Here is a 52,820-nt window from a genome sequence, read left to right as displayed (position 1 = left end):
TGGCTGCTCATCGGGGTGGCGCTGACCGTGCTGGGCAGCGGGGCCGCCGCGCTGGGCGCCGGCCGCGGCGACACCCCGGTGATCCTCACCGGGCTGATCCTGGGTGAGCTGGGCCTGGTCTTCTGCACGCCCACGCTGATCGGGCTGCTGGCCCGGCTCGGCCGGCTGCTGCCGCCCGCGCCCCGGATCGCGCTGCGCGACGCCAGCCGCAACCGCTCGTCGGCCGCCCCGGCCATCTCCGCGGTGATGGCCGCCGTCGCCGGTAGCGTCGCCCTGGGCGTCTACGTGGCCAGCGACGACGCCCGTAACCAGGCCGAGTGGCAGCCGGGGATGCCGCCGGGGCGGGTGCTGCTGTTGCGCGGCGACCGGGACTCCACCGGCCCGCTGCCCCCGCTTCCGCTGATCACCGAGCGGGTCCGGGCCGAGTTGGGTACCGACGCCGTGCTGCCGGTGGCGGTGCCCGGCTGCACGCAGGTGCGGCACCCGAGCGCCTACTGCACGGTCGCGCCGGTGCTGCCCGCCGGCCGGGCCTGCCCGTACGACGCGGAGTCGTACCGGACGTCCGAGGTCCGCCGCGCGGCGCTGGCCGACCCGCGCTGTGTCCCGCCGGTCCGCATCGTCAGCGGTTTCTACCTGCCCGCGATGGTCGACGACGGCGCCGCCCTGGGGGTGCTCAGCGGTGCGCCGGCGGCCGAGGTGGCGGCGGCGACCGCCGTGCTGCGGGCCGGTGGCGTGGTGGTGACCGACCCCCGCTACCTGGTCGACGGCCGGGTGACGCTCCGGGTCGACCGGTCGGTCGACGAATCCCGCCCGACGGTGGCCACCACCGTCACCCTCCCCGGTCACCTGCTGCGCGACGGGCTGCCGGTGGACCGGCTGGTGCTCTCCCCGGCCGCCGCCGCCCGGGTCGGCCTGCGGACGGAGCCGGTCGGTTTCGCCGTCGACACCCGGTCCGCGCCGACCACCGCGCAACTCGACCGGGTGGTCACCGCGCTGCGGCCGTTGCTGCCGGTGACGGCGCAGATCGAGCGGGGTCCGCCGCGCTCGGAGCAGCGGCCGGTGCTGCTCCTGCTGGCCGCCGGCGCCGGGGTGATCACCCTGGGTGCGGCCGGGGTGGCCACCGGGCTCGCCGCGGCGGAGGGCCGTCGGGATCTCTCCACGCTCGCGGCGGTGGGGGCCAGTCCCCGGGTTCGCCGGGTGCTCTCGCTCTGCCAGGCGGGGGTGATCGCCGTGGTGGGTTCGGTGCTCGGCATCGCGGCCGGGCTCGGCTCCGCCCTGATCATCCTGACCTCGATGAACCGCCAGTACGCCCAGAACTGGCCGGTCCAGACGCCGTACCCGGTGGTGGTGCCCTGGCAGACCCTCGGCGTGCTGGTGGTGGTGCCGCTGGTGGCGATGCTCGGTGCCGGCCTGTTCACCCGGTCCCGCCTCGCGGTCGAACGCCGGCTGGACTGAGCGGCCCGCCGGGAGCCGGTGGGTGCGGACACCGCGTCGACCAGGCAGACTGGCCGGGTGCCCGTACTCGGAACCCTCACCCGCCGGCTCGGTCACCACGAGTGGTTCGGCGCCACCATGCGCCTGCTGGTCCCCGTCGACCGGATGGTCGGGCGGCTCACCCGGGGCCGGGTGGTCGCGCTGGGGCTGGTCCCCTCGCTGATCATCACGACCACCGGGCACCGTTCCGGCCTGCCGCGCAGCAACCCCCTGCTGTACGTGCCGGACGGCGACGGGTTCGTGGTGATCGGCTCCAACTGGGGTCAGCGGCACCAGCCCGGCTGGGTGCTGAACCTGCTCGCCCGGCCGCAGGCGGAGGTCGCCGTCAAGGGTCGCCGGCTCGCCGTCCGCGCCGACCTGGCGACCGGGGCCGAGCGGGAACGGCTCTGGCAGCTGCTGGTCACCGAGTGGCCGGCGTACCGGACGTACGTGCGGCGGGCCGGCGGCCGGGAGATCCACATCTTCCGGCTGGCCCCGACCGGTGCCGACCTGCCGTGACCGTGCCGGAGCCGGCGGCCGGGGTGGACCTGGACGATCCGCGCTGGCAGGTCGCCGGGCGGACGGCCGACGCGGCGCGGCGACGCTTCCCGGCGGACATCCTGGCGGTGGCCGTGCACGGCCCGCTGGCGCACGGCGACGACGACGGTGGCGGGGACGCCGAGGTCGGCCTGCTGCTGGTCACCTACCGGGCGGGCGGCGGCCCGGCCCCGTCGACCCGGCGGGTGGACGGGGTGCTGGTCGGGCTGACCGTGGCCGACGCCGACGGCTACCTGCGGCAGGCCCGGACGCTGACCCCGGCCTGGCCGCTGACCGCCGACCGGTACGTCACCACCGTCGCGCTGTACGACCCGACCGGCTGGCTGCGTACCCTGCGTGACGAGCATCTGGGCCGGCTGGCCCGGACCCGGCCGGCGGAGTTCAGCGCCGCCGCCCGGGACGCCTGGTACCGGGGCTGGGCGGCGTACGCCCGCGCGACCCGGCTCGCCGAGTGGTACGAGACCGACCAGGCGCTGGTGATGCTGGGTGAGGCGAGGCTGGCGGCGGCCACGGTCAGCGGCCTGCTCAGCCGCACCTACTTCCGTGATCCGGGCGACGCGGTACGGCGTGCCGGGTTGGCCGGCGCGGACATGACCGAGGTGGGCAGGGTGCTGACCGGCCAGGCCGAGGAGTTGGCCGCCCGGGGCCGTCCGGTCGACGGCACGGTGGACGACCTGCTGACCGGCTGAGCCCGGGGTCAGCCGAGGCCGCCCTGCACCCCGATGAGCATCCCGATGAGGTAGGTCGCGCCGGCCGCCGCCGCGCCGAGCAGCAGCTGCCGCAGTCCGCCGGCCCACCACGGGCGGTGGGTGAACCGGGCCACGACCGCCCCGGCGACGAAGAGCCCCACCCCGCCGACGGCGAGCGCCAGCGCCAGACTGGTGGAGCCGAGCAGGTAGCTCAGCAGCGGGATCAGCGCGCCGACGGAGAAGCAGAGGAACGACGAGATCGCCGCCGCCCAGGGGCTGGGCTGTTCGTCGGGGTCGACACCCAGCTCCTCCCGGACGTGCACCCGCAGCGCCTCCTCCGGGTTGCGGCGTACCGCCTCGGCGACCTGGTCGGCCAGGTCGCGGGGCAGGCCCCGGGCCACCCAGGCGTCGGACAACTCCCGGGCCTCGGCCTCGGGGTGGCGTTCCAGCTCGCGGCGTTCCTTGGCCACCTCGGCGGCGACCTGCTCGTTGGCCGACCGGACGCTGGTGTACTCGCCCAGCCCCATCGAGATGGCGCCGGCGACCAGGCCGGCGGTGCCGGTGAGCACGATGCTGTGCGCCGACACCCCACCGCCGCCGACCCCGGCGATCAGGGCGATGTTGGTGACCAGGCCGTCCATCGCGCCGAAGACGGCGGGCCGCAGCCAGCCGCCGGACACGTCCGCGTGGTGCGCCTCCCGCAGCGCCGCCGGGGTGTCGGTCACGGCAGGGTGAGGATCTCGAAGCCGTCGTCGGTGACGACGATGGTGTGCTCGAACTGGGCCGTCCACTTCCGGTCCTTGGTGACGACCGTCCAGCCGTCGTCCCACATGTCGTACTGGTAGGTGCCGAGGGTGATCATCGGCTCGACGGTGAAGGTCATGCCGGGTTCCATGATGTCGGTGGGCCGGGGGCTGTCGTAGTGCGGCACGTACAGGCCGCTGTGGAACGCCTCGCCGATGCCGTGGCCGGTGAAGTCGCGGACCACCCCGTACCCGAACCGCTTGGCGTACGACTCGATGACCCGGCCGATCACGTTGATCTGCCGGCCGGGGCGGACGGCCCGGATGCCGCGCATCATCGCCTCGTGGGTGCGCTCGACGAGCAGCCGGGCCTCCTCGCTGACCTCGCCCACGCAGAAGGTGGCGTCGGTGTCGCCGTGCACCCCGTCGAGGTAGGCGGTGACGTCGACGTTGACGATGTCACCGTCGGCGAGCACGGTCGAGTCGGGGATGCCGTGGCAGATGACCTCGTTGATGCTGGTGCAGCAGGACTTGGGGAAGCCCCGGTAGCCCAGCGTCGACGGGTAGGCGCCGTGGTCGACGAGGAACTCGTGCACCACCCGGTCGATCTCGTCGGTGGTGACCCCGGGCTTGCAGTGCGCGCCCGCGAGCTGGGTGGCCTGCGCCGCCAACCGGCCGGCGACCCGCATCTTCTCGATGGTCTGCGGGGTCTGCACGTGCGAGCCGCGCCACTGCTGGGGTTGCTTCCTGCCCACGTACTCGGGGCGGGCGATGTGGTCGGGGACCGCTCGCCACGGGGAGAGCGTGCCGGGGGTGAGCGGGGCACGGACGGTCATGACGACAGCCTATCTCCGGGGGGCGGGGCGGCTCCGGCACGGCCCGGCGGTTGTTGCCGTCACCACCGGGCTGTGCAATGGTGGCTGGGTGGATCTAGGGGGCGTACCGCCCGTGTTCTCCGCGCGCGCGGAGGTCACCGGGGACCACGTCCGCGTCACGGTGACCGGCGAGGTCGACATGGCCACCGCCGACACCATGGTCCAGACCACCCTCCGTGAGCAGGCCCGGCAGGTCACCCTGGATCTGCGCGCGGTCACCTTCTTCGACTCCGCCGCCATCCACGCGGTGGTCCAGCTCGCCCGGCGGTTCCCGGGCACGCTGACCGTGTTCCCGTCCCGGCAGGTCAGCCGGGTGCTGGAGATCTCCGGCCTCGGCGACCAGGAGTGGCTGCGCCCGGTCTGACCCGGGGCCGCGCCGGGCCGGCTCAGTCGGCCAGCCGGCGGCGCAGCGACACCTCGGTCCCCTCGTCGGTACGGCGTACCGTCAGCTCGCCGAGGGCCTCGATCAGCGCGAGCCCCCGGCCCCGGAACCCCGCCCCGGTCGACTCCCGCCACCGGCCGCTGTCGCGCACCGTCGCCACCACCGTGCCCTCGACGATCGACACCTCGACCCCGATCGTCGGCTCCACCGGCGCGACCGGGTGCTCGATGGCGTTGGCGGCGGCCTCGGACACGGCGACGATCAGGTCGAACAGGTCGTTCTCCCCCACGCCGTGCGCGACCAGGAAGTCCTCCAGCCGCTTGCGCAGCACGCTGAGCCGGTTCGGGTCGGCGGGCAGCCGCAACGCGAACCGGTTCAGCTCGGCGGCCTCCAGCGCCAGCACCGCGACGTCGTCGTGCCGGCTACGCCCGTCGACCCGCTCCACCACGGCGTCCACCAGGTCGGCGACGTGCGCGCCACCGGCCCCCGCGCCGGCGTCCACCCGGAGCTGGGCGAGCGCCGCGTCGATGCCGGCCTGCCGGTCCTCGATCAGCCCGTCGGTGTAGAGCAGCAGCCGACCGCCGGGGGCGAGTCCACCCTCGACGGTGCGGTAGTCGGTGCCGGTGATCGCGCCGATGGGCGGCCCGAGGGCCCGCTCGTGCAGGAACGCCACGTCGTCTCCTCGGATCAGCAGGGGGGACGGATGACCGGCGCTGGCATACCGCAGCCGGCCGGTGCGCGGAGTGAAGGAGAGGCAGAACACGGTGGCGAACGACTGCCGCTCGGTCGAGCCGACCAGCCGGTTGAGCCGGGTCAACGCCTGCCCCGGGTCGTAGCCCTCCAGCAGGTAGGCCCGCAGCCCGTTGCGGAGCTGGCCCATCGCGGCGGCGGCCTGGACGCCCTTGCCGACCACGTCGCCGATGACGAGCACCACCTCGTCGTCGCCGGTGCCGATCACGTCGTACCAGTCGCCGCCGACCTCGACGTCGGCGCTGCCGGGCAGGTAGCGGCTGGCCACCACCGCGCCGGGGAGCTGGGGCAGCGAACGCGGCAGCAGGCTGTGCTGGAGGGTGGTGGCGATCCGGTGTTCGGCCTCGTAGAGCTGGGCGTTCTCCAGCCGTACGCCGATCAGGCGGGCCAGTTGGGTGAGGGCGGCGTGCTCGGTGCCGTCGCCCTCCCGACGCCAGACGCGCAGCTCACCGAGCTGCCCACCGGTGCTGCCGGTCAGCGGCAGCACCTGGGACGGCTGGTCGGGGCCGGGGCCGGGGCCGCCGCCGTCGACCTCGTGCCGGGCGCCGGTGACCGTGGTGACCGACACCCGGGCCGCCTCGGCGAGGTGCAGGGCGTGCCGGGCGGCGACCCGGACCACGTCGGCGGTCGACTTCGCGGTGTTGACCGCCACGGCGGCGTCGGCGAGCGCCCGCAGCCGCCGGATGATCTGCCCGCGCAACTGGCCCAGCTCGACGTTGGCCCGGACCCGGGCGATCAGCTCCGTGCCGGAGAACGGCTTGGTGAGGTAGTCGTCGGCGCCCACGGAGAGGCCGGCGACCGCCTCGGCGGAACCGGCCCGCGCGGAGAGCAGCACGATCGGCACGTGCCGGGTGGCCGGGTTGGCACGCAGCGCGGTGACCAGGCCGTAGCCGTCCAACCGGGGCATCATCACGTCGGTGAGCACCAGGTCGAACGGGCTTGCGGTGGCCTCCTGGAGGGCCACCGCGCCGTCCGGCACGGCCACCACCTCGTACTCGGGGCTGAGCAGCCGGGTGACGTGTTCGCGCAGGTCGGCGTTGTCGTCGGCGAGCAGGATCCGGCCGGCCCGGCCGGGGGCACCGGGTGCCGGGACGGCCCCGGCCGGGTCGGGCCGGTCGGTCCACAGGGCGGTCTCCGCGACGTAGAGCGACGCCTGCGACGACTCGGTGGTGGGCAGCGGCCCGGGGCCGGCGACCCGGTCGGGCGGCAGGTGCGCGGAGCCGAACGGGACGGTCACGGTGACCGTGGTGCCGTGGTCGACCCGGCTGGTGGCGGCGACCGCGCCGCCGTGCATCTCCACCAGCTCGCGGACGAGGGCCAGGCCGATCCCGGTGCCCTCGTGGGTGCGCGAGCGGACCCCCGGGACCCGGTGGAACCGCTCGAAGACGTGCGGGACCTCCTCTACGGCGATGCCCACCCCGGTGTCGGCCACCTCCAGCCGTGCCGTGCCGTCGACCGCGACCACCCGGACCCGGATCTCGCCGTCGAAGGTGAACTTGAGCGCGTTGGAGAGCAGGTTGAAGACGATCTTTTCCCACATGTCGCGGTCCAGGAAGACCGGCGCGGGCAGCGGCGGGCAGTCGACCACGAGCCGCAGCCCGGCCCGCTCGGTCGCCGAGCGGAACGTGCTGGCCAGCCGGGAGGTGTATTCGGCGAGGTCGGTGGGCTGGTAGTGGGCGGCCAGCCGACCGGATTCCAGCCGGGAGAAGTCGAGCACCGTGTTGACCAGCTTGAGCAGGCGCAGCGCGTTGCGGTGCATCACGGTCAGCCGGTCGAGGTGCGCGGCGGGCAGCGTCGGGTCGGCCAGCATGTCCTCCAGCGGACCGAGGACGAGGGTCAGCGGAGTGCGGAACTCGTGGCTGACGTTGGCGAAGAAGTTGGTCTTGGCGCGGTCCAGCGCGGCCAGCTCGGCGGCCCGGGACCGCTCCTGCTCGTACACCCGCTGCTGGCCGACCACCCGGGACACCTGCGCGGCGATCAGGCCCAGGAAGTCGCGGTACTCGTCGGTGAACGGCAGCCGGGCGGAGCGGCCGACCACCAGCGCCCCGGCGGGCTCGCTGGTGGCGGTGAGCGGCAGCACCAGGGCCCGGGGGGCGACGTCGCCCGGCACCGCGCCGAGCAGCTCGGCGACCTCGATCTCGGTGGCGACCCCGCCGGCGGCGACCCGGGCCAGCGTGGCCGGCAGCTCGGCCGGTACCCGGGCGGGATCGACGCCGCTGACCCCGGCCGGCACCGGCCGGCCGGGCTCGTCGGTCAGGTAGACCAGGGCGAACGGGACGTCGGCCCGGTGCCCGTCGAGCACCGCCGCCGTGGCCTGCCCCAGCTCGGCCATGCTGCCGGCCGCGCCGAGCCGGGAGCCGAGTTCGGCCAGGGCCCGCAGCCGGCGTTCCCCGACGACCCGGCCGGTGGTCTCGTTGACGAAGCAGAAGACGCCGTTGACGCTGCCGTCGTCGTCACGGATCGGATCGTAGGAGATGTCGAAGTAGACCCGCTCGACGAAGCCGTGCCGGTCGAGCAGGAACGGGTGGTTCTCACCCCGGTAGGACTCGCCGCCGCGACGTACCCCGTCGAGCAGGGGGCCGAGCACGTCCCAGGTCTCGGCCCAGTGTTCCCGGGCCGGCCGGCCGAGCGCGACGGGATGCTTGTCGCCGATGGTGGGCCGGTAGGCGTCGTTGTAGAAGGCCAACTGGTCGGGGCCCCAGAACATCACGATCTGGGCCCGCGAGGAGAGCATCATGCCGATGGCGTGGCTCAGCGCCGCCGGCCAGGTGTCGGGGCTGCCGAGCGGGCCGGCCGCCCAGTCGTGTTCGCTCAGCCGGCGACCCATCTCGCCACCGGCCGCGAACGCCCCGGCCAGCCACGGCGGCAGTACGCGGTCGGCGGACGACAGCGCGGACAGCCCTCGTCCGTCCTCGCCCCCACGGGCCGAGCTCATCCGCGCCCCCTGCTTCGGCCGGTCGTGCCCCCCAGAACGCCTCGGCTCACGCCGGTCGCGTCCGTCTTCTACCCCGACGGATCAGGAACGTAACGCATGGGTTCGGACGGACGCTGGTAACCCGTGCCTCATCCTGCCGTCATCTGCCCGACAGCGCACGGTGAGGGGCCGGCGTTCAGAAGATCGGCAGGCCGTCGATGCTGGCCGCGTTCTTGGTCGCCCGGTAGGTGACCAGATCCTCGGCGGTCCGCCGGGAGTGTGACGTGAGCAACAGGTCCCGGTCGCCGCGGTAGTCCATCAGGGGCACCGCGAAGCCGCAGGAGTCACTGACCCGTTCCACGGTCACCCCGATCACCGCCCGCACGGCGTGCACGTCGGGCGGCTCGGGGAAGCCGGCCAGCAGCGCCGCGAAGCCCGGGTCGGTGACCGGGGTGGCGACGCCCCGCCCGTGCAGCCGGACGATCTTCGGCGGGCCGTCGAAGGCGCAGAACATCAGCGTGATCCGGCCGTTGTCCCGCAGGTGGGCGATCGTCTCCGCGCCGCTGCCGTGGTAATCCAGCCAGGCCACCCGGTGCGGGCCGAGCACGACGAAGGTGCCCCGCATGCCCTTGGGTGAGACGTTGACGTGCCCGTCGCCGCCGCTGGGCGCGGTGGCCACGAAGAACATCGGCTGCGCCTCGACAAACTCCCGCAGTCGACCGTCCAGCGCCGGATACACGGTCCCCATGCGGTCATCCTGCCGCCACCGACCGCATCTCGGGACAGTTTTCCCACCTGGCAGGAAGCATCAGCACTCCCGGGCCGCCCGGACCAGGGCGGTCACCGGGCGCGGGTCGTCGTCGTTCTCCGGATGCCACTGCACCCCGAGCAGGAACCGCCGCGCCGGGTCCTCCACCGCCTCCACCACCGAGTCGTCGGCCCAGCCGGTGACCGTGAGCCGCCCCGGATCGGCCACCGCCTGATGGTGGTACGAGTTGACCCGGTCCACCCCGGCCAGCACCGTCGCCGTCCGGGTCCCCGGCGCGAACCGGACCGGATGCTCCCCGTACACCCCCGGGGCGGGACGGTGCCGGTCGTGGCCCACCACGTCCGGCAGGTGCTGGTGCAGCGTCCCGCCGTGCGCGACGGCCAGCAACTGCATGCCCCGGCACACCCCGAGCACCGGCAGGTCGACGGCGAGCGCGGCGGCCAACAGCGCCGACTCCCCGGCGTCCCGGTCGGGCCGGGGCTCGGTACGCGGGTCCACCGGCTGGCCGTAGCGCTCCGGGCCGACGTCCGCGCCGCCGGCCAGCAGCAGCCCGTCGAGCACGTCGACCACGTCGGCGTCCAGGTCGTCGGGGGGCAGCACCACGGCCCGGCCCCCGGCGGCGGTCACCGAACGGACGTACGCCTGCGGCACCAGCGACGCCGGCACGTCCCGCCAGACCGCCCAGCTCGCCGGCTCGACGTACCCGGTGATGCCGATCAGCGGACGCGCCGGACGCCCGGCGGACCGGCTCACAGCGGGGTGACGTACGCGCCGGTGATGCCGCCGTCGACGACGAACTGCGCGGCGGTCATGAACGACGCGTCGTCGCTGGCCAGGAACGCCACCGCGGCGGCGATCTCCTCCGGTGCGCCGAACCGGCCCATCGGCACGTGCACCAGCCGGCGGGCGGCCCGCTCCGGGTCGGCGGCGAACAGCTCCAGCAGCAGCGGGGTGGCGACCGGGCCGGGGCAGAGCGCGTTGACCCGGATGCCCTCCCGGGCGAACTGCACGCCCAGCTCCCGGGTCATCGCCAGCACCCCGCCCTTGCTCGCGGTGTACGCGATCTGCGAGGTGGCCGCCCCCATCAGCGCCACGAACGAGGCGGTGTTGATGATCGAACCCTTGCCCTGCCGACGCATGTGCGGAATGACGTACTTGCAGCACAGATAGACGCTCGTGGTGTTGACCCGCAGCACCCGCTCCCAGGCGTCCAGCCCGGTGTCGAGGATCGAGTCGTCGTCGGGCGGGGAGATGCCGGCGTTGTTGAACGCCACGTCGACCCGGCCGTGCCGCTGCGCCACCCCGTCGAAGAGGTCCCGCACGGCCGCCTCGTCGGCGACGTCGGTGTGCACGTACTCCCCGCCGACCTCCTCGGCGGCCCGCCCGCCGGCCTCGTCGTCGATGTCGACGCAGACCACCCGGGCCCCCTCGGCGGCGAACCGCCGCACGGTGGCCAACCCGATCCCGCTGCCCGCCCCGGTCACCACGGCGATCCGGTCCTGTAGCCGACCCTGCACTGGCGTCACTCCTCTGTGCTGATGAAGACGTTCTTGACGTCGGTGAAGGCGTGCAGCGCGTCCGGGCCCAGCTCACGGCCGAGCCCGGAACGCTTCATCCCACCGAACGGGGTCCAGTAGCGCACCGAGGAGTGCGAGTTGACGCTGAGGTTGCCGGCCTCCACGGCGCGGGCCAGCCGCAGCGCCCGGCCGACGTCCCGGGTCCAGATCGAGCCGGACAGGCCGTACTCGGTGTCGTTGGCGAGCCGGACCGCGTCGGCCTCGTCGTCGAAGGGAAGCACTGAGACGACCGGCCCGAAGATCTCCTCCCGCCAGTGCCGGTCGGCCGGGGAGTCGGCGAGCAGCACCGTCGGGGCGTGCCAGAAGCCGGGGCCGTCGGGGCGGGAACCGGTGAAGGCGACCGTCGCGCCGTCGAGGTAGCCGGCGACCCGGTCCCGGTGCGCGGCGGAGATCAGCGGGCCCATCTCGGCGGTCTCGGCGGCCGGGTCCTCCACCCGCAGCGCCCGGACCGCCGGTTCGAGCAGTTCCAGGAACCTGTCGTACGCGGGGCGCTGGACCAGGATGCGGGAGCGGGCGCAGCAGTCCTGGCCGGCGTTGTCGAACACCGCGTACGGCGCGGTGGCCGCCGCCTTCTCCAGGTCGGCGTCGGCGAAGACCAGGTTGGCGCTCTTGCCGCCCAACTCCAGGGTGACCCGTTTCACCTGGGCGGCGCAGCCGGCCATGATCCGGGTGCCCACCTCGGTCGAGCCGGTGAAGCAGACCTTCCGCACGGCGGGGTGGGTGACGAACCGTTCGCCGACCACGTCGCCCCGGCCGGGCAGCACGGTGAACACGCCCTCCGGCAGTCCGGCGGCCAACCCCAGCTCGGCCAGGCGCAGCGCGGTCAGCGGGGTCAGCTCGGCGGGTTTGAGCACGACCGTGTTGCCGGCCGCCAGCGCCGGGGCGAAACCCCAGGCGGCGATCGGCATCGGGAAGTTCCACGGGACGATCACCCCGACCACGCCGAGCGGTTCGTGGAAGGTGACGTCCCACCCGCCGGGCACCGGGATCTGCTGCCCGGTCAGCCGCTCCGGCGCCCCCGCGTAGTAGTCGAGCACGTCGCGGACGTTGCCCGCCTCCCACCGCGCGTTGCCGATGGTGTGCCCGGAGTTACGCACCTCCAGCCGCGCCAACTCCTCCAGGTGGCTGTCGACCAGCCCGGCGAACCGCCGCAGAATCCGCCCCCGCTCCCCCGGCGCGACCCCCCGCCACGACGCAAAGGCGGCATCCGCCCGCCCGATAGCCGCATCCACCTCCCCCAGCTCGGTGGCCGCCACCTCCCCCACCACATCCCCGCTGGCCGGATCGACCACCCGCGTCACACCCCACCCCTTTCCCTGTCGATCATGGAGTTGTGGTGCCCCGCGAAATCCACAACCAGCCACATATCGTCCACCACAACTCCAGGATCGACAGCGGGGTGGGGGTCAGAGGCGTTCGAAGCCACGGGTGAGTTCCCAGTCGGTGACGGCGGCGTCGAAGGCGGCCAGTTCGACCTTCGCGAGGTTGGCGTAGTGGGCGTGCACCTCTTCGCCGAAGGCGGCGCGGGCGATCTCGGAGTTCTGCCAGAGGGTCAGGGCGTCGCGCAGGGTCGCGGGGACGCGCTCGGCGGCCGGGTCGTCGTAGGCGTTGCCGGTGCACTCGTCGGCCAGCTCCAGCTCCTGTTCGATGCCGTGTACCGCCCCGGCGACCAGGGCGGCGATCGCCAGGTACGGGTTGACGTCCGCGCCGGGCACCCGGTTCTCCACCCGCATCCCCTGCCCGTGGCCGACCAGCCGCAGCGCGCAGGTGCGGTTGTCGGTGCCCCAGCGCAGCGCGGTCGGCGCGAACGAGCCGGGTTGGTAACGCTTGTAGGAGTTGATGTTCGGGGCGAACAGCACGCTCATCTCCCGCATGGTGGCGAGCAGCCCGGCCAGCACCCGCTGCCCGGTGACGCTGAGCTGCGCCGGCCCGTCACCGAGCATCGCCGAGCGGCCGTCGACGTCGCGCAGCGAGAAGTGGATGTGGCAGGAGTTGCCCTCCCGGGCGTTGGGCTTGGCCATGAACGTGATCGACACGCCCTCCTGGGCGGCGATCTCCTTCGCCCCGTTCTTGTAGATCACGTGGTGGTCGGCACAGGCCACCGCCTCGTCGTAGCGGAAGGCGATCTCGTGCTGGCCGAGGTTGCACTCACCCTTGGCGCTCTCCGGGGTCAACCCGGCACCGGCCATCTCGGTGCGGATGCGGCGCAGCAGCGGCTCCACCCGGGCGGTGCCCAGCAGCGAGTAGTCCACGTTGTATTGATTCGCCGGGGTGAGGTCGCGGTAGCCGCGCCGCCACGCCTCCTCGTACGAGTCGCGGTAGAGGACGAACTCCAGCTCGGTGCCGGCGTACGCGGTCAGCCCGTGGTCGGCCAGCCGGTCGAGCTGCCGGCGCAGGATCTGCCGGGGCGAGGCGACCACCGGGCCGGAGCCGTCCAGCCACTCCAGGTCGGCCAGGAGCAGCACGCTGCCCGGCTGCCACGGCATCCGGCGCAGGGTGGACAGGTCGGGACGCATGGCGAAGTCGCCGTAGCCGCGTTCCCAGCTCGACATGGCGTACCCGTCGACGGTGTTCATGTCGACGTCCACGGCGAGCAGGTAGTTGCAGCCCTCGCTGCCGTTGGCGACCACCTGGTCGAGGAAGAACGGGGCGTGGAACCGTTTGCCCTGGAGGCGGCCCTGCATGTCGGTCAGGGCGAGCACCACCGTGTCGATCTCGCCCTCGGCGACGGCGACCCGGAGCTGTTCCAGCGTGAGCGGGGCTTTCCTCATCCGTGCGCCTCCATCACCAAGGTCTACCGGCCGAGCGGATCACCGTCAATGCCCCGTCCGGGCGGGCCGGCAAACCCCCCGGCCCCGGGCGGTCCGGCCGGGGCCGGCCCGCACCCGGCGGCCCGGCCCGCCATGGTCCGCCGGCGCCCCGCCGTCGGCCCGGGACCGGACGCGGCTCCGACATGCCAAATGAACGGGAATTGTCGTACGCACAACGACGGAAACGCTTTTCCCAGCAGCGGGAAAGAAGCGCCACGACACGCCACTCATCCGTTCGGACACATAGCCGACCGCACCGATCGGTAATCGGACGGCGACCTTGCGTGGAAGTTGGCGCCCTTGCCAGAATTTGAGCCGGCCGGTGCGACACACGACATTCCGTCGGCCGATCGCACGACCACTTTCCCCTGACCGGCTGCGCATCAGCGCGCAATGCGTCGACGGGTCACCGGAGAGCGGAAGTTCGGCCCCCTCGGTCGCACCCGGCCGGCCTGCAAATACCCGAACTGCTCCATCACGACGCAACCGAAGGACGCGTAATGACGAGAGTACGTCCCAGTGGGAAGCCCCGGGCGCTCGCCGCCCTGGTGGCGATCGCTGTGTCCGCCGCGCTGCTCGCGGTGGCCGGTCCGACCCAGGCAGCCCCCCGCACCGCCGGGGCCGACGCAGCGCAGCCGGCGGCGGGATCGTCCGCCACGGGCGGCACGAGGGCCGGTCGCCTCGCGCCGCTCTCCGCCGGGGCCACCGGCGTGTCGGCGGGTTCCTATGGCACCCTCGCCTCGACCTCGGTGACCGGGACCGTCGGTTCCATCACCGTCACCTGCACGCTGACCCCGAGCACCCCGTTCGTCTACTACGGCGGCCCGTACGGCGGCGGTGAGGAGGGCCTCGCCACGGTCCGGTGCACCTACCCCGTCTACGCGGCCCAGGTCGAGGTGGCCTTGTTCCGCTACGGCACCCAGGTCACCTACGCCACCTACACGAACTACAGCACCACCACCACGACCGCCGACACCGAGTACCCCCGGTCGAGCGGCGAATACAAGACGGGCGCGGACGCCTTCATCACCTGGACCTACGGCGGCCCGACCACGTTCATTCCGCTCACCTTCAGCAACAGCGTCACCCTCTGACGGCCCTCTGACGACCCCCGGCCGGAACCCCGCAGGGCTCCGGCCGGGGGCTCGCGGTCAGTCCGGTACGTCGGCCCGGGCGGCGTCCGCCGCCGGTGCCGCCGGCCCGGGTACGTCGACAGTCCGACGCGGACCGGTGAACCACGTGCGGGCCGAGGCGTACCACCAGATGCCCACCCCGAGCAGCACCCCGCCGACGGCCAGCGGGGCGTAGTTCACCGCCGACCAACTGAACTCCGGGTCGCCGGGCACCCCGGCCGGCACGATCGGCAGCACGAAGTAGACCGAGATGATCACGATCTCGACGACCGCGATCCAGCCGAGGAGTTTGTACTTCCGGCCCAGCGTCCACGGCCCCGGCTCGAACCGGTCGCCCAGGCGCAGCCGCAACGCGATCGGAATGACGAAGGAGAGGTAGAGGCCGATCACCGCCACCGACACCACCGCGTAGAAGGCGACCGGGATGCCGGACGGGCTCTCGTAGAGCGCCGGCAGGGTGAGCACCAGGCCGGCCAGCGTCGCCCCGATGATCGCGTTGGCCGGGGTGCCGTTGCGGTCGACCTTCGACCACAGCCGCCAGCCCGGCACCGCCCGGTCCCGGCTGAACGCGTACGTCATCCGGCTCATCGAGGTCACGCAGCTCATTCCGCAGAAGAACTGCCCGATGGTGGAGATGATGATGACCGTCTTGAAGAAGAACGGGGTCAGCGCGGATTCGAAGATGGCTCCGGAGAATCCGTCGGCCGCATTGATCGCGTCCACGTCGGTGGCGGCGAACAGGAACGCCAAAAGCAGGATCCAACCGCCCACCGCCGAATAGAAGATCGACCGCCACAACCCCTTGGCGGCGGCCTGCGACGCGCCCCGGGTCTCCTCGGACACGTGCGCGCAGGCGTCGAATCCGGTGATCGTGTACTGGGTGAGCAGGAATCCCAGCGGCAACACGTAGAACCAGAACGTCAACCCGCCGGTGTCACCGTCACCGAACCCCGAGTTGTTGAACCGTTCGGTGAACACGAACTGGAAACTCTGGTGCCGGTCGGGGACCAGCAGCAGAATGGCCACCACGGCGGCGGCGCCGGCCACGTGCCACCAGACCGACACGTTCTGGAGTACGTCGATGATCCGGTGCCCGAAGATGTTGATCAGCCCGTGCAGGGCCAGGATGATCACGAACAGGACGAACGCCTGCCGCAGCGTCCCCGCCCACCCGTCGAACAGCGCCGACAGGGTGAGGTTGAGGAAGGTGGCGCAGCCGTAGTCCACCGACGCGGTGACCGCGACCAGGCCGATCAGGTTGAGCCAGCCGGTGAACCAGCCGTGCACCGGCTTGCCCATCTTCGCCGCCCACCAGTAGATCCCCCCGGCCGTCGGGTACGCCGAGACCAGTTCGGCCAGGCAGAACCCGATGATCAGGATGAACAGCGAGATCAGCGGCCAGCCCCAGGAGATGGCGACCGGCCCGCCGTTGTTCCACGCCTGACCGAAGGTGGTGAAACAGCCGGCCAGGATCGAGATGATCGAGAACGAGATGGCGAAGTTGGAGAAGCCGCTCCACTTCCGGTGCAGCTCCTGCTGGTAGCCGAGTTCGGCGAGTCGTCGGGCGTCGTCGTCCGGCGCGTGCGGTTGCCCGGCGGTCGGCGGTTGCCCGGTGGTCGGCGGGGGCGTTGTGGCCACAGCACACCTCCCTGAGGTGGTACCCGGAACTGCCCGGGTGATCCCCGGGTGCGCCCGAGTCTCGTCCCGCCGATCACGACGGTCAATCCGTTGCCGGTGCCGAACCCGTTACGGTCACGTCACCCCGGGCGGTAATGAGGTTGCCCCGGGCCCCGCACCGACGCATGCTTGAGCCCGTGACCAGGCCCGATCGCGACGGGCCGACGCCGGGCACTCGGCAGGAGCCCGGCACCACGGCGGCGCGGGACGCCCACCTCTCTCTCACGTACGGCGTCGTGCCGTACCCGACGGGCGTCCCGCCCCGCCCACTCCCGCCTTGATCCACTCGCCTGGGTCGATGTTGCGGTATCCGCCCCGCTCGGACAGCACAACTTCGGCCCACCTGAGTCGATCTTGTCGGCCGGTCGTCGGCCCGGATGAGGCGATCGAGGGCGGGCCCGGCGGGTCAGGTGAACAGGAGACCGGCCACCCAGAGGGCGGCGATCACCAGGCCGGCCAGGAACTCCACCAGCATCGACAGGCCGGCCGCCTTCAGCGCCTGCACGGTCGCCGGCCAGGCGAGCTGGTTGCTGCCCAGCCGCAGCCGTTCGGCCCCCCACACCCCGCCGACGAAACCGATCACCAGGCCGACCACCGGGATGACGAAGAACCCGACCAGCCCGAGCAGACCCCCGACGAGCAGCGACGACGTGGGTACCCCGGTGCGCTTGAGGTTCCGCCCCGGCCAGGCGTACTTGACCACCGCACCGCCGGCGGCGACCACGGTGGCCGCGGCGAGCACCGCCCAACGCCCCGGCCCCGCGCCACCGAAGAGCGCCCACAGCAGCACCCCGCCCCAGCACAGCGGCAGCGCCGGCAGGCCGGGCACCACCACCCCGGCCAACCCGGCGACGATCGCGATCGCCGCGATCACCGAGAACGCCGCCTCACCGTCGGTCAGGCTCACCCCGCCACCTCTCCCCCGCCCGGTCCCGCCCCGGTCACGTCGTCACCATGCCAGAGCACCGGCCTCCCCGCCGGCCACCCGCACCCGACCGGCCCCCACCCCGAACCGCCCGGGAGCAGGTCACTCCGTCGTCTCCCCGCGCAGCCGGGCGGTGATCTGGTCGGCCGGGGCGGGCGGGCCGAACCAGCGGCCCTGCCCGGTGTCGCAGCGCAACGCCCGCAGCCGTTCGGCCTGCTCCCCCGTCTCCACCGCCTCGGCGGTCACCGACAACTCCAGCGCGTGCGCCAACCGGACCAAGGCGTCGACGATCCGTTCGTCCCGGTGGTCGGGTGAGGAGTCGCCGCCGTCACCCCGGATGCCCTCGACGAACGGGCCGGCCAGCTTCAGGCAGTGGATCGGCAACCGCCGCAGGTACGCCAGGTTCGAGTAGCCGGTGCCGAAGTCGTCGATGGCCAGTCGTACGCCCAGATCCGCCAACCGGTACAACGACCGTAACGGCTCCCCGGCGGTGCCCATCACGGCGCTCTCGGTCAGCTCCAACTGCAACAGCTCCGCCGGCAGGCCGCTGCGGCTCAACGCGCTGGCGACGGTGTCCACGATGGCCGGATCGTCGGCCTGCCGGGCGGCCAGGTTGACGCTGACCACCAGCTTGGCCTCCGGGAACTCGCGGTGCCAGGCACGGGCGTCGCGGCACGCCTGCCGCAGCACCCACTCGCCGAGCCGGACGATCAACCCGGTCTCCTCGGCCAGCCCGATGAACCGGTCCGGACCGACCAGACCCCGCTCCGGGTGTGCCCAGCGGACCAGCGCCTCCACCGCGAGCATCGAGCCGTCCAGCAGGGAGACGATCGGCTGGTAGTGCACCACGAACTCGCCCCGGTCCAGGGCCGCCGGCAGGCCGGCCGCCAGCGCGGACCGGGCGATGTCGGCGGCGCTGCGCTCCGGGTCGTACACCGCCCAGCGGCCCCGGCCCTCCGCCTTGGCCCAGTACAGCGTGGTGTCGGCGGCCTTCATCAGCTCGGACACGCTGGTCTCGCTGGCCGGGCACTCGACCACCCCGACGCTCGCCGAGACGGCGAGCTGGTGGTCGCCGACGAGCACCGGGGCGGCCACCGCGGCGAGCGCCAGCTCGGCGACACCGACCGCGTCGTCGATGCCCTCGCCGCCGTTGACCAGGATGACGAACTCGTCACCACCCATCCGGGCCACCAGGTGCCCCTGACCGATGACACAGTCGGAAAGCCGCCGGGCGATGGTGACCAGCAGCCGGTCGCCGAGGTCGTGACCGAGGCTGTCGTTGACCGCCTTGAAGCCGTCCAGGTCGAGGAAGCAGACGCCGATCCGCTGCTCGGGCCCGGCGTCGGCGAAGACCTGACCGAGTTTCTCGAAGAACAGCGTCCGGTTGGGCAGGCCGGTGAGCGGGTCGTGCAGCGCCTGGAACCGCAGCCGCTGCTGGAGTTCGTACCGCTGGGTGATGTCCTCGATCATGGCGACCGTGAACCGGGGCCGGCCGTCGTCGTGCCGGATCAGCGAGACGGCCAGGTCGGTCAGGACGACGCTGCCGTCCTTGCGGTAGTAGCGCTTCTCCACCCGGACGCTGTCGTGCTTGCCCTCGATCAGCTCCTGGTACAGCTCCCACATCCCGGCCGCGTCGTCGGGGTGGAACAGCGACGCGACGTTGGTCTGCCGCAACTCCTCCGGGGTGTAGCCGAGCATGTCGGCGAAGGACTGGTTGACGTCGATGATCTGACCGTCGATGCCGGCGAGCCCGATGCCGATGGCCGCCCCGGTGAAGACCGCCCGGAACCGCGCCTCGCTGTCGCGCAGCGCCCGCTCCACCGAGTCCCGCGCCTGCCAGGCCGACCGGGCGATCCGCTCCTGCTGGCTGAAGGTACGGTCGCGCAGCGCCCGGCCGAACCCGGCGGCCAGCCCGCCCTGCAACGCGGCCACCCGGACGGCCAGGTCCGGCGGCGGGTCGTCCGGCGGCAGCACCCGCTGCGGCAACTGTTCGCCGAGCGCCCGTACCGACCAGTCCAGGATGCGCGGTTCGGTCAGGTGCGCCTCCACCAGCGCCCGGCCCACCTCCTCCGCCGGGGCGGCGGAGAACTCCTCGGCGAGCAGGGCCTGTGCCAGCCGTACGGTGTGCGCCAGCAGCAGCCGCTCGGTCTCGTCCGTGCTCATCGGCACGAACCCGAGCCGGCGTACCGCCCGTGCCCAGTCGGCGGCGTAGCCCTGCGCGCCCGGACGGGACGCGTCGGTGCCGCCGGGGTCCGGAACGGCGGACATGGTCGGCTCAGCCGGCGGGACGGTCGTACCGGGCGACGCCGCCGAACGCCCCGAACCGCTCGGGGTGGTCGTCCACGTCGGACGGGGAGTCGGGCCGCCACAGCGGCATGTGCACCACACCCGGCGCAAGCAGCGTCCAGTCGCCGAAGAAGCCGGTGATCTCGGCGCGGGACCGCAGGGTGATCTCGGTGTCGGTGCGAGCCGAGAGCCGCTGCGCGTCGAGCATCTCCTGGGGCTGGTCCTCGAAGGTGGAGTGGGAGATGACCAGGAAGCTGCCGGGTGCGGCGGCGGCCCGCAGGGTGGCGAGGATGTCGGCCGGGCGGTCGGCGTCGGGGACGAAGTGCACCACCCCGGCGAGCAGGATGCCCAGCGGACGGTCGAAGTCGATCAGGCCGCTGGACCGGGCCTCGTCCAGGATCAGCTTCGGCTCGCGCAGGTCGGCGTGCACGGCGACGGCCCGGTCGTTGCCGGTGAGCAGCTCGCGGCTGTGCGCCACGGCGACCGGGTCGATGTCGACGTAGACGATCCGGGCCTGCGGGTCGGCGGCCTGGGCGACCTCGTGGACGTTGCCGACGGTGGGGATGCCCGAGCCGATGTCGAGGAACTGGTCGATGCCGGCGTCGAGCAGCGCCCGGACCGCCCGGCGCAGGAACTCCCGGCCGGAGCGCATGGTGGCCGCGAGGTTCGGGGTCATGCTGGCGATCTGCTCGGCGAGCCGCCGGTCGATCTCGAAGTTGTGCGCGCCGCCGAGGAAGTAGTCGTAGACCCGGGCGGCGCTGGGCCGGCTCAGGTCGATCTCGGCGGGAAGTCCGTCCGGCGTCTGCATCTCTGCCTGGCCCCCAGTTCGTCGCCGCGGTGCGGGAGGGCACCGGTGTCGACGGCGTGCGCGGGCACGCGGAGCCGCACCGGCCGACCTGCGGATCGTGTGGTGCTGACCACTCTAGGCCCGTCCGCCCAGGTACGGGAGATCAGCCGAGCCCGATCTGTGCCCGGACCGGCAGGTCGGACGTGCCGGACGGGCCCTGGTCACGCTGAGCGCCCACCCGCGCACCGCAGGCCACCGCGGCGCGTCCTCGGGTGGCTGCCGGCGCAGCGGCCGGCCGGTTCAGTCGACGGCCTCCAGCATCAGCGAGATGCCCTGCCCCACGCCGACGCACATGGTCGCCAGGGCCCGCCGGCCGCCCCGGCGGCGCAGTTCCAGGGCGGCGGTCAACGCCAGCCGGGCCCCGCTGGCCCCGAGCGGATGCCCCAGGGCGATCGCCCCGCCGTTCGGGTTGACGTGCTCGGCGTCCTCCGGCAGGCCCAACTCCCGCAGCACCGCGATCCCCTGCGCGGCGAACGCCTCGTTCAGCTCGACCACGTCGACGTCGGCGAGGGCGACCCCGAGCCGGTCGAGCAGCCGGCGGGTGGCCGGCACCGGCCCGATCCCCATGATCCGGGGTGGCACGCCGGCCGCCGCCGCGCCGCTGACCCGGGCGAGCGGGCTCAGGCCGTACCGGGCCACCGCCGCCTCGGACGCCACCAGCAGGGCCACCGCGCCGTCGTTGACGCCGGAGGAGTTGCCGGCGGTGACGGTGCCGCCGGCCCGGAACGGGGTGGGCAGCGCGGCCAGCTTCGCAAGCGACGTCTCCCGGGGATGCTCGTCGACCTCGACCAGCTTCGTCTCGCGGCGGCCCGCCGGCACGGTCACCGGCACGATCTCCTCGGCGAACCGGCCGTCGGCCTGCGCCTTGGCGGCCCGCTGCTGGGAACGCAGCGCGAACTCGTCCTGCGAGCGCCGGTCGACGCCGAACTCGGCGGCCACGTTCTCGGCCGTCTCCGGCATCGAGTCGATGCCCCACCCCGCCTCCATCAGCGGGTTGACCAGCCGCCAGCCGAGAGTGGTGTCGTACACCTCGGCGGCCCTCGAATACGGCGTGGCGGCCTTCGGCATGACGAACGGGGCCCGGCTCATGCTCTCGACACCACCGGCGAGCACCAGGTCGGCCTCCCCGGCCACCACGGCACGGGCGGCGGTGGCCAGCGCGTCCAGGCCGGAGCCGCAGAGCCGGTTGACGGTACTGCCCGGCACCTCCTGCGGCAGGCCGGCCAGCAGCGCCGCCATCCGGGCCACGTTGCGGTTGTCCTCACCGGCCTGGTTGGCGCAGCCCAGCACCACGTCGTCGACCCGGGCCCAGTCCACCGCCGGGTGCCGGGCGACCAGTTCCCGCAGCACGTGGGCGGCCAGGTCGTCGGGGCGCACCCCGGCGAGGGCGCCGGCGTAGCGGCCGATCGGGGTACGGACTCCGGACACGAGGTAGGCCACGCTCATCGACGCACGTCCTTCGGGGGTGGGAAGGGGCTGGCGGTCCCGGCGTCACCCGGGTCACGGGGGGACGCCCGCCGTCAGGATATCCGCGCCCGTGCCGCACGTTCCCCGGCCGGGTCGCACACCCGGTCGGGCGGGCGTGGGCCGGATAGGTTGGCGGTATGACCCGGGCCCAGTTCAGCGCAGAGACCTCCGGCGGCGGGGCGTTCGTCCGCCAGCCCAACCGGTTCACCGGCCGGGTCACCCCGCACTCCACCTCGCCCGAGGGCGGCGGGCCGGACGACCAGGGGCGCTGGCCGCTGGAGGCCGGCCGGTACCGGCTGATCTGGTGCCGGGCCTGCCCGTGGGCGCACCGGGCCATGATCGTACGTGGCCTGCTCGGCCTGGACGGGGTGATCTCGCTGGGCACGGTCGACCCGGTCCGCGACGAACGCGGCTGGCGGTTCGCCCTCGACCCGGACGGCTTCGACCCGGCGCTGGGCATCGGTTTCCTCTCCGAGGCGTACCTGGCCACCGACGCCGACTACACGGGCCGGGTGACCGTGCCCGCGCTGGTGGACACGCTGACCGGCCGGGTGGTCACCAACGACTACCCGCGGCTCACCCTCGACCTCTCCACCGAGTGGCGACGCCTGCACGCCCCGGACGCCCCCGACCTCTACCCGGTCGCGCTGCGTCCGGAGCTGGACGCGCTGATGGCCGAGATCCACACCGACGTCAACAACGGCGTGTACCGGTGCGGCTTCGCCACCTCCCAGCAGGCGTACGACGAGGCGTACGCGGCGCTGTTCGCCCGGCTCGACACGTTGTCGCAGCGGCTGGCCGGGCAGCGGTACCTGATGGGTGACGCGATCACCGAGGCGGACGTACGGCTGTTCACCACCCTGGTCCGCTTCGACGTGGCGTACCACGGGCACTTCAAGTGCAACCGGCAGAAGCTGACCGAGATGCCGGTGCTCTGGGCGTACGCCCGGGACCTGTTCCAGACCCCGGGCTTCGGCGGGACGGTGGACTTCGACCACATCAAGCGGCACTACTACGCCACCCACCGCGAGATCAATCCCACCGGGGTGGTGCCGGCGGGCCCCGACACCTCCGGCTGGCTCACCCCGCACGACCGTGCCTGACGCCGCCCGCGCGCTCGCCGGCTGGGTCGCCGCCGGCTGCGTACAGCTCGGCGCGGTCGCGGTGACCGTCGCCGTCGGGGCCGGTCCGGGTGGCCCCTGGCGCGGGTACGTCAGCGAGACCGGGGTCAGCGACAGCGCCTTCGCCTCGACGTACCGGATGGGGGTGTTCGCCCTGGCGGCGGCGCTGCTGTCGCTGGCCGCGGCGCTGCCGGTGACGCTGCGGCTCGCGGCCGGCCTGCTGCTGACCGGCGCGGCCGGCACCGTGCTCTCCGGCGCGGTGACGTGCAGCGCCGGGTGCCCGCTGCCGCCGTTCGAGGCGGCGACGCCGGCCGACCTGGTGCACGCCGGGGCGAGCATCGTGGCGGCCGGGGTGACCGTGCTGGCGATGCTGGTGGTCGGGTTCCTCCGGCCGGCGACGCCCGGGCTGCGCCGGGTGGCCCGGGTCGCCGGGGTGGTGGCGTTGCCGGTGGCCGGGGCGGTCGCGCTGGGTCTGTTGACGGTGGGCCGGGGCGACCTGGTGGCCGGGCTGGAACGGGTGCTGCTGGTGGTCTGCGCCGGCTGGGGCCTGTGCACCGCGCTGCTGCTGGCCCGGCACCGGCCGGCCGCTCCCGGACCGCACGACCGGGTCGTGCCCCGCACGCGTGAGCACGTCGAACGTGACGAACGGGTCACCGGGTCGACAACCTCCGTGTAAGGAGCCTCACCCCGAGCGCTCCTTCCAGCTGGCGGTCGACCGGGAGTAGCGTCGACAGGCGATGACCAATGTCTGGCACCTCACCGTGCGCCTGTACGTCGATCTCCGACGCCAGGCCAGTGGAGTCTGTCCGGCGCAGCCGCGCTCCTGACGCCGCCCGCCGACCGACCCCTACCGACCTTGGACGCATCCTGATGGCTTCCACCCTGCGCAAGTTCCCCTTCTCCGCCCAGATCCTGCTCGGCCTCGTGCTCGGCGTGGCGCTGGGCTTCCTCGCCCGCGAGGGCGACCTGAGCTGGCTGGCCGGCACCCTCGACACCGTCGGCGGGCTCTTCGTCCAGCTGCTCAAGCTGGCCGTCCCACCGCTGGTCTTCACCGCGATCGTGGTCAGCGTGGTCAGCCTGCGCGGGGTGGCCAACGCCGCCCGGCTGGCGCTGAAGACGCTGCTCTGGTTCGGCGTCACCGCGCTGATCGCGGTGAGCCTCGGCATCGGCATCGGCCTGCTCACCGACCCGGGCCGGGGGGTGAGCCTGGACGTCGGCGGTGCCACCGCGCCGAAGACCACCGGTTCGTGGACGGACTTCCTCACCGGCATCGTGCCGACCAACCCGGTCGGCGCGTTCGTCGAGGGCAACGTGCTCCAGATCGTCTTCCTCGCCCTGGTGGTCGGGGCCGCCGCGCTGCTGGTCGGCGCAGCCGCCGAACCGTTCGTCGAGGTCAACCGCGCGGTGCTGGCCATCGTGCAGAAGGCGTTGTGGTGGGTGATCCGGCTCACCCCGATCGGCACCCTCGGGTTGATCGGTCACGCCGTCGCCTCGTACGGCTGGGACCTGCTGGCCCCGCTGGCGAAGTTCACCACCGCCGTCTACGTCGGCTGCGCCGTCGTCCTGTTCGTGGTCTACCCGCTGCTGCTGGTCACCGCCGGCCGGCTCAACCCGCTGCGCTTCTTCGCCGGTGCCTGGCCGGCGATCGAGCTGGCGTTCGTCTCCCGTTCCTCGGTGGGCACCATGCCGGTGACCCAGCGCTCCGTCGAGCGGCTCGGCGTCCCCCGCGAGTACGCCTCCTTCGCGGTGCCGTTCGGGGCCACCACCAAGATGGACGGCTGCGCCGCGATCTACCCGGCGCTCGCCGCGATCTTCGTGGCGCAGGTCTTCGGGGTGGACCTCGGCGTCGGCGACTACCTGCTGATCGCCTTCGTCTCGGTGGTCGGTTCGGCCGCCACCGCCGGCCTGACCGGCGCGATCGTGATGCTGACCCTGACCCTGAGCACGTTGGGCCTGCCGCTGGCCGGCGCCGGCCTGCTGCTGGCGATCGACCCGATCCTGGACATGATCCGCACCGCCACCAACGTGGCCGGGCAGGCCGTCGTGCCGACCATCGTGGCGGCCCGCGAGGGCATCCTGGACCGCGACGCCTACGCCAACGCCGGCCGGCGCGACCTGACCGACGCCGACGAGACCACCGACCGGCCGGCCCGCACCGACGACCTGACGCCGGCACCCGCCTGACGCCGACGGGATGCGGTCCCGCTCGCGGCAGCCACCGGGACCGCATCCCGGCCGGGTTCCTTCCCGTCGACGCCACCCGCCCCGCCCCTGACCCGTCCTTCGCCGCCATCCGCCCGTACCGGAGGATCACTCGCATGAGTGCCCTGTTCACCCCGCTCGCCCTGCGCGGCGTCACCCTGCCCAACCGGATCGCCCTCGCGCCGATGTGCCAGTACAGCGCCGGCCCGGACGGGCTGCCCACCGACTGGCACCGGGTGCACCTCGGCTCCCGGGCCGTCGGCGGTGCCGGCCTGGTCGTCACCGAGGCCACCGCGGTCGTCCCCGAGGGACGGATCAGCCCCCAGGACACCGGCATCTGGTCCGACGCGCACGTCGACGCGTGGCGGCCGGTCACCGCGTTCGTCGCCAGCCAGGGGGCGGTGCCCGCCGTGCAGCTCGCCCACGCCGGGTTCAAGGCCAGCACCTACCGGCCGTGGGCGTCCGGGCGCGGCGGGGTGCCCGACGCAGAGGGCGGCTGGACGCCCGTCGGCCCCGGAGCCGAGCCGTTCCTGCCCGACTACCGGCAGCCGGCCGCGTTGGACTCCGCCGGGATCACCGGGGTGGTGTCCGCGTTCGCCACCGCCGCCGGCCGGGCCCTCGACGCCGGCTTCGCGGCCGTGGAGATCCACGCCGCGCACGGTTATCTGCTGCACGAGTTCCTGTCCCCGCTGACCAACCACCGCACCGACGGCTACGGCGGCGACCGGGCCGCCCGGATGCGGCTCACCCTGGAGGTGGCCCGCGCGGTCCGCGCCGCCGTCGGCGAGCAGGTGCCGGTACTCACCCGGATCTCCGCCACCGACTGGGTCGACGGCGGCTGGACGGTCGACGACAGCGTCGCCCTCGCCGCCGAGCTGGCCGCGACCGGCGTCGACCTGGTGGACGCCTCCTCCGGCGGGGCGTCGACCGGGGCGGCCATCCCGGTCGGGCCCGGCTACCAGGTGCCGCTGGCCGCGCGGATCCGCCGCGAGGCGGGCGTGCCGACGGGCGCGGTCGGCCTGATCGTCGAACCGGAGCAGGCCGAGCAGATCGTCGCGGCCGGTGAGGCCGACCTGGTGCTGCTCGGCCGGGAGCTGCTCCGCGACCCGTACTGGCCGCGCCGGGCCGCCGCGAAGCTCGGTGCCACCCCCGACTGGCCCGACCAGTACGCCCGCGCCTTCTGACCGGCCGGCCTGCGGCGACCGCTGTGGGGAGAGTTGTTGTCGCTCCAGCGACAACAACTCTCCCCGATCCCGCCCGACCCGGCGCGTCCCCCATGCCGCCCGGCCCGGCGCGAGGCGGCGGGAGCGGGGCGTGGGGGGCCTGGTCAGCCGGCCAGGTGACCCCAGTCGTCCTCCAGTTCCCGCCACCCGCCCTGGGCGGCGACCGTGCCGTCGACCAGCACCACCACGTGGTCGGCGCGGACCAGCGCCGCCCGTTTCGAGGTGGAGCCGACCACGGTCACCCCGTGCTCCCGCAACGCCGCCCAGAGCGCCAGCTCGGTGGTGACGTCCAGCGCGGAGGAGACGTCGTCGGCGACCAGCAGTTCGGTACGCGGGGCGAGCGCCCGGGCCAGCGCCAGCCGCTGCAACTGCCCGCCGGACAGCCGGGTGCCCTTGTGCCCGATCAGCAGCCCCAGCCCGCCGCCGCCCGCCAGGTCGTGCTCCAGCTGGGCGGTGGTCACCGCCCCGGCGGCGTCCACGTCGTGCCCGAGGGCGATGTTGTCGGCGACCGTGCCGGAGAGCACCCGGGGCAGCTGACCGACGTAGCCGACCTGCTGGGGGCGCAGGAACAGCTCCGGCTCGGTCACCGGCTCGCCGTTCCAGCGCAGCTCGCCGACGTGGTGCACGATCCCGGCCAGCGCCCGCAGCAGCGAGGACTTGCCGGAGCCGACCGGCCCCACCACCAGCACCAGTTGCCCCCGGTCGACGGTCAGGTCGACGTCCCGCACGGCGAGGGTGCCGTCGGAGTGCAGCGCCCCGAAGCCGACCAGTTCGAGGCGACGCAGCGGCCGGCGCGGCGGCGGCTCCGGCGCGGGGGCGGTGCCGGCGGCGAGGTCCACCCCCGGCACCTCCGCCGAGTACGCCCCGATCCCGGCCATCGCCGCCGTCCGCCGGGTCCACACCCGCGCCGACGGGTACTGCGAGACCAGGGACGCGGTGGTCCAGGCGAACCAGCGGGCCGCCCCGAGGGTGGAGACGGCGACCAGGGTGGCACCGGCGGAGAGCCCGCCGGCCAGGTAGAGCGCCCACGCCGCGATCGGCAGCAGACCGCTGGCCACCGAGGGGGTGGAGCGGGCCCACACCTGCGCGGCGATCTCCCGCCGCTGCCTGTCGCTGCGCACCAGGTCCAACGCGGAGAGGTGGTCGAGCACCGGCCGGGTCGCCCCGGCGAGCTTGACCGTCCGGGCCGCCGACAGCGAGGAGACCAGCGCGGTGGCGAAGGCGGCGCGGGCGGCCACCGTGTCCCGGGCGGAGCGTTCCAACCGGGGGCCGAACAGGGTGGCGGCGAGCCCGGACACGGCCATCGTGCCCAGGAAGAACAGCGCCGGCACGAGGCTGCCCGTGATCAGCGTCATGGTCACCATCGTCACCAGGGCGATGAACTGGTCCATCAGGTTGTCGGCGAGCTGCACGACCCGTTCGGTGTCCCCGCTCTGCGCCACCACCTCGGCCGGGGTGTGCCGGCTGGTGCGGCGCGGGCCGGTCTGACCGTGCACCAGCCGCAGGCTCATCCGCAGCATCTGCCGTACCCACCACTGGGGGAACCGCAGGTTCGTCCAGTAGGGCAGCGGCAGCACCACCACCAGCGCGGCGGCGATGCCGAGCGCCGGCAGCCACGGGTCGCCGCCGTCGACGACGTCCGCCCACAGCCAGGGCAGCACCGTGCCGTCGAGGCCGAGCACGGTGATCACCATGAACAGCGCGACCGACAGCAGGCCGAGGCGCGGGTCGTTCAGGCCCAGGCGCAGGATCTCCCGCATGGTCCGCGCGGGCGGCAGCGGCGGCAGCGGCGGCGGGTCCCCCTTCGGTACGGCCACCGCCGCCCGCCCGGTCGTCCCGCTCCCCTCAACGGCGACGGCCCGACCCGACCCGGCGACGCCCGGCTTGTCGACGGCCGCCCCGGCCGGGGGTGTCGCGGCGGCGTCCGGCCAGGCGGTGGCCGGCCCGTCGAGCAGGTCCACGCCGCCCCGGCTGCCGGACCGGCCCGCACCGACCGGGGTGTACGCGGCGGCGTGGCTGGTGGCGAGCAGCTCGGCGAAGCGGGCCGAGGACCGCAGCGGGCCGGCCTCCAGGACCGCCCCGTCGGCCATCACCACCACCTCGTCGCAGCGCCGCACCGACGACAGCCGGTGCGCGATGATGATGCCGATCCGGTCGGTGAGCAGGCGTTCGGTCGCCTCGCGTACCCGGGTCTCGGTGACCGGGTCCAACCGTGCGGTGGCCTCGTCGAGGATCACCACGTGCGGGTCCCGCACCAGGATGCGGGCGAACGCCACCAGCTGTTCCTGGCCGGCGGAGAGCACGTGGCCGCCCTCGCCCAGCCGGGTGCGGATGCCGTCGGGCAGCTCCGCGACCCACCCGGTGAGCCCCAGCTCGGCCAGCGCCCGGGGCGCGTCGTCGAGCAGGTCCGGGTCGAACAGGGCGACATTCTCGGCGAGGGTGCCGGCGAGGATCTCGGTACGCTGCGGCACCACCGCGACCCACCGGCGCAGCTCCTCGACGTCCAGGTCACACAGGTCGGTGTCGCCGAGCAGCACGGTCCCGCGCGGCACCTCGACCGCCCGGGTGAGCACCTTGGCCAGCGTCGACTTGCCTGACCCGGTCCGCCCCACCAGCGCGTACGACCGGCCCCGGACGAAGCTGAGCCGGACGTCGCGCAGCGCGGGCGCCCGCTCGTCCTCGCCGGTGGCCGGGTAGCGGAAGGTGAGCCCGCGCAGGGTCAGGTCGCCTTCGGTGGGGGTGACCCCGCCGGAGGGTTCCTGCCGGGCGTCGGAGAGCAGCAGGACCCGGGCCCAGGCGCCGAGCGCGTACTGCAGGTGCGGCACCCAGCGGGCGAGGTGTTCGACGGTCGCGCCGAAGCTCAACGCGAGCAGCCAGATCGCGGTCAACCGGGCCCCGTCGACCCGGCCGGTGGTCAACGCCCAGGCCCCGGCGAGCACCACCCCGGCGATCCCGACCCGGATGGTGCCGGCGGCGAAGGCGGTGACCCGCGCCGACATCAGGAAGACCCGGCGGCAGCGGGACAGCACCTCGGCGGCCCGCCGGGCGTACAACCGCAGCACGTACGGCTGGGCGAGACTGGTACGGACGTCGTCCTGGCCGTGCACCGCCTCCTCCATCACCGCGGCCAGGTCCGACCATGCCTCCTCCTCGGACATCCGGGCCGGGGCGATGGCGGCGGTGGGACGGCGCAGCAGCACGACGAGCAGCGCGGTGAGCAGCAGCATCGCCACCCCGGCCGGCCACCAGACGAACAGCGCGCTGACGGTGGCGAGCAGGCAGAGCACCAACCCCTGGACCAGCCGTACGCCGGTGTTCCGCAGCTCGGAGGCGACCTGGTAGACGTCGTTGTCGATCCGGTCGAGCAGTTCGCCGACCGGGGTGCCCTCCAGGGTGGGCAGATCCTGCCCGAGGGCGACCCGGCAGAGCCGGCGACGCACGTCGGCGGACCAGTCGGCGGTGATGCCCGCCATCAGCAGCGCGATCACCAACTCGCCGAAGACGGCGACGACCAGCGCGACGACCAGGGCGGCGAACCACCCGGGCGAGCGGTGCACCAGCACCGGGCCGGCGACCGCCGAGGCGGCGGCCTGACCGGCGGCACCGAGGACGACGAGGACGATCACGACCGTCACGCGGCGCGGCGCGGACGCCCAGAGATCACGGAGCAGGCGCATGGAGATTCCCTCCGGGACTCGGGGTGGCGGTACCCCACAGCCTGACCCCCCGCCCCCCTCCCCTCAACGCATTTACCACCACCCCCCACCCAACTCCCCCACCCTGTCCCCCACCCTGTCCCCCGCCCGCCCTACCCCCGCCCCTCCCGTCCCGGCCCCACTCCGCCCCACTCCGCCCTGCCCCGGTGATCAAGAGGTTTACGTCAAGGTTGATCTTCAATCTGCCCCGAACCTCTTGATCAACTGACTCAAACCTCTTGATCACCGGGGCGAGGCGGCCACCGACGGGCAGGGCGCGGTGACCGGCGGGGCGGGGGCGGCCGTGGCGGGGGCGAGTGGGTGGGGCGCCGGGGTGGCGGGAGTGCCGGAGCGGTCAGAAGAGGATGGTGGCGAGGGTGCCTACGCGGTGGAAGCCGCAGCGTTCGTAGACCCGGCGGGCGGGGCGGTTGAAGTCGTTGACGTAGAGGCTGACCGTGGGGGCGACCCGGAGCAGCGCGTCGCGGACGACGGCGGCCATCGCGGCGCTGGCGATCCCGCGTCCGCGCCACGAGGGGGCCACCCAGACGCCCTGGATCTGGGCGGTCCGGCGGGTCACCACCGCGAGTTCGGCCTTGAACACGACCTCCCCGTCGACCATGCGGGCGTACGCCCGGCCGGCCCGGACCAGGTCCTCCACCCGCCGTCGGTAGGCCCGGCCGCCGTCGTCGGCCAGCGGTGAGACGCCGACCTCCTCGGCGTACATGGCGACCGCGGCGGGGAAGAGCCGGTGCACCTCGTCGGGGCGGACCCGGCGCACCTCGGGGTCGACCGGGATGCGGGGCGGGGCGTCGGTGGCGAGCAGCGGCTGGTTGGGGCGGATGTCGCGGGCCGGCCCCCAGTGGTCGGCGAGCCGGTCCCAGAGGCCGAGTACCGCGTCGGCCCGTCCGACGATGGAGGAGCAGAGCCGTTCCTCGGCGGAGAGTTGCTCGGCGAAGGCGGCGACGGCGGAGTCGGTGGCGAGGATCGGGGTGAGGTTGCCGCCGAGCCAGCAGATCGACTCCAGGTTGCGGCGGGTGCCGTAGCCGAGGATGCGGCCTTCGGCCCGCCACCAGGCCAGGCCCCGGGCGGATACCCGCTCGGCGACCTGCGCGCCCGCGAACGGGTCGAGGTCGAGCAGCCGCTCGACGGCGCGCCGCTCCGACTCTCCCAGTTGGCGTACCGGCACCGTCAGCACGCTTACCAGCCTGCCAGATCCGGGCGGTGGTTCGCCGGGCGACCGGCACAGCCGCCAGAGGACTTGTCGCCAACACATTGCCGATATATCGTTGATGCATCAGCGACAGCACAACGAAGGGACGACACGATGGGATTCCACCGTCGGATCCACGCACTACAGGAGGCCCGACAGCGCGGCTTCGGCTTCCCGCCCGTACCACCCGGCCCGCACGGGCACGGGGGTTGGGGCGGCGGCCGGGGTGGGCGCGGGCGGGGCCGGGGACGCCGGCCCAACGTCCGGGCCGCCGTGCTGGCCCTGCTCACCGAGCGGCCGATGCACGGCTACGAGATGATCCAGGAGATCGACTCCCGCACCGGCGGGGCCTGGCGACCCAGCCCGGGGTCGATCTACCCGACCCTGCAACTGCTGGAGGACGAGGGCGTCATCGCCGCCAGCACCGATCCGGCCGGCGGCGGGCGCAAGCGGTTCGACCTGACCGACGCCGGGCGGGAGGAGGCCACCACGGCCGCGCAGACCCCGCCCTGGGCCGACTTCGCCGAGGACACCGTCAACAGCTGGCACGACATCCGCGACGCGGGCGCGCAGGCCATGCACGCGCTGCGCCAGGTGATGATGACCGGCACCGACGACCAGCGGGAACGCGCCGCCCAGGTGCTCGACGAGACCCGCCGCAAGCTGTACGCGATCCTCGCCGAATCCGAGTGACCACCGGGCACGCCCCGGTATCCCGGCGACCCTCGTGGTCCGGGTCCGGCACGGCGGACCCGCCGGCCGGCCCGGACCACGACGACCCGGCGACGGTCACCCCCGTACGAGAAAAAGGGCGGCCCTCCCCACCGGGAGGGCCGCCCTTTCCGACGGTGGATCAGTGCACGGTGACGGTGGGGCCGGGGACCAGGTCGCGCAGTTCCTCGGGGATCTCCGCGCCCATCTCGTCGGCGATCCGCAGCGCCTCCTCGATCAGCGTCTCGACGATCCGCCCCTCGGGGACGGTCTTGACGACCTGCCCCTTGACGAAGATCTGCCCCTTGCCGTTGCCGGAGGCGACCCCGAGGTCGGCCTCGCGGGCCTCACCCGGCCCGTTCACCACGCAGCCCATCACGGCGACCCGCAGCGGCACGGGCAGCCCCTCCAGGCCGGCGGTGACCTCCTCGGCCAGCTTGTAGACGTCCACCTGGGCCCGCCCGCAGGACGGGCAGGAGACGATCTCCAGGCCGCGCTCGCGCAGGCCCAGCGACTCCAGGATCTGGTTGCCGACCTTGATCTCCTCGACCGGCGGGGCGGACAGCGACACCCGGATCGTGTCGCCGATCCCCTCGGCCAGCAGCGCCCCGAAGGCGACGGCCGACTTGATGGTGCCCTGGAACGCCGGCCCGGCCTCGGTCACCCCCAGGTGCAGCGGGTAGTCGCACTGCTCGGCGAGCTGCCGGTACGCCCGGATCATCACCACCGGGTCGTTGTGCTTGACCGAGATCTTGATGTCCCGGAAGCCGTGCTCCTCGAACAGCGAGCACTCCCACAGCGCCGACTCGACAAGCGCCTCGGCGGTGGCTTTGCCGTACTTGGTGAGCAGCCGCTTGTCCAGCGACCCGGCGTTGACACCGATCCGGATCGGCGTACCGGCGGCGGAGGCCGCTGCCGCGATCTCCCTGACCTTGTCGTCGAACTGGCGGATGTTGCCCGGGTTGACCCGGACGGCGGCGCAGCCGGCGTCGATCGCGGCGAAGACGTACTTCGGCTGGAAGTGGATGTCGGCGATCACCGGGATCTGCGACTTCTTCGCGATCGCCGGCAGCGCCTCCACGTCGTCCTGGCTGGGCACGGCGACCCGGACGATCTGGCAGCCGGACGCGGTCAGCTCGGCGATCTGCTGGAGGGTGGCGTTGACGTCGGAGGTGAGGGTGGTGGTCATCGACTGCACCGAGACCGGAGCGCCGCCACCGACCGGCACCGAACCGACCATGATCTGGCGGCTGGCCCGGCGTGGGGCGAGCGGCGGGGGCGGTACGGCGGGCATACCGAGACTGACAGCGGTCACTTCAGGCACTCACCTTGTGAAGAGCGTGATGGGGTTGACGATGTCCGCGGTGGCGGTGAGCAGCGTGAACGCGCCACCGATGAGGATCACCGCGTACGTGATGGGCATCAGCTTGAGGTAGTCGACCCGGCCCGGGTCGCGCCGGCCGATCCGGGCGTAGAGCCAGGAGCGGGCCCGTTCGAACCAGGCGATGGCGATGTGGCCGCCGTCCAGGGGCAGCAGCGGCAGCAGGTTGAACACGCCGACGAAGAAGTTCAGCGAGATGAACAGCAGGACCAGCAGCTGCCAGACGCCGTTCTCCAGTGCCTCGCCGCCGAGCCGGCTCGCGCCGACGACGCTGATCGGGGTGTCCTTGTCCCGTTCGCCGCCGGTTACGGCCGTCCACAGGGCGGGCACCTTGTCGGGGATGCGCTTGAGCGCCTCGTAGGTGCCGACGGCCAGGTCCTTGGTGTAGCCGGCGGTGGCCGGGATGGCCTCGACGGGGCCGTAGGTGACGTTCGCCGGGAGGCCGGGCGGGAGCATCGGGCCGGCGACGCCGAGGGCGGAGACGGTGACCGGGGCGCCGTTCGGGTCGTCGAGCGGCTTGCGCTGCACGGCGGCGAGGTCGGCCCGGACCTGGCCGGCGACCCCGTCGCGCTCGTAGCTGATCGTCGCCGGCTGGCCCGGGGGCAGCTCACGGACGGTCTTGACCAGCGCGGCGTAGTCGGGGACGGCGATGCCGTTCACCGCGACGATCTTGTCGTCGTCGCGCAGCCCGGCCTGCTTGGCGGGGCTGACCGGGTCACCCGGGGCGCACTCGCGGACCGCGTCGGTGGGGATGACGCACTCGACGATCTTGACGTGCGCCGGGAGCGGGTTGGGCAGGTCCTTGTTGGGCAGGCCCATGAACATGGCGGCGAGCCAGATCGCGATGACGGCCAGCGCGAAGTGGGTGACCGAGCCGGCGGACATCACGATCGTCCGCTTCCAGACCGGGTAGCGCCACATGGCCCGCTGCTCGTCGCCCGGCTCGACGTCGTCGTCCTGCGGCGTCATCCCGACGATCTTGCAGAAGCCGCCGAGCGGGATGGCCTTGAGGCCGTACTCCGTCTCGCCGCGCCGGAACGACCAGATGGTCGGCCCGAAGCCGACGAAGTACCGGGTGACCTTCATGCCGAACGCCTTGGCGGTCAACATGTGACCGGCCTCGTGCAGGCTCACCGAGATGAGGATCGCCAGGGCGATCACCACCACCCCGAGCAGATAGAGCATCAGGCTTCCTTCCCCGACCCCGAGATGATCTCCTGCGCGTGCGCGCGCGCCCACGATTCGGCGGCGAGCACGTCCTCGACGGTACCTGGTTCACCGAAATCGGGGGCCTCCTCCAACACCCGCCCGAGGGTGTCGACGATGCCGAGGAACGGCAGCCGTCCGGCGACGAACGCCGCCACACACTCCTCGTTGGCCGCGTTGTAGACCGCCGGGCGGCAGCGGCCCGCCATGCCGGCCGCCTTGGCCAGCGCCACCGCCGGGAACGCCTCGTCGTCGAGCGGGGCGAACTCCCAGGTGTGGGCGGTGGTCCAGTCGACGGCGGTGGCGGCGTCGGGCACCCGGTCGGGCCAGCCGATGCCGAGCGCGATGGGCAGCCGCATGTCCGGCGGGCTCGCCTGGGCCAGGGTGGAGCCGTCGACGAACTCGACCATCGAGTGGATCACCGACTGCGGGTGCACCATCACGGTGATGTCGGCGTAGGGCACGTCGAACAGCTCATGCGCCTCGATCACCTCCAGCGCCTTGTTGACCATGGTGGCCGAGTTGATCGTGACGACCGGTCCCATGTTCCACGTCGGGTGGGCGAGCGCCTGTTCCGGGGTGACATCGGTCAGCTCGTCGCGCCGCCGCCCCCGGAACGGTCCGCCGCTGGCCGTGACGACCAGCCGCCGTACCTCGCCCCGGGTGCCGCCACGCAGGCACTGGGCCAGCGCCGAATGCTCCGAGTCGACAGGCACGATCTGCCCCGGCCGCGTCACCGCGGCCCTGACCAGCGGGCCGCCGGCCACCAACGACTCCTTGTTGGCCAAAGCGAGGGTACGACCAGCGCGCAGCGCGGCCAGCGTCGGCGCGAGCCCGAGCGACCCGACCACCCCGTTGAGGACCACGTCGCAGGGCCACTGCGCCAGCTCCGTCATGGCGTCCGGCCCGGCGATGATCTTCGGTAGCTTGAATTCCCCGGTGGCCCAGCCGCGCCGGCTCGCCTCGGCATAGAAGGCGAGCTGGAGGTCCTGCGCGGCGGACGCCTTCGCCACCCCGACCGCGTCCACGCCCAGTTCGAGGGCCTGCCGGGCGAGCAGTTCGACGTTGCCGCCACCGGCACCGAGCCCCACCACCCGGAACCGGTCGGGGTTGCGCCTGACGATGTCGATCGCCTGGGTGCCGATCGAACCGGTGGAGCCGAGCAGGACTAGGTCGCGGGGAGTTGTCACGCGGCCATTCTGCCCCGTACGCGCTGTGCGCCGGCTGGGAGCCTCACCCCTCGACGTCGCCCTCCGCGCCCGACCCCTGCCCCAGCGGTTCCGCCTCCTCGACCGGTGCCTCCTCGCCCAGCAGGTCGGCCGGATCGATACTGAACGCGAAGGGCTGCCGCATGACGAACGTCGTCCCGGCGGCAGCCGCCGCGACCGGCCGGTACTCCCCGTCGGTCAACTCGAAGAGCGCGATGGTGGGCACCCGGTTACGCAGGTCGACGCGGAGGAAGAACGGGACACCGGCGGCGGCGTACTCACGGGGCCGGTCGATCACGTCCTTACGCCTGTTACCCGGGGAGACGACCTCACCAAGCAGCACGGCGTGGCCGATGTCCATCGTCGTCCGCCCGCCACCGGGAACGTCGAGGATCACGATGTCCGGAATGAAGAGGTCGGCACCGGAAACGATGTTGGCCTCGGCGTACAGCCACAGTTTTTCCCGGCGGGCCGCCTGCTTGAGCAGGTAGGCCAGATCCAACTCGGCGTTCTGATGGTCGTATCCGGCATGTGGGGTCACGATCACGCTTCCGCTCAGGACTTCAACCTTGGGACCGTTGGTCTCCGGCAACAGGTCGAGGGCGAGCTGGGCGGTCCACGGCTCGTCGTGCCAGCGCAGCACGTCGAACGACGGCCCGGTCGGCCGGTCGACCGACCCGGTCGACGGGGACGTCGGGTCGGGCGACTGCGGTGCCGGCTCGGGCGCGAATGCGGCCTGGGCCATCCGGGCTCACCCCCTCAGCGGAACATCCTGCTGGTCCCAGCCTAATCGCCGCAGCCCCCGGAGCCGCCCGTCGCACCGCCAGTGCGTCTCCCTACACCTGCCCGCCCGCGTTGATCAAAACGACGGGGCCGATGTGGGGGTGTCCGGGCAGCGTGGACGCCCCCACATCGGCCCAACTGAGTCGATCACCACGTCGGGGCGGGCGCGGCGGGCCTCGTCGCGGTGACGGGTGACCACCCCGGCGTCGGTGCGCCGCGACACCGCCGAGCCGCCGACGGTGGGCGCTTCGGCAGCGGTACGGCTCAGGTGCGGGCGGAGTTCAGGTCACCCGAGCGGGTCGCGGCGACGAAGCCGGCCCAGGCGGCGGGGGCGAAGGTCAACACCGGGCCGCCCCGGTCCTTGCTGTCCCGCACCCCGACCACCTGCGGCAGATTCGTCGCCACCTCCACACAGGTGGAGCCACCGTTGTCGCTGCGGGTCGACTTGCGCCAGACTGCGCCGCTCAAGTCCATGACTTCGCCAACTCCCGTATGAGATCCCAGGACGCCCTGCGTGGCAGTGCTTCGCCGCGAAGGCTCTCCCATCTGCGCTGAAGGCTATCAACGTCATCCGGCCGGTCCGTGATGTGAGCGCGCAGCGCGCTGTCCAGATGCGCCACCTCTCCGCCGTCGGGCACGCGGACCAGGATGAACGGGCCGGCCAGCCCGGCGTGCATCCCCGCATCCGCCGGCACCACGTGCAGGCTGATGTGCGAGTGCTCGGTCAGCCGCAACAGATGCTCGAACTGCTCGACCATCACCGCGGGCTCACCGATCGCCCGGCGCAACACCGTTTCGTCGATCACTGCCACCACCTCAGGCGGGTGCTCCCGGGTCAGCACGGTCTGCCGTTCCATTCGGGAGGAGACACGCTGCTCGACCTCACTCTCCCGGAGCATTCCACCGCCGTGCAGCACCGCGCGGGCGTACGCCTCGGTTTGCAGGAGGCCGGGGATGAGGGAGGGCTCGAACCAGCGGATCAAGGTCGCCTCCCGCTCCACGCTGATCCACTCGCGCAGCCACGGGGGTGCGGAGTCGGCGCGGACCAGGGCGAGCAGCCGCTCGAAGAGGCCGCCGGCCTCCAGGGCGGCGTCCGCGCGGGTGATGAAGTCCTGCGACGGCGTCCGGTGGCCGATCTCCACCATGCCCACCAGCGACGACGAGTAGCTGATCTGCTGGGCCAGATCCTCCTGGCTCAGCCCGCGTTCCCTGCGCGCCCGGCGCAACTCCGCGCCGAGGAATTCCAGGGTCGACATCGGTCCGCCGGTCATCACACCTCCACCACACGTCTGCCACTCGCTGCCAGCGCCGGCCACCTGCCCGGACCCGGTCGGCACAACCGACGCTGAGGTCCCGCGCCGTCTTCCGACAGTAGTCGCGTCCACAGCAGAGTGTGAACAGGCGGCAGGTCGCTGGTGGCCCCGGCAAGGCGTCCGGGGCGCGGCAGCGCAGGCGGAAGGAATAGGCGGATGAGGAAGCGCGACAGGCCCGTACCGACGACGCCCCGGCACCGGCGGGACTGGTCCCGGTGGGGCCGGTACTGCACCTGCGGGCTGCGCTGGCCGTGCCCGGACCGGCTGGCCGGCGTACCGCTGCGGGAACCGCCACCACCCCCGTTGCCCGCGCCCCGACACCCCCGGTGGAACGGCCCCACCGCCGTCTACTGGGTGGGCGCGGCGGGCCTGGTCACCCGGGGTCAGGCCGGCCGGGCGAACGGCCGCCACCGGTGACCCCGCCGGAGCACCGCGCGCGGCAAAGGCGACCGACAGCCACCCCACTGGCGGACGACGCGCAACGAAGGCAATCGGCGGCGACTCCGCTGACGGACGACACGCGGCGGGGGCGACCGGCGGCGGTCCGGCCGGACGGTGCCGGACGGCACGTCGCCGCCCGGCCGGCCTGGCGGTGCCGGGCCTGCGCCGCCCCGTGGCCCTGCCAGCCGGCCAAGCTGAGCCTCCGCCGGGAGTACGCCCACGACCGGCCGGCGTTGGCGATCCACCTGTGCCTGCTCATGCACGACGCGATCACCGATGCGCTGCGGGTCGGCACCGGCACGGTCGACCCGGCCGCCTACTTCGCCCGCTTCCTCGCCTGGACCCGCCACGACCGGCCACCGCCCGGGGCGTCGCCCGCGACCTCGGGAGAGGGTTGATCATCACAACGGGGCCGATGTGGGGGTGTCCAGGCCGATCGGACACCCCTACATCAGCCCCATTGAGTTGATCACCGCTTCGACGGGCCTGGCTCGGACCCACGGCGGCTGGAGGAAGGCGATCACCGCCCGGGACCGGCCCCGGGGACGACGGTCAGGCGTAGGTCTCGAACTCGGCGACCTTCGGGGTGGCAGCAGAGCTGTTGATCCGGAAGGTGACCTTCTTCAGCGAGGTCCGGGCGAAGGTGATCACGCCGGCCCGGCTGCCGGAGGCCAGCACCGCGCCGGTGTCCCCGTTGAGGACCTGCCAGGAGGTGACGCTGCCGGCCGACCCGGACGCCTCCCGGATGTTGATCGAGGAGATGCTGGTCGCGGAGCCCCACTTGATCGAGATGTCACCGGTCGACCCGGCGGGCGACCAGAAGGTGCTCAGGTTGCCGTCCCGCACGTCGCCGTAGCTCGTACCGCTGGCCTTGCTGGAGCCGTCGGAGCCGGCGCCGATGCTGAGGTTGGTCCCGCCGGGGGTGCTGGTGGGCGGCGGGGTGGTCGGGGCCGGTGTGGTCGGCGCGGGCGTGGTCGGGGCCGGGGTGGTCGGGTTCGGGGTGGTCGGCGTGCAGTTCCCGGTGGACTCCTTGAGGCCGGTGTTCGCGCCGGCCGTCTGCCGGACGATGTCCGGCACGCAGCTCGCCCCGTCGAGGCGGTACGAGTACGGGATGCTGACGCTGGTGTTCGACGGCATGTTCGGGCCGGCGGGGTTGGTCTCGCTGCCGGGCGAGGACCAGGTCACGTTGTCCAGGATGTTGCCGCTGGCCTGCCAGTAGCCGGCCTCGCTGGTGTAGAAGGTGCCCAGCACGTCCCGGGAGTTCTTGAAGTAGTTGTTCTCCACCTTGGCCCGCGCGCCGGCCCGCGAGTTGATTCCCGACTCGTTCAACTGCACGTACGAGTTGTTGTAGATGTGCGCGATCCCGCCCCGCAGCAGCGGCGTACGGGAGTCGATGTTCTGGTAGAGGTTGTGGTGGAAGGTGACGAAGCCGTTGCCCCGGTCGCTCTCGCTGGAGCCGATCAGGCCGCCCCGGCCGGAGTTGCGCAGGATGCTGTACGACAGGGTCACGTACTGGACGTCGTCCTTCATGTCGAACAGCCCGTCGTAGCCCTCCGACTCGCCACCCGACGCCTCCAGCGTGACGTGGTCGACCCAGACGTTGCGCACGCTGCTCTCCATGCCGATGGCGTCGCCGCCGTTGGAGATGGGCGAGCCCGACTTCTTGACGTTCCGGACGGTCACGTTCTGGATGATGATGTTGCGGGAGTCGCGGAGGTGGATGCCGAGCTGGTCGAAGACCGCCCCGCTGCCGACCCCGACGATCGTGACGTTGCTGATCTCCTTCAGCTCGATCTTGTCGGCGGCGGTGTTGCAGCTGCTGCCGGAGACCTTCGTGGTGTTGCCGTGGTTGATCGTGCCCTGCACCTCGATGACGATCGGGGTGCTGCTGCTGGCCCGGTTGCACAGCGCCGCGTGGATCGCGGTGCCGGTGCTGGCCCGTACGGTCTGCCCGCCCGCGCCGCCGGTGGTGCCGCCGTTCTGGGTGGCGTAGCCGCTGGCGCTGCCGGCCGCCGCCGACGCCTGGTGCACCGGCAGGGCCACGCAGATCGCGGCACCGACGGCGGCCGTGGCCAGCCCCGCCTGGACTCGTCGTGCAACTGGTCGTCTCATCCTCGCGTCACCTTTCTCATTACCTGGTGGTGGTGCCGCTGCCGGGTGGTGTGGTGCCCGGCCGGACGGCGGTGATGATGGTGATCCTGTTGGACCTCTGCGCACCGGGGACGGGCCGGGCGTTCGCGGCCGTCAGGCGGAGTCGCCGGTCGGCCAGGGGTGCCTGCGCCGGTGTGCCGGATCGAACCGCTCGCCGTGCTGCCGCGCACGGCGAACTGGTGCCTCCGGCGGCAGCGGAACTCACCGGGGCACCCGCACTGAGCATCTGGAAAGCGCTTTCCACAAGCGAGAATAGGGCGGCGTCTATCGATACCGCAAGATGTCGTCCGGATTGCGGCTAATGACCGCCTGGTGCACCCGGCGGCAGCGCCCGGCGGACGAAGGTCTCCAACTCCTCGCCGCCGTACCAGTCGGTGCGGCGGCCCAGGTGTTCCATGCCGAGCCGGCGGGCCACCGCCATCGACGCCACGTTGCCGGGGGCCACCACCGCGTACACCTGGGGGGTGCCGGTGGTGAGTTCCCGGTCGACCAGGGCGCGGGCCGCCTCGGTGGCGTAACCGTGGCCCCACGAGTCCGGGTGCAGGTGCCAGCCCACCTCGATGTCGTCGGTGGGCACGCGCCCGTCCCGGCCGGGCAGCGGCTTGAGCAGGATCGTGCCGGCCACCAGGCCGGTCCCGCGCACCTGCACGGCCCAGGTGCCGTACCGGTCGCCGTGCCCGGCGTGCCGGGCCCGCCAGAGCGCCAGCCGGCCGGCCGCCTGCCCCGGCTCGGTCAACGGCAGGCCGGGGGCCGCGCCCAGCCAGCGCACCACCTCGTTGCGGGAGTAGAGGTCGAAGATCCGGGCCAGGTCGGCCGGCGAGTCGGTCCAGTTCCGCAGGATCAGCCGGGCGGTGGTGAGCACGGTCATGACGCGGGATCGTAATGCGTGCCGCAGGAGGATCGGGGGAAGAACATCGCGATGGGCGACGCATGGCAGCGTACGAAGCGGATCACCAGCGCCGCGTTCCAGCCGGTACGGGGACGGGACCTCTCCCTGCACGCCGCCGCGATCACCTTCTACGGGGCGATCGCCGTGGTGCCGGTGGCCCTGCTGGCGATCTGGCTGACCTCGCTGGTGGCCGGCGCCGACCGGGTGCGCCAGCTCACCGCGTACGCCGTGGAGACGCTGCCGGACGCGATCGGTGCCCCCGAGGCGGTGGACGCGCTGGTCAACGCCGGGGTGCAGTTGACCCCGCTACTGGCGCTGGCCTCCCTGCTGCCCGCCTCGCTCTACGGTGAGGGGCTGCGCCGGGCGTTCGTCTCGGTGGCCACCGCACCCAACCCGGACGAGTCACTGGTGGGCTGGCGGGGGCGGTTGCTGTTGCTGCCGCTGCTCGCCCCCGCCCCGGCCCTGCTGCTGTCGATCCTCATCGCGCTGCCCACCACCACCCGGCTGATCCGGCAGGGCGGCTGGGTCGCCGCCCTGGGCATCGTGCTGTCGTTCCTGGCGGTGTGGCTGGTGCTCACCCCGGTGCTGATGTGGGTGTTCCGGGTGGTCGGGCCGGCCTCACCGGACTGGCTGTCGACGTTGGCGGTCGGCTCGTTCACCGCCGCCAACCTCTCCGGCTTCCTGCACGGCTTCGTGCTGTTCTGTTCGCTCCCACTGGATCTCGGGGTGCCGTTCGGTGGTTTCGACCCGGTCGGGGCCGGCGTCGCGGTGCTGCTCTGGCTCTACCTGTTCCACGTGATCGTGCTGGCCGGCTACTCGGCCACCCTCGCGTTGTCCCGCTGGCGGGCCCGCCGCGCCGCCGCCTCCGGGTCGGCGTCCGGTTCCGACGCCGTCGGGACGTCCCGGTCCGCGACGGCGAACCACCCCGCGGCGTCCGACCCGGCCGTCGGGACCACCCCGGAGGCCGGGACCGCCGGCTCCGACACCGCGGGCCCCGACCCGTCGGGGGTCGGCGACGCCGCCGGCTCGTCGGTCTCGCGCAGGCCGTAGCGGGCCCAGAACCGGGCCAGGGGTGCCGGGGCCCACCAGTTCCACCGGCCCAACAGCCGCATGGTGGCCGGCACGAGCAGCGCCCGGACCAGGGTCGCGTCCACCACGATCGCCACGATCATGCCGACGCCGATCAGCTTGATGTAGGCCATCCCGCCGGTGGTGAAGCCGGCCACCACGATGATCAGCAACAGCGCGGCGGCGGTGATGATCCGACCGGTGCGTTGCAGGCCGGCGGCGACCGAGGCGGTGTTGTCGCCGGTGCGGTCCCACTCCTCGCGGACCCGGCTGAGCAGGAACACCTCGTAGTCGGTGGCCAGCCCGAACAGCACCGCGAGCATGAGGATGAGGTTGCTCGGCTCGATGAACCCGGTGGAGGTGAAACCGAGCAGGCCGGACAGGTGCCCGTCCTGGAAGATCCAGACCACCACGCCGAACGACGCGCCGATCGACAGCAGGTTCATCAGCACCGCCTTGACCGGCAGCACCACCGAGCCGAAGGCGAGAAAGAGCAGCAGCAGGGTCGCGCCGGCCATCAGCAGGGCCATCCACGGCAGCCGGTCGCCGAGGCTGTCCAGCAGGTCGACGTCGGCGGCGGGCCGCCCGCCGACCAGCACCTGCGCCCCGTCCGGGCCGGGCAGGTCGCGCAGCGCCCGCACCACGTCCCGGGCGGCGTCGCCGGTCGGCTCCCCCGGGTAGCTCACCGACAGCAGGGTGGACTCCCCCTTCGCCGCCGTGACCTGCACCCCGGTCACCCCGGGCACCGCCGCGATCCGGTCGGCGAACGGGCGTACCGCATCGGCCGGCGCGCCGGAGACCAGCACCTCGACCGGGGCGATCGTGCCGCCGGGGAACTCGGCGGCGATCCGCTCGGAAACCACCCGGGGCGCGGCGTCCGCCGGCAGCACCCGCTCGTCGACCCCGCCGAAGGTGATCCGCGCGAACGGGGTGGCCAGCACGCCGAGCAGCACCGCGACCCCCACCAGGTACAACGCCGGCCGGCGCATCACGCTGCGCGCGATCCGGGCCCAGGCGCCGCCGGGCTCACCCGCCGCCCGCCGCGCACCCCGCGACCCCCGCCGCCACGGCAGCGGTACGCGCACCGCGTCCACCCGGTGGCCGAGCACCACCAGCAGGGCCGGCAGCACGGTGAGCGCGGCCAGCATGGCGATCAGCACGGCGGCCATCCCGCCGAAGCCCATCGACCGCAGGAACGGCTGCGGGAAGATCAGCAGGCTGGCCATGGCGAGCGCGACGGTGAGCCCGGAGACGAAGACGGTCCGGCCGGCGGTGAGCATCGTGCGGCGGATCGCCTCGGCGGTGGACCGGCCGGCGGCCAGTTCCTCCCGGAACCGGCTGACGATGAACAGCGCGTAGTCGACCGCCATCCCGAGGCCGATCAGGGTGATCACGTTGATCGCGAAGATCGACACGTCGGTGACCAGGTTGACCAGGCGTACCGCGAGGAACGCGCCGAGGATGGCCAGCCCGCCGACGAGCAGCGGGGTGCCGGCGGCGACCAGCCCACCGAAGATCAACACGAGCAGCACCAGCAGCACCGGCATCGACAGCAACTCGGCCCGGGTGACGTCCTCGGTGCTCTGGGTGGTGGCCGCCTCCTGGAACGCCACCAGCCCGCCGACGTCGGTGCGCAGACCGGGCGCGTCCAGCGCGGGACGCAGCGCCGCGAACTGCGCCGAGCGGGCGTCCTCGTCGCCGCCGGTGAGCTTGACCAGCGCGTAGGTGGCCCGGTGGTCGGTGGCGACCAGCGCGGGCGCGGGCGCGTCGTACCAGGTGGTCACCTCGGCCACCTCGGCGCGCTGACGCAGCCCGGCCACCGTGAAGGTGACCGGGTCACGGAACTGCGGGTCCTCGACGGTGACGGTGTCGCTGGACCACAGGACGATCACGTCGGCACCCTGCCGGCCGAGTTCGGCGGTGACCCGCTGCACGGTCCGGCTGGACTCGCTCGACGGGTCGTCGAAGCCACCCCCGCTCAGCTCGCCGAACACCCCGGTGCCCCAGGTCGCCCCGACGGCGATCAGCACCCCGGCGACGGCCAGCACCGCCCACCGGGCGCGCACCACCACCCGCCCCCACCAGGCGAACATCGGCCTCTCCCCTCGTCGACCCGCCGACCCGCCGTCACCCGCACCCGGGCCGCCCACCGGGACCGCCCCTCAGCGATCGACGTCCACTATCGCAACAACCGTTCACGTTCGACGGGCCGGCCCGGCCTCTCCCCGGTTGCCGGATCGGGAGGGGCACCGCTTCCCGTGGTGACCGGTATGCCTGTGCGGCATACTCATGCCGCACAGGCATACCGCGTTCCGCGCCTGATGGTGCCGACACCCGGCCGACCCGGGCCAGCCGGCCGACCCTGCCGACCGGTCCCGCCGGTCGAGCCGGCAGACGTCACACCGCGCACCGCACTAGGCTGCGCAGGCATGAGCGATGCGAGTGAGCTGCCGTCCCGCGCCGACGTCGTGATCGTCGGATCGGGGCACAACGGGCTGGTCTCCGCCGTCCTGCTGGCCCGTGCCGGGCTGGACGTGCTGGTGCTGGAGGCGGCGGAGGTGATCGGCGGGGCCACCCGTACCGAGAACCCGTTCCCGAAGGTGCCCGCGCTGCGCCACTCCACCGGGTCGTACCTGCTGGGGCTGATGCCGCCGGAACTGCTCGCCACCCTCGACGTCCGCATCCCCGTGCTGCGCCGCGACCCGCACTACTTCCTGCCCACCCCGGGCGGGCCCGGTGCGCCGTACCTGCTGTTCGGCAGTGACACCGCCGCGACCCGGCGGCAGCTCACCGAGTTCTTCTCCCCCGCCGACGTGGCCGCCGACGACGCGCTCCAGGCCGAGCTGGCGCAGCTCCGCACCGACCTGGCCCCGGCCTGGCTGGCCGAGCCGCTGCCGGTGGAGCAGACCGCCGACCGCTACGTCCGCCCCGAGCTGCGGGAGGTCTTCGTCGACCTGGTCCGTGGTTCCGTCGCCGACTACCTGGCCCGCTTCGACTTCCGCTCCGAGCTGCTGGTCAGCATGTACGCGGTCACCGACGGGCTGTCCGGCCTGAACGCCGGCCCGGACGACCCCGGCACCGGCCACAACTTCCTCGTGCACAACATGTGCCGGCTGCCCGGCTCGGACGGCACCTGGATGATCGCCGAGGGGGGCATGGGCACCGTCTCCCGCACCTTCGCCGAGGCCGCCCGCGCCGCCGGGGCGACCATCCTGACCGGCACCCCGGTCGAGGCCGTCACCCTGTCCGGGGGCGCGGCCTCCGGCGTCCGGCTCGCCGACGGGCGGGAGGTCGCCGCCGAGGTGGTGCTCGGCGCGTGCGACCCGTACCGGCTGATGGAGCTGGTGCCCGACGGCGCGCTGCCGGCGGAGCTGGGCGCGCGGATGGCGGCGGTCCGCCGGCCCGGCACCACCCTCAAGCTCAACCTGGCGCTGACCGGGCTGCCCCGGTTCTCCTGCCTGCCGGCGGACGCGCCCAGCCCGTTCGGCTCCACCATCCACCTGCTGCCCGGGTCGGCGTCGCTGGTCGGGGCGGGCGGCGAGTCGCCGATGGCGGCGCTGCGGGCGATGTGGGCCGACGTGCGGGCCGGGCGGCTGCCCGACGAGCCGACCATCGAGTGGTACCTGCACACCACCGTCGACCCGTCGCTGTCCGACCCGGCCGGGCACCACTCGTCGGCGCTGTTCGTCCAGTCGGTGCCCTACGAGCTGGCCGGCACCGACTGGGACACCGCGCTGCCCGGCTACGTCACCCGGCTGGTGGAGATCTGCGAACGGTACGCCCCCGGCACCGGTGACCTGATCGCCGACGCGGTGCCGCTGCCGCCGCCCGGCATCGAGGCGCACTTCGGCATCACCGGCGGGCACATCCACCACGTCGACAACACCGTCTCGTTCACCGACCGGATGCCGTACGCCACCGGCGTCGACGGCGTGTACGCGGGCAGCGCCGGCTGCCACCCGGCCGGCAGCGTGATCGGCGCGGCCGGCCACAACGCCGCCCGGCGCATCCTCGCCGACCTCGGCCGCTGACACCCGACCGGCCCGCGCCCCCGCTCAGGCGGGGGCCGGGCGGGAGGACGGCAGGTCGCCCGGACCCCGGATCAGGTAGAGCCCGGTGAGCAGGAAGTACGCCGCGAGGCTGAGCACCGGGTCGACGAAGGAGATGCCGAACGCGACCACGTACAGCACCGGGCCGAGCAGGAAGCGGCGGGCCACGGCGCGGGCCAGCCGGGGGTCCAGCCCCGGATCGAGCAGCCGACGGCGGCGGGCCCACCACCAGCTCAGGTTGAAGAACAGCGCCTCACCGAGCACCGTGCCCACGTAGAGCGCGGCGGTCAGCCGCTGGTCGGCGACGGTGCCCCGCAGGTTGTCGGCGAGCAGGCTGGCCGCGAACGGAATGGCCGCCACGAACAGCAGCAACAGCAGATTGAGGACGAGCAGCAGTTGGTCGACCCGGACGACGTACCGCCACATGTTGTGGTGGGTCAACCAGACCTGCCCGACGATCACGAACGTGATCACGTACGCCAGGTAGGCGGGCCACTCGTGGAACAGCGCGTCCGGCAGCTCCTGACCCTCGGGCCGCTGCGGGCTGAGTTGGAGCAGTTCCACCGCCATCAGGGTGAGCACGATCGCGATCACCGCGTCGCTGAACGCCTCCACCCGCGAGGCGTCCCGCTCCTTCTCCCGCCGGTGCCCGAACTCGTACTCCTCCTCCTCGTCCCCCACCCCGCCCCACCCGCCCTGTCGGTCATGACGGTGCCGGCCGGTGCGGCCCGGCACCCTGTCATGGTCGCCGCAAAAGGGGGGTGGTGGGGCGGGAACTGGGTCAGTTGACCGGCTCGCCGGCCGGGGCCGGGGTCTCCGCGTCCACCCGGGCGGCGCGGATCTTGTGGCCGACGCTGGTCAGGCAGCGGCCGGACGGCAGGTCGAACTTCCAGCCGTGCAGCTGGCAGGTGAGCTGGTCACCGTCGACGATGCCGAACCGGGTCAGGTCCGCCTTGAGGTGCGGGCAGCGGCGCTGCACCACCCAATCACCCAGGGTGACGTCCTCGGCGTCGACGGCCCGCTCGTGCTCGTCGTACCAGCCCTCGGCGTACTGGAGGCGCTCGGTGGACAGGCACTTGAAGAAGGCGTACACGAACTCGTTGTACTGCCCGATCCGGGCCGCCGAGAAGCGGCAGGACAGGAAGAGCGAGTTGACCCAGTCGACCTCGTCGATGTGCAGCAGGTGCTCGATCAGCGCCCGCTCGGTACGGAACCGGTACCGGACCTTCTCGTCGGCGTACGGCCGGACCTGCTTGCCGGGGAAGTCCACCACGATCGACTCGACCTCGGAACCGTCGTAGCCGACCAGGTCGAAACGGACCGGGCCGCCGACCCCCTTGGCCAGGTAGATCGACTCGTCGAGCAGCGGCTCGATCCGGCGCTTCATCCCGGCCAGCACGTCGATCTCGGGGTGCCGCCAGGACGCCTTCTCGGCCTCGATGACCGGGCGCTTACGCTCCCGCATCTCCTCCAGGTGGGCCTTCTTGTTCGCGAAGAACTCCTCGACCGGCTGCGGGTGGGTGGTGGTCGCGCCGGAGGTGGTCACCTCGGCGACGCTGCCCGGCAGCAGCACGATGCCGTTGGTGCCGCCGACCTTCGCGTACTCCGACAGGAACACCGACTGGTCCGGGAAGATGTTGCCCTCGTCGCCGTGGATGTCGTTGAACTGCCACAACGCGTCGTCGAGGAAGCACGGCGGGCCGGCGATCGGGAAGACGTGGTCGGCCTTCAGGTCGTCGATGTAGCGCCAGGTCCGGTCGAACTGCCGCTCCCGCTTCTGCTTGCCGAACGCGGTCTTCGCCGCCTGCGGCAGCTCGTAGACCATCGGGTACCAGATCGCGCCGGAGAACTGGAGCAGGTGCGCGTGCACGTGGCCCAGTTCGGCGAAGACGGTCAGGTCGGTGGGCCGGGCGTCGTTCTGGTTGAGCAACCGGACCCCGTCGTACTCCACCCAGAGCGACGAGTCGCCGATCGGGCCGTCGGTCGGGCTGGTCAACGCCTGGATCATGATCTTCAGGCCGCCGTCCAGCTCCACCACCTGCTCGTTGGGCGCCCGCAGGAACTTCGTGAAGCCCAGCGCCCGCAGCTCGTCCTCCATCTCCGAGGTGGGGAACTCGGGCAGCAGGACGGTGGCGTCCTTGCTCACGAACTCGCGTAGGTGCTTGGCGTCGAAGTGGTCCCGGTGCAGGTGCGACACGTACAGGTAGTCGACCCGGCCCAGGGTCTCCCAGTCGAGCAGGGAGTTGTCGGGGAACGGGAACCACGAGGCGAAGTAGGCCGGATTGACCCACGGGTCGCACAGGATGCTGCCCGCAGCCGTGTCGATCCGCATGCTGGCGTGTCCCGTACCGGTCACTCGCACCGCAGTCCCCCTCAAACAGACAATCAAGGTGTACGTCAGAACGCTACCGGAGGCAGTGTGGTCGACGGCCCGCGACGCCGGTAGAGCCGACCCGCCCCGCCGGGAAGGGGACCTTCGGCCCGGGTGGCCGACCCCACCCGGCGGTGTGGGCCCGCGCCGCACCGCGCTCCCAGCAGGGCGGACCCCGCACCGGGCCCGGGGCGGGGCGTGCCAGACTAACCGGAGATCCGATCGCGAGGGAAGGACCGACAGTGGCAGGAAGCGAGCCGGTAACCGCGCCAGATCAGCACAGGCCCGGGCACCGCAAGGCCGGGCGGATCGGCGCGGTGCTCTCCGCGTTGGCGCTGCTGGCGATGCTGTGCGGCAACCACGAGGGCAAGGTCGAGGACATCTGGCTGGTCGGCCTGGCCGTGCTGTTGCTGGCGATCGTCGTCGGTGACGCCGTGCTGCGGCGCAGCGGGCTGCGCTCCTGACGCACCGCCCCCGGGATGTCACGAGGGCCCGCCCCCGACCGGGGGCGGGCCCTCGTCACGCGTGGTGGATCACCGGCCGAAGAGGATGTCCTGCACGTCCTTGAGCGCGGCGTCGACCTCGGCCTCGAAGTAGCCGCCCGGCACCAGCCCGAAGCGCAACGTGTCCAGGTCCTTCGGGTTCACCGGCATCTGGTTGCGGCCCTGCATCCCACCGAGCAGGCTCTCGAAGAACCGGTCCACCTGGTCCGGGTCGTACCCGCTGCCGAACCGGCGCACCTGGAAGCTGCGCCGGATCTGGTCGACCCGGTACAGCTCGCTGCCCGGCGGGCCGGCCATCGGCGGGCCCACCATCGGCGGCCCACCCACCGGCGGACCCATCGGCGCGGGCGGGCCACCCATCGGCGGACCACCCAGCGGCTGCGGCGGCATCGACGGTGGGCCGGCCGGGCCCCGGCCACGCATGTCCCGGGGGTCGCGCTCGGGCATCCGGTCGCGCTCCAGCATGCGGTCCCGCTCCGGCATCCGGTCGTGCTCGGGCATCCGGTCCCGGTCCAACATGCGGTCCCGCTCCGGCATCCGGTCCAGCATGCGGTCCCGCTCGGGCATCCGGTCGCGGTCCGACATCCGGTCCCGCTCCGGCATCCGGATCTCGGCGGTCATGTCGGCACGGCCGTGCCGACCGGCCTCGAACCCGTCGAAACGCTGCTCGTCGGGGGGGCCGTAGCCACTGCCCGGACCGGCCGGCAGGCCACGCGGCGGCGGGCCACCGTGCCCCATCGGAGCACCCGGACCGGGGCCCATCGGCCCGCCGGGGCCCGGCCCCAGCTGGCCGCGCGGGGCGTCGTACCCGCCACGCGGCGCGTCGTAGCCACCGGCGAAGGCACCGGTCGGCTCGTCGTAACGGCTGCCGTACTGGTCGGGCGGGCCGGGCTGCGCCGGCATGGCGCGCGGCGACATCGGCGGCGGGGCCTGGGGGAGGCCCCGGTGGTCGTCACGCATCGGCGGGGCGAGCCGGTCGCCGCCACGCGGGTCGGCACCGCGACCGCTCGGGGCGGACCGTTCCTCCAGCTCGGCCAGCTGCCGCTCCACCCGGTCCAGGTGCAGGTCGACCTGCCACTCGTCGTAACCGTTGAAGCGGACCCGGAAGACGACGTCGTGGACCTCCTGGGACGCCACCGGAGCACCGACCGGCTGACCGGCGAGGGTCGCCTCCACCCGATCCAGGAAGGCGTCGACCTCGTCGACCTTGTAGCCCCGGCGGAGCGCCTTACGCCGGAAACGCTGACCCTGACTCGCCACTATGTCTCCTGGTCTCGTACCGCTACGCCCGGTCGCGCCCCACGCGGCGCCTCGCTGTCACTGTCGCCCGCGGCAGCCAACTGCCCGCACGCACCGTCGATCTCGCGCCCCCGGGTGTCACGCACCGTGGTGGAGACGCCGGACTCGCGCAACCGCCGGACGAACTCCCGCTCCACCGGCTTGGCGCTGGCGTCCCACCGGCTGCCCGGAGTCGGATTGAGCGGGATGAGGTTGACGTGCGCCGACCGTCCGGCCAACAGGCGTCCGAGCAGGTCGGCCCGCCACGGTTGATCGTTCACGTCCTTGATCATCGCGTACTCGATCGACACCCGGCGCCCCGTCGTCGCCGCGTAGTCCCACGCTGCGTCCAGCACCTCGGCTACCTTCCAGCGCTGGTTGACCGGCACGAGTTCGTCGCGCAGCTCATCATCGGGCGCGTGCAGCGACAACGCAAGGGTCACCGAGAGGTCTTCGCTGGCCAGTCGGCGGATGGCCGGCACCAGGCCGACCGTGGAGACGGTGATGTGACGCTGCGACAGACCCAGCCCCTCCGGGGCCGGCGCGACCAGCCGTCGGATCGCCGTGACGACCCGGGAGTAGTTGGCCAACGGCTCACCCATGCCCATGAACACGACGTGGGACAGCCGGGGCGGCGACCCGGCCACCGCGCCCGAGGCGGCGACCCCGGCCAGGTAGACCGCCTGGTCGACGATCTCGGCGGCGGAGAGGTTCCGGGTCAGCCCGGCCTGGCCGGTGGCGCAGAACGGGCAGGCCATGCCGCACCCCGCCTGGCTGGAGATGCAGACGGTGACCCGGTCCGGGTAGCCCATCAGCACGCTCTCCACCAGCGAACCGTCGTGCAGCCGCCACAGCGCCTTGCGGGTGGCGCCGTCGTCGCAGGCCAGCTCACCGACCGGGGTGAGCAGCCGGGGCAGCAGCGCCCCGGCCAGCCGGTCCCGGCTGGCCGCCGGCAGGTCGGTCATCCCGGCCGGATCGCGGACCAGCCGACCGAAGTAGTGGTGGGATATCTGCCGGGCCCGGAAGGCCGGCTCGCCCAGCTCGGTGACGAGCGCCCTGCGGCCCGGCAGATCGAGATCGGCGAGGTGCCGGGGAGGCATCGCCGGGCGGCGGCCGGGGGCGTCGGGGTCAACGGGGATCACAGGCAGGCTCGTCATGGCTGGTCCAGTCTGTCACGCCGTGTGCCGCAGCCGCCCGTCCGGAGGTGCCGAATCGGCCCCCACCGCCGGGACCGCCCGGGTGGCACGGCGTGATTCATCCCTCAGCCCACCACCGGCACGAGGACCGCCAGCAGCAGATAGGCGGTGGGTACGGCGAACAGGATCGAGTCCAGCCGGTCCATCAGCCCCCCGTGCCCCGGCAACAGGCTGCTCATGTCCTTCACGCCCAGATCCCGCTTGATCATCGACTCGGCGAGGTCGCCCAGCACCGCCGCCACCGAGACCGCCACCCCGAACAGCGCGCCCCACCAGGGGGCCACGTCGAAGAGCAGCCAGATCAGCAGGGCACTGCCGGCGGCCGCGGCGACCACCGAACCGGCGAACCCCTCCCAGGACTTCTTCGGGCTGATCCGGGGCGCCATCGGGTGCTTGCCGAAGTTCGCCCCGGCGGCGTACCCGCCGGTGTCGGAGAGCACCACACCGACCACGGTGACCAGCACCCGCAGGTGGCCGTCGCCGGGGGCCGCCGCGAGCATCGCCGCGAAGCCGCCCAGGAACGGCACGTAGACCGCGATCAGGGTGGCCGCGGTGATGTCCCGTTGGAAACCGGCCGGGCCGTCACCCAACCGCCAGATCATCGTGCCCAGCACGGTGACCAGCAGGCCCAGGCTGAGCGCGTCCGGGCCGGCGAACCAGGCCAGCCCGATGGTGAGCACGCCACCGGCGAGCAGCGGCACCAGCGGCGGATGGGCGCCGCTGCGCCGGACCGCGCGGGCCATCTCCCAGATGCCGACCCCGATCGCGCCGGCCAGCACGGCCAGGAAACCGGGGAGGAAGAAGAAGAGCGGAACCAGGACCAGCGCGCCGAGCCCGAGACCGACCCCGATCGCGGCCGGCAGGTTGCGTCCGGCCCGGCCGGTCGACGGCTGCGGGGTGGCCGGCCGGTCGGCGCTGGCCCGCCGCCGCCCCGGGGACCGCCGGC

43 protein-coding genes and 1 pseudogene are annotated in these 52,820 nt (G+C 73.1%); 15 read left to right on the top strand and 29 right to left on the bottom strand.

Annotated elements, in window-relative coordinates:
• The 3 genes from H1A17_RS14260 to H1A17_RS14250 all read left to right on the top strand — a co-directional run.
• A partial coding sequence (locus H1A17_RS14260) for an FtsX-like permease family protein (protein ID WP_194822058.1) occupies positions 1–1,455 on the top strand: 1,455 nt, incomplete at its 5' end.
• Between the two features lie 57 nt (positions 1,456–1,512).
• Positions 1,513–1,992: a nitroreductase family deazaflavin-dependent oxidoreductase gene (locus H1A17_RS14255; protein ID WP_145918411.1), complete on the top strand. Its 480-nt coding sequence runs from the start codon at positions 1,513–1,515 to the stop codon at positions 1,990–1,992.
• Positions 1,989–2,720, top strand: coding sequence for a nucleotidyltransferase domain-containing protein (locus tag H1A17_RS14250; RefSeq protein ID WP_309236774.1), 732 nt, complete (start codon positions 1,989–1,991; stop codon positions 2,718–2,720). Before H1A17_RS14255 ends, H1A17_RS14250 begins: the two co-directional genes overlap by 4 nt.
• An 8-nt stretch (positions 2,721–2,728) precedes the next feature.
• On the opposite strand, the gene H1A17_RS14245 is transcribed toward H1A17_RS14250, so the two are convergent.
• Both H1A17_RS14245 and map read right to left on the bottom strand, forming a co-directional pair.
• The gene (locus tag H1A17_RS14245; protein ID WP_145918410.1) at positions 2,729–3,445 is read right to left on the bottom strand and encodes a VIT1/CCC1 transporter family protein; all 717 of its coding nucleotides are present in this window, start codon (positions 3,443–3,445) and stop codon (positions 2,729–2,731) included.
• Positions 3,442–4,299: a type I methionyl aminopeptidase gene (gene map / locus H1A17_RS14240; protein ID WP_088645554.1), complete on the bottom strand. Its 858-nt coding sequence runs from the start codon at positions 4,297–4,299 to the stop codon at positions 3,442–3,444. The genes H1A17_RS14245 and map overlap by 4 nt, the downstream gene beginning before the upstream one ends.
• Here map and H1A17_RS14235 point away from each other — a divergent pair.
• Positions 4,298–4,702 carry an STAS domain-containing protein gene (locus H1A17_RS14235; RefSeq protein ID WP_145918409.1) on the top strand — a complete coding sequence of 135 codons (405 nt, stop codon included), beginning with the start codon at positions 4,298–4,300 and terminating at the stop codon, positions 4,700–4,702. The genes map and H1A17_RS14235 overlap by 2 nt on opposite strands.
• A gap of 22 nt (positions 4,703–4,724) precedes the next feature.
• Here the strand turns inward: H1A17_RS14235 and H1A17_RS14230 are convergent, their stop codons facing one another.
• From H1A17_RS14230 to H1A17_RS14205, 6 genes are all read right to left on the bottom strand, one after another.
• Positions 4,725–8,405 carry a SpoIIE family protein phosphatase gene (locus H1A17_RS14230; protein ID WP_194822057.1) on the bottom strand — a complete coding sequence of 1,227 codons (3,681 nt, stop codon included), beginning with the start codon at positions 8,403–8,405 and terminating at the stop codon, positions 4,725–4,727.
• A 175-nt stretch (positions 8,406–8,580) separates the two neighbouring features.
• A complete protein-coding gene (locus H1A17_RS14225; protein WP_145918407.1) occupies positions 8,581–9,132 on the bottom strand; it encodes a pyridoxamine 5'-phosphate oxidase family protein in 552 nt (183 codons plus the stop codon).
• A 60-nt stretch (positions 9,133–9,192) separates the two neighbouring features.
• Positions 9,193–9,906, bottom strand: coding sequence for a gamma-glutamyl-gamma-aminobutyrate hydrolase family protein (locus tag H1A17_RS14220; protein WP_145918406.1), 714 nt, complete (start codon positions 9,904–9,906; stop codon positions 9,193–9,195).
• Entirely contained in the window at positions 9,903–10,670 is a 768-nt protein-coding gene (locus H1A17_RS14215; protein ID WP_194822056.1) for a 3-oxoacyl-ACP reductase, read from the bottom strand. Before H1A17_RS14215 ends, H1A17_RS14220 begins: the two co-directional genes overlap by 4 nt.
• Positions 10,671–10,675: 5 nt before the next feature.
• Positions 10,676–12,022: an aldehyde dehydrogenase family protein gene (locus tag H1A17_RS14210; protein WP_375372812.1), complete on the bottom strand. Its 1,347-nt coding sequence runs from the start codon at positions 12,020–12,022 to the stop codon at positions 10,676–10,678.
• 114 nt (positions 12,023–12,136) lie between these two features.
• Complete coding sequence (locus H1A17_RS14205) at positions 12,137–13,501, bottom strand: glutamine synthetase family protein (RefSeq protein ID WP_194822054.1); 1,365 nt, start codon at positions 13,499–13,501, stop codon at positions 12,137–12,139.
• A gap of 539 nt (positions 13,502–14,040) precedes the next feature.
• Between H1A17_RS14205 and H1A17_RS14200 the strand changes: the two genes are divergently transcribed.
• Positions 14,041–14,634, top strand: coding sequence for a hypothetical protein (locus tag H1A17_RS14200; RefSeq protein WP_145918402.1), 594 nt, complete (start codon positions 14,041–14,043; stop codon positions 14,632–14,634).
• A gap of 57 nt (positions 14,635–14,691) precedes the next feature.
• Here the strand turns inward: H1A17_RS14200 and H1A17_RS14195 are convergent, their stop codons facing one another.
• The 5 genes from H1A17_RS14195 to pcaF form a co-directional block, all read right to left on the bottom strand.
• Positions 14,692–16,311: an amino acid permease gene (locus H1A17_RS14195; RefSeq protein WP_309236773.1), complete on the bottom strand. Its 1,620-nt coding sequence runs from the start codon at positions 16,309–16,311 to the stop codon at positions 14,692–14,694.
• Positions 16,312–16,756: 445 nt separating this feature from the next.
• Positions 16,757–17,257: a DUF456 domain-containing protein gene (locus H1A17_RS14190; RefSeq protein WP_194822053.1), complete on the bottom strand. Its 501-nt coding sequence runs from the start codon at positions 17,255–17,257 to the stop codon at positions 16,757–16,759.
• Positions 17,258–17,377: 120 nt separating this feature from the next.
• On the bottom strand, positions 17,378–19,543 hold the full coding sequence (locus H1A17_RS14185) for a bifunctional diguanylate cyclase/phosphodiesterase (RefSeq protein WP_194822052.1): 2,166 nt from the start codon (positions 19,541–19,543) through the stop codon (positions 17,378–17,380).
• Positions 19,544–19,550: 7 nt separating this feature from the next.
• The gene (locus H1A17_RS14180) at positions 19,551–20,369 is read right to left on the bottom strand and encodes an SAM-dependent methyltransferase (protein WP_145918399.1); all 819 of its coding nucleotides are present in this window, start codon (positions 20,367–20,369) and stop codon (positions 19,551–19,553) included.
• 279 nt (positions 20,370–20,648) lie between these two features.
• The gene (gene pcaF, locus H1A17_RS14175; RefSeq protein ID WP_145918398.1) at positions 20,649–21,854 is read right to left on the bottom strand and encodes a 3-oxoadipyl-CoA thiolase; all 1,206 of its coding nucleotides are present in this window, start codon (positions 21,852–21,854) and stop codon (positions 20,649–20,651) included.
• A 158-nt stretch (positions 21,855–22,012) separates the two neighbouring features.
• Here pcaF and H1A17_RS14170 point away from each other — a divergent pair, with 158 nt between their 5' ends.
• From H1A17_RS14170 to H1A17_RS14155, 4 genes are all read left to right on the top strand, one after another.
• Positions 22,013–22,978 (top strand): glutathione S-transferase family protein, encoded by a 966-nt coding sequence (locus H1A17_RS14170; protein WP_194822051.1) that lies wholly within the window; start codon positions 22,013–22,015, stop codon positions 22,976–22,978.
• Positions 22,971–23,672: a DUF998 domain-containing protein gene (locus H1A17_RS14165; RefSeq protein ID WP_194822050.1), complete on the top strand. Its 702-nt coding sequence runs from the start codon at positions 22,971–22,973 to the stop codon at positions 23,670–23,672. The genes H1A17_RS14170 and H1A17_RS14165 overlap by 8 nt, the downstream gene beginning before the upstream one ends.
• A gap of 206 nt (positions 23,673–23,878) precedes the next feature.
• Positions 23,879–25,180 (top strand): dicarboxylate/amino acid:cation symporter, encoded by a 1,302-nt coding sequence (locus H1A17_RS14160; protein ID WP_194822061.1) that lies wholly within the window; start codon positions 23,879–23,881, stop codon positions 25,178–25,180.
• Between the two features lie 134 nt (positions 25,181–25,314).
• A complete protein-coding gene (locus tag H1A17_RS14155; RefSeq protein WP_194822049.1) occupies positions 25,315–26,382 on the top strand; it encodes an NADH:flavin oxidoreductase/NADH oxidase in 1,068 nt (355 codons plus the stop codon).
• Positions 26,383–26,525: 143 nt separating this feature from the next.
• Here the strand turns inward: H1A17_RS14155 and H1A17_RS14150 are convergent, their stop codons facing one another.
• Positions 26,526–30,098, bottom strand: a complete 3,573-nt coding sequence (locus H1A17_RS14150) for an ATP-binding cassette domain-containing protein (protein ID WP_145918393.1) — start codon at positions 30,096–30,098, stop codon at positions 26,526–26,528.
• 373 nt (positions 30,099–30,471) lie between these two features.
• Complete coding sequence (locus H1A17_RS14145; RefSeq protein WP_145918392.1) at positions 30,472–31,311, bottom strand: DUF4081 domain-containing GNAT family N-acetyltransferase; 840 nt, start codon at positions 31,309–31,311, stop codon at positions 30,472–30,474.
• Positions 31,312–31,440: 129 nt separating this feature from the next.
• On the opposite strand from H1A17_RS14145, the gene H1A17_RS14140 reads away from it, so the two are divergent.
• Positions 31,441–32,019, top strand: a complete 579-nt coding sequence (locus H1A17_RS14140) for a PadR family transcriptional regulator (protein WP_145918391.1) — start codon at positions 31,441–31,443, stop codon at positions 32,017–32,019.
• 160 nt (positions 32,020–32,179) lie between these two features.
• On the opposite strand, the gene ispG is transcribed toward H1A17_RS14140, so the two are convergent.
• The 6 genes from ispG to H1A17_RS14110 form a co-directional block, all read right to left on the bottom strand.
• Positions 32,180–33,352 carry a flavodoxin-dependent (E)-4-hydroxy-3-methylbut-2-enyl-diphosphate synthase gene (ispG, locus tag H1A17_RS14135; RefSeq protein WP_088645534.1) on the bottom strand — a complete coding sequence of 391 codons (1,173 nt, stop codon included), beginning with the start codon at positions 33,350–33,352 and terminating at the stop codon, positions 32,180–32,182.
• Between the two features lie 9 nt (positions 33,353–33,361).
• Positions 33,362–34,603, bottom strand: coding sequence for an RIP metalloprotease (locus H1A17_RS14130; protein WP_194822048.1), 1,242 nt, complete (start codon positions 34,601–34,603; stop codon positions 33,362–33,364).
• Positions 34,603–35,814, bottom strand: coding sequence for a 1-deoxy-D-xylulose-5-phosphate reductoisomerase (dxr, locus tag H1A17_RS14125; protein WP_194822047.1), 1,212 nt, complete (start codon positions 35,812–35,814; stop codon positions 34,603–34,605). The genes H1A17_RS14130 and dxr overlap by 1 nt, the downstream gene beginning before the upstream one ends.
• A 43-nt stretch (positions 35,815–35,857) precedes the next feature.
• Positions 35,858–36,577 (bottom strand): Uma2 family endonuclease, encoded by a 720-nt coding sequence (locus H1A17_RS14120; protein ID WP_145918388.1) that lies wholly within the window; start codon positions 36,575–36,577, stop codon positions 35,858–35,860.
• A gap of 302 nt (positions 36,578–36,879) precedes the next feature.
• Positions 36,880–37,089 carry a DUF397 domain-containing protein gene (locus tag H1A17_RS14115; RefSeq protein ID WP_145918387.1) on the bottom strand — a complete coding sequence of 70 codons (210 nt, stop codon included), beginning with the start codon at positions 37,087–37,089 and terminating at the stop codon, positions 36,880–36,882.
• Positions 37,080–37,886, bottom strand: a complete 807-nt coding sequence (locus H1A17_RS14110) for a helix-turn-helix transcriptional regulator (protein WP_228543527.1) — start codon at positions 37,884–37,886, stop codon at positions 37,080–37,082. The genes H1A17_RS14115 and H1A17_RS14110 overlap by 10 nt, the downstream gene beginning before the upstream one ends.
• 198 nt (positions 37,887–38,084) lie before the next feature.
• Here H1A17_RS14110 and H1A17_RS14105 point away from each other — a divergent pair, with 198 nt between their 5' ends.
• Positions 38,085–38,345: a hypothetical protein gene (locus H1A17_RS14105; RefSeq protein WP_194822046.1), complete on the top strand. Its 261-nt coding sequence runs from the start codon at positions 38,085–38,087 to the stop codon at positions 38,343–38,345.
• Positions 38,346–38,602: 257 nt separating this feature from the next.
• Positions 38,603–38,767, top strand: coding sequence for a hypothetical protein (locus tag H1A17_RS35825; protein ID WP_370517013.1), 165 nt, complete (start codon positions 38,603–38,605; stop codon positions 38,765–38,767).
• Between the two features lie 154 nt (positions 38,768–38,921).
• On the opposite strand, the gene H1A17_RS14095 is transcribed toward H1A17_RS35825, so the two are convergent.
• Positions 38,922–40,481: a polysaccharide lyase family 1 protein gene (locus H1A17_RS14095; protein ID WP_194822045.1), complete on the bottom strand. Its 1,560-nt coding sequence runs from the start codon at positions 40,479–40,481 to the stop codon at positions 38,922–38,924.
• Positions 40,482–40,818: 337 nt separating this feature from the next.
• On the bottom strand, positions 40,819–41,388 hold the full coding sequence (locus tag H1A17_RS14090; RefSeq protein WP_194822044.1) for a GNAT family N-acetyltransferase: 570 nt from the start codon (positions 41,386–41,388) through the stop codon (positions 40,819–40,821).
• A 51-nt stretch (positions 41,389–41,439) separates the two neighbouring features.
• Between H1A17_RS14090 and H1A17_RS34420 the strand changes: the two are divergent.
• Positions 41,440–42,273: pseudogene (locus tag H1A17_RS34420) on the top strand (YhjD/YihY/BrkB family envelope integrity protein); the annotation flags it as partial.
• On the opposite strand, the gene H1A17_RS14085 reads toward H1A17_RS34420, so the two are convergent.
• Entirely contained in the window at positions 42,222–44,570 is a 2,349-nt protein-coding gene (locus tag H1A17_RS14085) for an MMPL family transporter (protein WP_145918383.1), read from the bottom strand. The pseudogene H1A17_RS34420 and the gene H1A17_RS14085 overlap by 52 nt on opposite strands.
• A 336-nt stretch (positions 44,571–44,906) precedes the next feature.
• Here H1A17_RS14085 and H1A17_RS14080 point away from each other — a divergent pair, with 336 nt between their 5' ends.
• A complete protein-coding gene (locus tag H1A17_RS14080; protein ID WP_194822043.1) occupies positions 44,907–46,508 on the top strand; it encodes an NAD(P)/FAD-dependent oxidoreductase in 1,602 nt (533 codons plus the stop codon).
• A 24-nt stretch (positions 46,509–46,532) separates the two neighbouring features.
• On the opposite strand, the gene H1A17_RS14075 is transcribed toward H1A17_RS14080, so the two are convergent.
• Positions 46,533–47,207, bottom strand: a complete 675-nt coding sequence (locus tag H1A17_RS14075) for a TMEM175 family protein (RefSeq protein ID WP_145918381.1) — start codon at positions 47,205–47,207, stop codon at positions 46,533–46,535.
• A 100-nt stretch (positions 47,208–47,307) separates the two neighbouring features.
• Positions 47,308–48,888: a Rieske 2Fe-2S domain-containing protein gene (locus H1A17_RS14070; RefSeq protein WP_145918380.1), complete on the bottom strand. Its 1,581-nt coding sequence runs from the start codon at positions 48,886–48,888 to the stop codon at positions 47,308–47,310.
• A gap of 251 nt (positions 48,889–49,139) precedes the next feature.
• On the opposite strand from H1A17_RS14070, the gene H1A17_RS14065 reads away from it, so the two are divergent.
• Positions 49,140–49,361, top strand: coding sequence for a DUF2631 domain-containing protein (locus H1A17_RS14065; protein WP_088645513.1), 222 nt, complete (start codon positions 49,140–49,142; stop codon positions 49,359–49,361).
• 69 nt (positions 49,362–49,430) lie between these two features.
• Here H1A17_RS14065 and H1A17_RS14060 read toward each other — a convergent pair whose 3' ends face one another.
• The 3 genes from H1A17_RS14060 to H1A17_RS14050 all read right to left on the bottom strand — a co-directional run.
• Complete coding sequence (locus H1A17_RS14060; protein WP_194822042.1) at positions 49,431–50,660, bottom strand: DivIVA domain-containing protein; 1,230 nt, start codon at positions 50,658–50,660, stop codon at positions 49,431–49,433.
• Positions 50,660–51,835 carry a 23S rRNA (adenine(2503)-C(2))-methyltransferase RlmN gene (gene rlmN, locus H1A17_RS14055; RefSeq protein ID WP_145918378.1) on the bottom strand — a complete coding sequence of 392 codons (1,176 nt, stop codon included), beginning with the start codon at positions 51,833–51,835 and terminating at the stop codon, positions 50,660–50,662. The genes H1A17_RS14060 and rlmN overlap by 1 nt, the downstream gene beginning before the upstream one ends.
• 104 nt (positions 51,836–51,939) lie before the next feature.
• On the bottom strand, positions 51,940–52,820 hold an 881-nt coding region (locus H1A17_RS14050), incomplete at its 5' end, for a phosphatidate cytidylyltransferase (RefSeq protein ID WP_194822041.1).

This window comes from Micromonospora sp. S-DT3-3-22 (assembly GCF_015354745.1).
In the GTDB taxonomy this organism is placed as follows: domain Bacteria; phylum Actinomycetota; class Actinomycetes; order Mycobacteriales; family Micromonosporaceae; genus Micromonospora; species Micromonospora wenchangensis.
The sequence above is the reverse complement of the archived record's forward strand: the minus strand, read 5'-3'. Positions and strand labels throughout refer to the sequence as shown.

Coding starts and splice junctions, on each gene's coding strand:
- H1A17_RS14235 (WP_145918409.1), top strand. CDS start 4,298: ATGACGACAGCCTATCTCCGGGGGGCGGGGCGGCTCCGGCACGGCCCG.
- map (WP_088645554.1), bottom strand. CDS start 4,299: ATGACCGTCCGTGCCCCGCTCACCCCCGGCACGCTCTCCCCGTGGCGA.
- H1A17_RS14230 (WP_194822057.1), bottom strand. CDS start 8,405: ATGAGCTCGGCCCGTGGGGGCGAGGACGGACGAGGGCTGTCCGCGCTG.
- H1A17_RS14225 (WP_145918407.1), bottom strand. CDS start 9,132: ATGGGGACCGTGTATCCGGCGCTGGACGGTCGACTGCGGGAGTTTGTC.
- H1A17_RS14205 (WP_194822054.1), bottom strand. CDS start 13,501: ATGAGGAAAGCCCCGCTCACGCTGGAACAGCTCCGGGTCGCCGTCGCC.
- H1A17_RS14200 (WP_145918402.1), top strand. CDS start 14,041: ATGACGAGAGTACGTCCCAGTGGGAAGCCCCGGGCGCTCGCCGCCCTG.
- H1A17_RS14185 (WP_194822052.1), bottom strand. CDS start 19,543: ATGTCCGCCGTTCCGGACCCCGGCGGCACCGACGCGTCCCGTCCGGGC.
- H1A17_RS14180 (WP_145918399.1), bottom strand. CDS start 20,369: ATGCAGACGCCGGACGGACTTCCCGCCGAGATCGACCTGAGCCGGCCC.
- pcaF (WP_145918398.1), bottom strand. CDS start 21,854: ATGAGCGTGGCCTACCTCGTGTCCGGAGTCCGTACCCCGATCGGCCGC.
- H1A17_RS14170 (WP_194822051.1), top strand. CDS start 22,013: ATGACCCGGGCCCAGTTCAGCGCAGAGACCTCCGGCGGCGGGGCGTTC.
- H1A17_RS14155 (WP_194822049.1), top strand. CDS start 25,315: ATGAGTGCCCTGTTCACCCCGCTCGCCCTGCGCGGCGTCACCCTGCCC.
- H1A17_RS14150 (WP_145918393.1), bottom strand. CDS start 30,098: ATGCGCCTGCTCCGTGATCTCTGGGCGTCCGCGCCGCGCCGCGTGACG.
- H1A17_RS14140 (WP_145918391.1), top strand. CDS start 31,441: ATGGGATTCCACCGTCGGATCCACGCACTACAGGAGGCCCGACAGCGC.
- H1A17_RS14130 (WP_194822048.1), bottom strand. CDS start 34,603: ATGCTCTATCTGCTCGGGGTGGTGGTGATCGCCCTGGCGATCCTCATC.
- H1A17_RS14120 (WP_145918388.1), bottom strand. CDS start 36,577: ATGGCCCAGGCCGCATTCGCGCCCGAGCCGGCACCGCAGTCGCCCGAC.
- H1A17_RS14115 (WP_145918387.1), bottom strand. CDS start 37,089: ATGGACTTGAGCGGCGCAGTCTGGCGCAAGTCGACCCGCAGCGACAAC.
- H1A17_RS14110 (WP_228543527.1), bottom strand. CDS start 37,886: ATGACCGGCGGACCGATGTCGACCCTGGAATTCCTCGGCGCGGAGTTG.
- H1A17_RS14105 (WP_194822046.1), top strand. CDS start 38,085: ATGAGGAAGCGCGACAGGCCCGTACCGACGACGCCCCGGCACCGGCGG.
- H1A17_RS14095 (WP_194822045.1), bottom strand. CDS start 40,481: ATGAGACGACCAGTTGCACGACGAGTCCAGGCGGGGCTGGCCACGGCC.
- H1A17_RS14090 (WP_194822044.1), bottom strand. CDS start 41,388: ATGACCGTGCTCACCACCGCCCGGCTGATCCTGCGGAACTGGACCGAC.
- H1A17_RS14085 (WP_145918383.1), bottom strand. CDS start 44,570: ATGTTCGCCTGGTGGGGGCGGGTGGTGGTGCGCGCCCGGTGGGCGGTG.
- H1A17_RS14080 (WP_194822043.1), top strand. CDS start 44,907: ATGAGCGATGCGAGTGAGCTGCCGTCCCGCGCCGACGTCGTGATCGTC.
- rlmN (WP_145918378.1), bottom strand. CDS start 51,835: ATGACGAGCCTGCCTGTGATCCCCGTTGACCCCGACGCCCCCGGCCGC.